This is a genomic window from Pedobacter sp. UYEF25 (assembly GCF_054061655.1).
On the sequence record NZ_JBSSEL010000025.1, the window covers coordinates 1 to 57,671 of the forward strand.

The following is a 57,671-nucleotide window of genomic DNA, read 5'->3' on the forward strand; positions in this document are numbered from 1 at the left end:
TTATTTCTATAAATTTGATGATAAATTATTATTATTCAAACATAGGAGGATGCCATTCCCATCGTTAGCGCAAGACCTAGCCTGTGTGTATTGCTCGGAAATCCTTTTTGCGAGGAACGAGAAAAAAGATTGCAACGGAAAGCGCGACCCTCTTCAGGGGCACGCCCAAAAACCCTAAAATATTTTAGTTTTTCAAACAGTTTGGGCACTTTAATACGCTGCCCAGCTTTTTTATCGATCTTATCTTCGGTTCCAATCTATTCTGCTTGGCTAAGTTTAAAGTTGTTGTACCCCGCTCCAACTTTCAAGATTAAAAGCTGTTGTTGTAACATTTCTAAAATTGCCAAAAAATTATAGACAAATTGAACTTTGTTTTCTGAATTTCGCAGCAGCAGCGCAAAATCTAGCTCTTTATTTATATTTACAAGATTTTTAATTACATATTTTTGTTGTTCAACGCTGTACGGATATTGAACAACGGTGTGTTTGATTTCTGCTACGCGTAAGGTATGCTTCTCTATAGAACGCCTATAAACGCCCAATAGGCGGAACAGGTTTAGGGAGAATAGTTCATCTTTGTGCGACATAGATGCCGAGGCTGATGTTAAATCTGCATCTATATTTCCACGTTTTGCTCGAAGTGCGCGCTCGGTTTCTAAATGTTTAAGTCTTTCTGCGGCATCTTTAAATTGCTTGTAGGCCATCAATCTCGCAATGAGATCATCTTCACTGTTTATTTCAGATTCATCCGTATTTAATGCCAATCTGGGCAGTAGCATTTTAGATTTTATCCGCATAAGCGTGGCTGCGACCAAAATAAATTCGCTTGCTATTTCTACATTTAGTGCCAAAAGCTCATGAATGTAGGCTAGGAAATCAGCAGTTATTTTGGCAATTTCCACCTCATGGATGTTGAGCTCATCTCGTTCTATAAAAAAAAGAAGCAAATCGAACGGCCCTTCAAAAACTGGAATTTTAATTTCAAAAGAATCTGTCTGCATACCTGCGCTCAAATTTAATTATTTTAACGGTAAAAGTTTAATGGGTTCATACAGAAAGGTTTCATCATTAAGTAAAGCTTTATTTTGCTTCATTCAAAAAACGGGATTATTTTTTCCTATTCAAACAAAAATGCCGTAATTTGTGTATTAGTTCCACTATTAACAACCGAATGCAGGTACAGGCTGGTCCATTATTATCGAATATTAACTATCCAACTGATTTAAAAAAGCTTAGCGAAGCTGATTTGGAACTAGTAAGTCAAGAGCTTCGCCAGTACATTATAGACGTGGTAAGTGTAAACGGCGGCCATTTTGGCGCTAGTCTCGGTGTAGTAGAACTTACCGTTGCTCTGCATTACATTTTAAATACGCCTTATGATAAATTGGTTTGGGATGTTGGACATCAAGCCTATGGACATAAAATTCTTACCGGCAGGCGAGACCTTTTTCATACCAATAGAATTTATAAGGGCATAAGTGGTTTTCCCAAAATTAGCGAAAGTGAATATGACACTTTTGGTGTAGGCCATTCGTCTACGTCTATTTCTGCCGCGTTAGGTATGGCTGTTGCTTCACAACTTAAGGGAGAAACAGATCGTCAGCATGTGGCCGTTATTGGCGATGGGGCGATGACCGCCGGTATGGCTTTTGAGGGATTAAATCATGCAGGGATTGAAAACAGCAATTTGTTGGTTATTTTAAACGACAATTGTATGTCTATCGATCCAAATGTTGGTGCGTTAAAAGAATATTTAACGAGTATAACAATATCTAAATCTTACAATAGGTTTAGAGACGACATATCAAATGTGCTTGTAGCCTTATCTAAACTTGGTCCAAATGCGCATAAATATGTTAAGAAAATAGAGAAGAGTATAAAAGGAACGTTGCTTAAGCAAAGTAATTTGTTCGAAGCACTTAACTTTAGATATTTTGGTCCTGTTGATGGGCACGATGTAAAACGACTTGCCGCTACAATTAAAGATCTAACCGCTATTCCTGGTCCAAAATTGCTTCATTGCATTACCGTTAAAGGTAAAGGTTTTGCGTTGGCAGAAAAAGATCAAACCATGTGGCATGCGCCTGGTCTTTTTGATAAAATTACTGGCGAAATAAAAAAAAGTAAATCAGATAAACCTCAGGCTCCAAAATATCAAGATGTTTTTGGGCATACGCTCGTTGAGCTTGCCGAAGCAAATGAAAAGATTGTGGGCATTACACCTGCTATGCCATCGGGTTCTTCTATGAACATTATGATGAAGGCGATGCCAAAGCGCGCGTTCGATGTTGGCATTGCAGAGCAACATGCCGTCACTTTTTCTGCCGGACTAGCCGCGCAAGGAATGGTTCCATTCTGCAACATCTACTCTAGCTTTATGCAGCGGGCCTATGATCAAGTTATACATGATGTTGCCATCCAGAAATTTAACGTAGTTTTTTGTTTGGATAGGGCGGGATTAGCTGGAGCCGATGGGGCAACTCATCATGGCGCGTACGACATCGCTTTTATGCGTTGCATACCAAATCTTATCGTCTCTGCACCAATGAACGAAGAAGAGTTGCGAAACTTAATGTACACCGCACAGCAGGAAAACATGGGCCCTTTTGTCATTCGTTATCCACGTGGCAATGGCACTATGCCCGATTGGAAACGTCCTTTTAAAGCTTTGCAAGTTGGAAAAGGAAGAAAAATTTGTGATGGTGAAGACGTTGCTATTTTAACTTTTGGGCATGTGGGCAACTTTGCGTCAGATGCGAGAGCGGAGTTGAATACTGAAGGGTTTCATCCAGCGCATTACGACTTGCGTTTCGCAAAGCCTTTAGATGAAGCGATGTTGCACGAGGTTTTCAGCAAATACAGCCATGTAATTACCGTAGAAGATGGCACGTTACAAGGGGGTATTGGATCGGCAATACTGGAATTTATGGTCGACCATAGATATACAGCAAACGTGGTACGATTGGGTATACCAGATAAATTTATAGAACATGGCGAGCAGGCACAGCTATGGGCAGAATGCGGTTATGACAAAACAGCAATTATTGCTGCGGTTAAAAAAGTTGGCGTAAAGCGTACAACAAATAGTTTGGCCGTATAGCTTATGCGTTAATCACGCCAATAATCTTAAGAAAACTAACTAGTTAAGCATGGTGATAGGGTTCGCCTTTTAAAATGCTAAAGCCCCTATACAATTGCTCAACAAAAAATAGTCTGATCATTTGGTGGGAAAAAGTCATATCTGATAAGGACAATAGGCCGTTTGATCTTTTATAAATGGTTTCGTCGAACCCGTACGGGCCACCAATTATAAAAATAAGGTGCTGCACACTTCCAACCATCTGATGATTTAGATAATTTGAAAAGTTTATCGACGAATATTTTTTTCCTTTTTCGTCTAACAACATCACCACGTCTGTATTGCCGATCTGCTTTTCTAAAAGCACTGCTTCCTTTGTTTTTTGCTGCGCTTCGCTGAGGTTTTTTACATTTTTAACATCAGGTATTTGTATAAAACTAAAGTTGATGTAGTGTTTAAGGCGATTGACATATTTTTCTATCCCTTCAATAAGATATTTGTCTTCAGTTTTGCCAATGGCAATCAGGGTAATTTTCATTTTATAACTTCGGTTTAGTTTCTTTTCGCAAAGAACAAAAATGCAATGCGCCCAAAATTAGTAAATAAAATATTACCTAAATATTTGGCTACATTTAGTGTATTAAACGTCTTTTTTTTGTGAATAGGACAGCGTTTCACCTCGTTAATAGAAGATGACAAGTATAGTAAATTCTTACGGGGATTATGAAAACCTATTTACTCTTTTTAATGCCATTTACCCATTGAGCGACGGTTTAAAGGCAGAAATTATAAAAAAAGTGAAGTTATAAGCGTTAAAAAAAAGCTAAAGCTTTTAAATGTAGGTGAACGAGGCGACACAATGTATTTTATTATAAAAGGAGCGACAAGAATCTATTACCTAAATAAAGAAGGTAAAGAAACCAATACTTGGTTTTTATTTAAGAACGAACTTCTTATATCGGTTTTTAGCTTTTATGATTATTTGGTTGGTGGCGCTGAAGTTTTTGAAAGCATAAAGATTGCATTGAAGATTGATCTCTGTAATTCTTGTTTGACAATATGTTGAAATTTTTATGGCTACATTTAGCGTTTTATTTCACCTAAATCGCCTCTTGAATGTTAAGCAGCATAGAAAATAGAACAATGGCTTACGATCTAAAGGTTACTGAGATTAAACAAACCATCGCAGCACTTAAAAAACAGATCGACCGATTGTCTTTGGGCAGGATTGGATTATTTTTATTAGAGATTCTGTTTTTTATACTTTTGATACAAAGCAAAGAAGGCCCAGAGCGTTGGGGCTCCATTGTTGCCATGTTGGCTATAATTTTAAGTTTTATACTAATTGTTAGAAAGCAAACCAATTTAGATAAAGAAATTATTTTTCAAACTAATTTGCTTTGGATCTATCAAAACGAGATTAATATCGTCGAAGAAAATAGTAATGGCTATAATCAGGGAGAAAAATTTACAAACAGTTCTCATCCATATAGTTCTGATTTAGATATTTTTGGACCACAGTCTCTGTTTGCCGGAATAAACAGAGCAGCTACCGCCGAAGGCAACAAGCTGTTGGCAAAAAGTTTATCAAACGCTTTTAGCAAATCAGAGATTTTAGAAAGACAAATAGCGATAACAGAACTTGTTAGTAAAATAGAGCCAACCTTTGATTTTAGGGCTAACTTGCGAGATCAAGACCATGACAAAATAAAAGTTATTCAGCAAAAATTGGATGGTAGGCTCGGCACCGAACTCGCATTTACCCGCGCAACTTTTTTACGTTATTATGTAGCTGCAGTTCCGTTTATTTCCTTTGTGTTGTTGATGGGCGCGATGGTTATAGGCGGTGTGTTTACAAAAGTGCTTATTTTATATGCCCTTGCGCATCTTGCTTACAATGGATTAACCTATAAAAAGGCGACACAGGTTTTTAACCAATTCTCTAGAAATGCCGATTTATTGAGCAGTTACGCTAAAGCTATTGCCTACACCGAAGACACCATGTGGACGAGTAGTTATATAAAAAAGCTATTTAATGATAATGGAAGGGTTTCAATAGAGATTAATCAACTTTCGGCAATTATTCAGAGCTTTGATGCACGTCTTAATATTTTGATTGGTGTTTTGCTTAATGTTTTTCTCTTATGGGATGTACGTTGTAGCATCAGGCTGGATAAATGGCAAAGTAAATCATCTAAAAACATCATCGCTGCTTTAGAAAGAATAGGGCATTTTGAAGAACTTATTTCATTCGCTACGTTTAGTTACAATCATCTTGATTACGTCGTACCAACTATCCAAGACAATTACTTCTTTTCTACGACAGCAATCGGTCATCCGTTAATTCCTGAAAATACCCGAGTTTATAACAACTTTAATTTTGCAAAAAACCCAACTGTAGACATTGTAACAGGATCTAACATGGCCGGAAAGAGTACCTTTTTGCGCACGGTCGGTATTAATATGGTGTTGGCATATGCCGGTTCTGTGGTTTGTGGAGCGCGGTTGAGTTTGTCGGTTTTTAATCTGGTTTCTTACATGCAGATTGCCGATTCGCTTAACGAAAGCACTTCTACCTTCAAGGCAGAGTTGATTCGTTTAAAGATGATTTTGGAACATGTACAGACCCAAGACAATGGATTTGTACTGATAGACGAAATGCTGCGAGGTACAAATAGTCAAGATAAGTATACTGGATCTAAGGTGTTTATAGAAAAATTATTGAGTTTAAATAAACCTGCACTTTTTGCAACCCACGATTTGCAATTGAGTAATTTGGCGGAAAGAAGTCCCAATCAGGTACGAAATTTCAACTTCGATATTCAGATAAACAATGGACAGATGCATTTCGATTATAAGCTAAAAAATGGGCCATGTAAAACTTTCAATGCGGCCATTTTACTTAAAGAAATAGGTCTAAGTATCGAATAATTAATAACGTTATTTTAAAGTTAGCTTTGCTTTTATAAATTTTCCTGAGGGAGTTAATACATCTTCGCGAGCTAATTGAGCGGGTTTTGTTCCGGGAAGGAGTGCTGCAGAACCTTCTTTTTTATCTGCCATTGACCAGTTACACCATGAAAGGTTATTTTTATTTGCAAAGTCTAGCCAAGCGTCTGTCGACGCCACATATACATCTCCATCGCCAGTTGCTTCGGTTGTGCCAAATTCCGTAATAAAAATAGGGAGGCCTGCATTTATCGCTTTTTGGGCTTCATTTCTGAGGTTTTGTGTGTGGGTACCGGCATAAAAGTGAAGTGTATACGCAATATTTTTTGCATCAATTCGATTTTTAGATGCCTCTATTAATTTCTGCGACCAAGTTGGCGTTCCGCATATAATTACATTATCGGGATCGTTTTTTCTAATGGCTGCGATCACAGCAACATGATAGGGCTTTAAAATGTCTGTCCATGAAACATTCAAAGGCTCATTAAAGGTTTCGTAAATGATGTTTGGTGCATTTCCATATTTCTTAGAAAGCGCTGAAAAAAAAGTTATGGCTTCTTGCTGATGATTTTGCGCATGGTGATCGTGCCAATCTACAATAACATAAATGCCCAATTTTATGGCTGCATCTACCACATCATATATTTTCTTCTTTTCTCGCTTCGGATTTTTGAGGTATCCGCCATTTTCTATCGCCATTGGTGCCCTAACAATGTCCACATGCCAGTTATTCTTTAATTTTTCGAGCGTTTCGTAATTAAAATATTGCGGTTGCCATTGGCTCCAAAATAAAGACATTCCCCTTAATTGAACTGTCTTGTTGTGCTCATTCAAAAGCTGTGTGCCAATAATTTGTAATTTTCCATTTAGTGCAACAGGCGATGGTTTTTGACTTTTTACCGAAGAAATCCCTTCAATAAATGCCAAGAGTAGTAAAGTAGCTTTCGTTGCAAAAGTCATTTTTTTGTTGTTTTAGGTAGAAAAAATAGATTAATTGTATCAAAAATTATGACACATGAAATTAAGTAAATTTGTCTATAAGCAAATGTTTTAAAACATTTATCTTTATGCCATGAACGACAGAACGACCGTTTACAGAAACTATTACGATCCAATGGAAGCTAACATTGTAAAGGGGCGTATTGCGGATGCTGGCTTTGAGTGTTTTTTGGCAGATCAGAACTTGGCTATCCTAAATCCACTCTTTACGCAGGCGCTCGGGGGTATTCGATTGATTGTTTTTGAAAAAGATGTTGTTTCGATCGATAAGTTACTTGCTGAAGAGCCAGACTTCAATGCGGAAGCTTTTAACGAACCAGAGGAGAAACATTCCGAAGAAGTTACAAAAATGGTTTGTGAAAAGTGCGGCTCCAAACATATTGGTTATGGAATGGCGACCAAAAAGCGCTTCGGCTTCTTGACTATGCTTGTGGCCTTTGCAACCTTAACTTATCCCATTTTTGGCAAGAAATGTCACCATTGTTATGATTGTGGGCATGAGTTTAGGTAATGTAGGTATTAAGGATAAAGATATTAGTATTAAGTATCAAGTATCGGGTATCAAGTATTAAGTATTAAGTATTAAGTATCGGGCATCAAGTATTAAGTATCACGTATCGAGATGCAACCATCAAGCCGATAAAACTGATTTGCACCAAGTCGAAACGAACTTTTTCGCTAACCCAAACCTGTCTTTCTTGCACTTCCGATTGTTTCTAAACCCGATTACAGCGGCAGCCCACGAAGTATGAGTGGCTACAGCGAAAAGCGGGGCTCCATTTCCCGATGAATCGCGAATGCCCGTTTTCATAAAAAAAAAAGACGACTCACAAAGGTAAGTCGTCTTAAGTTTATTCAATAAGAATGCTGTTATTTTCCAGCTTTCTCGGCTGCTTCTTTTCTTATAATATTAAGCGCACCACCTGCCTTAAACCATTCAATTTGTGGCGCATTGTAGGTATGGCTCACTTCGAATGCTTCTTTAGAACCGTCTGCATGGTGCAAAACCAAAGTTAGAGGCACATCTGGCGCAAAGGTGGTTAAGCCCACAATATCGATAACGTCATCTTCCAAAATTTTATCGTAATCCTCTTTTAAACAAAATGTTAAACCCAACATACCTTGTTTTTTAAGGTTGGTTTCGTGTATGCGGGCAAATGATTTTACCAACACTGCACGCACGCCCAGATGGCGCGGTTCCATGGCCGCATGCTCTCTCGAAGAACCTTCGCCATAGTTTTCATCACCCACCACAATCGTATCGATTCCGGCAGCTTTATAAGCGCGTTGTGTAGCAGGAACAGGACCATATTGTCCGGTTAAGCTATTTTTAACGGTATCGGTTTTATCGTTGTAAAAATTAACGGCCCCAATAAGCATGTTATTAGAGATATTATCTAAATGGCCACGGAATTTTAACCAAGGACCAGCCATACTAATGTGATCCGTCGTACATTTCCCTTTCGCCTTAATTAGCAAACGTAAACCTGTTAAGTCTGTACCTTCCCAAGCGGTAAAAGGATCTAGCAATTGTAAACGTTGGGAAGTTGGCGAAACAATTATTTCTACCTCAGATCCATCTTCTGCCGGCGCCTGAAAGCCTGCATCTTCTACAGCAAAACCTTTCGGTGGCAACTCCAAGCCAGTTGGCGGATCTAGCTTTACTTCTTCACCTTTATTGTTGGTTAACGTGTCTGTTAATGGATTAAAGCCTAAATTGCCAGATATGGCAATGGCTGCCACTATTTCTGGCGAAGCCACAAATGCAAAAGTATTTGGATTTCCATCCGCACGTTTTGCAAAATTTCTATTAAATGAGTGTACGATGGTATTTTTTTCTGATTTTTCTGCACCTACTCTATCCCACATGCCAATACATGGCCCGCAAGCGTTGGTAAAAATGGTAGCATCTAAGTCTTCAAATGTTTTTAAATAACCATCTCGATTTGCGGTGTAACGCACCTGCTCTGAACCTGGATTTATACCAAAGGAAGATTTGGTAATTAATCCTTTGTCGACCGCTTGTTGTGCAATAGACGCAGCGCGCGATAAATCCTCATAAGAAGAATTGGTACAAGACCCAATTAAACCCCATTCTACCTTTAATGGCCAACCGTTTTGCTCCGCTTCAACTTTCATTTTAGAGATGGGCGTTGCTAAATCTGGTGTAAAAGGACCGTTCAAATAAGGCTCTAACTCATCGAGGTTGATTTCTACAATCTGATCAAAATATAGCTCAGGGTTTGCATAAACCTCTGGATCTCCTGTTAAATAGTCTTTCACAGTATTTGCAGCATCGGCAACATCAGCTCGATTTGTCGCGCGAAGATAGCGTTCCATGCTTTCATCATACCCAAAAGTAGAAGTAGTTGCACCAATTTCTGCACCCATGTTGCAAATGGTTCCCTTGCCGGTGCAACTTAGGTTAGTAGCGCCATCACCGAAGTACTCTACAATTGCTCCGGTACCGCCCTTAACGGTAAGAATGCCAGCGACTTTTAAAATAATATCTTTTGCTGCGGTCCAGCCGCTTAATTTACCTGTAAGTTTAACGCCGATAAGTTTCGGAAATTTCAGTTCCCAAGGCAATCCTGCCATCACATCACAAGCATCTGCACCCCCAACACCGATAGCAACCATGCCTAAACCGCCAGCGTTTACGGTGTGAGAATCTGTTCCGATCATCATTCCACCGGGAAAGGCATAATTTTCTAATACCACTTGATGGATGATTCCTGCGCCAGGTTTCCAAAAGCCGATGCCGTATTTATTAGAAACTGAAGAAAGGAAATCAAAAACCTCGCTACTTTCTTTTTTTGCGTTTGGTAAATCGATGGCGGCACCCAATTTTGCGGTAATTAGGTGATCGCAATGTACGGTAGAAGGAACGGCAACTTGCGGTCTGCCGGCCTGCATAAACTGCAATAAAGCCATTTGAGCTGTTGCATCTTGCATGGCCACTCGGTCTGGTGCAAAATCTACGTAGTCTGTGCCACGAGAGAAAGCTTTTTTCGGATCGCCGTCCCAAAGGTGGGCATATAATATTTTTTCGGATAGCGTTAAAGGTCTGTCAACCAGTTTGCGGGCCGCATCTACACGGCTGCTAAAGTTTGCATAAACCTTTTCAATCATTTCTATATCAAAAGCCATTGATTTTGTGTTTTAAAGTAATCGATTAATCTACTGCGAATTTACAAAAAAATTAAATGGTACAACTTTATTACGTTTCATTAAATTATTTTGGAAGATTTCTAAATAGGATACTGCAAATTTGCTACTAACTGTTATCTTTTTTATTTACTGAAATGTTTTTGAGTATGATTTTTATCGTTTTTGAAACACTTCCGTGTTAGAAGGTGATTTCCGTTTATGGCCATTATAGAACTAACGCCTCGAACTCCTCAGATTGCAAACGAAATTAATAGGGCGCCAAATGCAGGAAATTTGGACAGAAAATCCTAACTCAATCTTGGATTTTTTAAAAATGGAGTTGGGGAAGTCTTAACTAAGAGAAATTTCTTCTGAAAGGCGGCTTGATTGCTATTTTAATCGCGACGTCTTACAATTTCTAGCATTACAAGCTCGAAAAGCCATATCCTTTTTGTGTAAAATATTGCAACACACGCGGCAATGCATATTGTAATCTGTCGAATGCTTTTAAGCTGTCGTGAAAAACAACAATAGATCCGTTTTCAGTATTTTTTATCACATTTTGATAGCATTTTTCGGGCGAGAGATTGGTGTCGAAATCGCCACTTAGCACATCCCACATAATTGGGTTGAGGGCGGGAAGGTTAAGGGTAAAGGGGTGTGATTGATCTCCAACTTCCGACTTCCGACTTCCGACTTCTGATTGTGCAGTTTCGCCTTCAACCTTCCAACCCTCCACCATCAGCCTTTCTATCTGCGATTTCGCAATCCTCCCATAGGGCGGTCTAAATAAATTGGTTTGAGTTAGTTTTTGAGCCCTTAGTACATTTGCCAAATACGTTTCATCATCAGTTTTCCACCCATTTAAATGGTTAAAAGTATGATTGCCGATTGAATGACCGGATTTAAATACTTCAGAGAACTCCTTTGGATTTTTTTGGATGTTATCGCCGATACAAAAAAAGGTTGCCTTGGCCTGATAGGCAGCTAAAGTTTTTAAAACGAAGGGTGTAACAATAGGTATGGGTCCATCGTCAAAGGTTAAAAAAATGGTTTTTTCGTTGCGAGATTTATTCCAAAGCAATTTTGGATAGTACAATTTCAAAAACAAAGGACTTTTAACGAGGTACATAGCCGGCAAAGTTACTAAATAGCCGTACAGGTTTAAGGATTAAATTTCTTATTTTTGGCGAAATGACCACCACTGACATGAGAAAATTTAACCACTTATAATGATTGGCAAAACACATATAAATAGTAAATTAATGAAGATCGCAAATAAACTAGGACTATTAATGTCTTGCACAGTCTTGGCCACTTGCATGTTTAGCCAAGATGCATCATCTCAAGAGGTTATTACCTTGCAGCAGGCGGTCGAAAAAACTTTGAATAACAATTTGCAAGTGAAGCAGTCTCAGCTTGAGGAGAGTTTGGCCGTTGAAAATCTAAGCCAGTCTAAATATGCGCTCTACCCAACATTGAACGGCAGTGCAAGTACCGGTTTAAGTTTTGGACAGAGTAGGGATCAAAATACATTTCAGGTGATCAACCAGAAATTTACTTCCGTTAGCGGTGGGCTAAGTGCGGGTGTAAATATTTTCCAGGGCTTCCAGCTGTTAAATACCATTAAGCAAAACAAGATTTTGTTAGATGTTAATAAAACAGCCACCGAAAAAGTTAAAAATGACCTTATTTTGCAGGTCATAACTCAGTATTTACAAATATTATACAATAAAGATTTTTTGAGGGCGGCAAAAGATCAGCTTGGGGTATCTAATCAACTGTTAAAAAGAGAGCAGGCGCTGCTAGATGCGGGTAGTAAAACTTTGGCTGATATTTCGCTGGCCAAATCTCAATCAGCGACCAGCGAACTTAATGTAACAAACGCAGAGAACGCACTTACCATTTCATACATTACCTTGGCCCAATTGATGGATATTTCGTCCGCTACAAGGTATGAGGTTCAGGCACCTTCTCTCGATAAATTTAAGAAGATGCAGGACAGCGTAGACGCTGAGGGCATTTATCAAAAGGCTTTAGGCGAATTTCCTGACATAAAATTGGCGGCTTTAAATACGGCCGCTGCCGCAAAAGGCATAGACATTGCAAAAGGTAATTTTTATCCACGCTTGCAGCTGGGAGCTGGTTTGCAATCTGCTTATTCAGATCCGAGTTTTCCGAGTAGATCTTTTTCGCAACAATTAAGCGATCGTTTTGGACAAAATGTTGGTCTAAGTTTACAGATTCCTATTTTTAACGGTTTTGTAGCTAGATCGAGTGTTAGACGAGCTAAGATTAACTTCGTCCAAAACCAGACACAAGAACAATTGTCTAAAAATAATTTAAATAAGGTCATCTATCAGGCTGTGGCAGATTTGAAAGGTGCAGACAGCCGTTATAGCTCTACTCTTAATGCATTTAATGCGCAAAAGGATGCATTTTATGCAGTCGAACAGCGCTACAATGTTGGCTTAGACAACAGTTTGGACTTCAATACTGCTCAAACAAATAGGAATAAAGCGGAGATAGATTTTATCCAAGCTAAATATGATTTATTATTTAGAGGAAAATTAATTGACTATTATCTAGGCAAAACCATTACATTTTAAATACCTATTAAAGAGACATTACCTTAACTATTATGAAATTAAAACCAATACTTATTACTCTGGGCATTGTTGTTGTCCTGCTAATTGTGCTGAAACTTACTGGTGTTATTGGCGGCAAAAAGACCGAGAAAGTTACCGTTCAGAAGGCGATAGATAAAACTGTGATAGAAACCGTGACCGCAAGTGGAAAAATTCAACCTGAAACAGAAGTAAAGTTGAGTTCCGAAGTGTCTGGAGAGGTCGTTGAATTAAAAGTTAAAGAAGGAGATGTGGTTAAGGCAGGTCAATTGCTCTGTAAGGTAAGACCAGATGTACTTCAATCTGGTTATGATAGAAGTGTAGCGAGTTTTAATGCTCAAAAAAGTGCAGTGACGGCTTCTGAGCAGCAGTTGGCGCAAGCACAAGCGAATTTTGCCAACGAGGTAACCATCTATAAGCGCAACACGGAATTATCTACTAAAAAAGTTATATCTGTTGCGGAGTTTGATGCTGCGAAAGCTGCTTATTTAACAGCGAAAGCAACGTTGGCAAGTGCAAAAGCAAATGTTACCGGCGCAAAATATACGTTAGAACAAACTGGTGCAAATGTAAAAGAAGCAGGAGCAAATTTGGCAAAAACCACCATTTATTCGCCTGTTGACGGCGTGGTATCTAAACTTTCTATTGAACTCGGCGATAGAATTTTGGGTACTTCTCAATTTGCTGGTACAGAGATTATGCGCATTTCCAACCTTTCCTCGATGGAGGTTAATATTGATGTGAACGAAAACGACATCACCAGGGTTAAAGTAGGCGATAGTGCCTCTATCGATGTAGATTCTTTTAGCGATAAAAAATTTAAAGGCATTGTCACGGAGATTGCAAGTTCTTCAACTGCCGTTGGCACAGCGGCAAGTTCTTCCGTTGATCAAGTAACCAACTTTGCAGTAAAAGTTAGGATTACTGAAGGTGATGAGGGCAAGCAACAGTCTATCTTTAGACCGGGAATGTCTGCGACAGTAGATGTTCAGAGTGCTTCTTTAAAAGGCTTATCGGTTCCAATACAATCGGTTTTTACTGGGTCTCCATCGGATGGTTCAAGCGAAAATAAATCGAACGATAACTCGAATAACAGTGATCAACAAAAAGCAAAACTGAACGATAAAACTGTTAAACAATATGTATATGTGGTAAATGGCAATAAGGTTAAGAAAACACAAGTTACCACAGGCATTCAAAATGATCAGGATATTATTGTTAAGTCGGGTTTAAAAGCTGGTCAAGAAGTGGTAACGGGTCCTTATGCCGCCATTCAGAATAAATTGAAGGATGGGATGGAAATCGAAAAAACCACTAAAGACAAATTATTTACCAAAGACGGAAAATAATAGTCAATTTCTAAATAATTCCATAAGTTTGAGCACAGCACAAATAGCTGTGCTTTTTTTTGGGTATTTGACAATGGATATCCAGTTTCAAAACTAACTTATTATGGTTCCGAAAATTGCAATGATAGGTGGAGGAAGTTGGGCCACAGCCATGGTAAAAATGCTTGCCGACAATTTAGCCGATAAGGAAATTTATTGGTGGATGCGAAACGCAGAAGCCATTGCACATATAAAGAAGTTTAAACACAACCCAAATTATATCAGTTCAGTAGAAATTAAACTGAAGGATGAAAATATTTCCAACGACATCAGCTACGTCATTGAAAAAGCTGATTATGTAGTTCTAAACGTTCCTTCGGCGTTTTTAAAAGAAAGCTTAGAAGGCATACAACCGGAACAGCTAAAAGGAAAGAAAATTATCTCTGCGATCAAAGGCATAGTACCCGATGACAATTTGATAATTGGGGAGTTTTTGCATAAAATCTACGGCATCCCATACCATGATATATTGGTGGTAAGCGGGCCATGCCATGCCGAGGAGGTTGCGTTAGAAAAACTTTCTTATCTAACAATTGCTTGTACGGATCCAAAAAAAGCGGAAGATTTTGCTTCATTTTTGGAGACCAGATACATTAAAACCAACGTTTCTGACGATATTTTCGGAACTGAATACGCTGCAATTTTAAAGAATATTTATGCCATTGCAGCCGGTATTTGTCATGGCATCGGCTATGGTGATAATTTTCAGGCTGTTTTGATTAGCAACGCCATCAGAGAGATTAGCCATTTTGTCGATAAAGTTCACCCCATTTCAAGAGACATTAAAGAATCGGCTTATTTGGGCGATTTACTTGTTACTGCCTATTCGCAGTTTAGTAGAAACCGTACATTTGGAAATATGGTTGGCAAGGGTTATACGGTAAAGAGTGCCCAACTTGAAATGAATATGATTGCTGAGGGTTATTTTGCAGTGCAATGCATGCACCTAAAACGCTGTAACTTTGATGTAGAAATGCCTATTTTAAAGGCAGTACATAATATTCTATATAAAAATCATTCACCTCAAATAGAAATGAAGCTTTTGGCAGAAATGCTGAGCTAATTTACTCTTTGAGTTTATTTTTGCTTCCTACAATTGTTTTCAATCCTCGCATCTGCTTTGATCTATTTTTTTTGTAAACTCTAGTGCGATATTTTTTATTTTCTTAAGGTCAAACAAAGGGTTTCGGCTGCTGTTTTATTTCTATAATTTTAAAAATAAAACATCATGAAAAATAAATTAGTGACTGGTATGCTGTCTTGTGCATTGTGCATAGGAATTAGTTTCGGCGCAAGTGCCCAAACCAAGAAAAATGCAGTTGAAAGAACGGCAGATAAAACTGGTAAAGTTATTACTAAAGCAGCCAATAAGACTGCAGAAGTTGCTGTTAAAGGCGAGGCAAAAGTAGCGGATAAAGTTTGGAAAGGTAAAATGGCTCCAAACGGCTCTGACGTGTACATCAACAGCAAAAACGAAAAATATTATGTAAATAAAAAAGGTGCCAAAATTTGGCTGAAGGCAAGTCAGATTAAGAATAGACCAAAGAATGATTAAGATGAGACACCACTCATTCTGAAGCAATGCAGTCTCTAAAAGGCTGCATTTGCTTTTAAATTTTGTCTGATAGCTTGATTAATCCTTGTTTAAAGCGGATTTTAAACTTCTCTTCTACGAAATGGTAAATCAATAAGGAAAGGAAGAATGAAAAACCGGTCGCCATTAGCAGTAAAACATATTTATTAATTGCGTTTTCCCATAATAGAAAAAATCCAACTCCAAAGCCATGTATCAAATACAAAGGATAGGTAAGTTTTCCAAGTTGTGCGGCAGATCTTAAAAAATCAAAATTCAGTTTGTCTGTGGCGGAGAGCGCGAAGAGTAGGTAAAATACAGAGAGGCAGGCTAGTACAATGTAATTGTTAAATAAGTTTTTTGCTTGATAGAAATGGTTCATGTCGGCGGTAATCCAAACGTCGTTCTTTACATTAATCAAGAAACACAATATCAGAAGAACAATTAACCGCCATTTTTTTGTATAATCTATTTTGCATAAATAAAACAGCATGCCTGCGATAAAACTGCAACTGTATTTTGGGATCAGAAAAAAGGAGAATGCGTTTTTTGTGGAGTTTAGGTCAATGCTGAGGGTATAAAGAAGCCATAATAAAATAACAATTAATAAGCTTTTCCATAGCTTTAGCGCAGCAATTGCAAGTATTATTAAGTAGAATCCAAGCTCGTAAGTGAGCGTCCAAAATACACCATTAAGGTTCTTTTTGCCTAGAAATTCTTGAAACATTGTTAAATTTACCGCTAGCAATTTAAAAGTAGTTGGGGTAGAATCTGGCAGTTGAATGTGGCCAAAATAAAGAAAGGCAAAGGTAAGCAAGCAACAGACCCAATAAGCGGGGTATAGCCTTGCAATGCGCGAAATAACAAAGTATTTTGGCGATTTGTTCATGGAAGATAGGAGTACCACGTAGCCGCTTATCATAAAAAATACCTCTACCCCTAGATAGCCATATTTGGATATTTTTTCGATGCCGAAAAAAGGTGTTCCCATCATCCGGTTGGACGCGAAAGTGTAATGGTAAAAAAGTACTGCTAATGCAGCAAGGAATCGCATTAAATCCAGTTCGTAAAATCGAGATTGCTTTATTTCTTGCATGGCACCATTGAGCTGAACAATATCATCCGTCGAATATAAAAAAAAGTTATAGATTCGATCTTTTGAAATCACAATTGATTTACTGCATTGCCAAGGTTAGGTTGTAGTTTGCAATGCTACATCGTTCTCTGAGTGAACTCAATGGATTAGTCTCGTAAAACGTCGTTCTAATTAAAGATTTAGCAAGAAATTTTAACTTATTTCATCGTTCAACGGAAACATTTTCTGCCTGTAGAGATAAATAAAGAATTGGCACAACTCAGGCTAATTTTACAGTTAGTTATCACCACTCACCAAAAACCAACTCAAACGATCGTTCCATAGAGATCAAAATCTTCTGCCCTGCTGATTTTAACATTTACAAAGCTCCCAACTGACGCATAATCTATTTTAGCATCTATTAGCACCTCATTGTCTACTTCTGGCGAGTCATATTCAGTTCTGCCGACAAAGTAGTCCCCTTCTTTTTTATCAATAAGAACCTTGAAAGTCTGTCCTATTTTTTGCTGATTGATATCGAAAGATATTCCTTGTTGAATGTCCATAATACCTTCTACACGTTGCTGCTTTACTTCGTCAGTAATGTCATCGACTAATAAATGTGCGTGCGTTTTCTCTTCATGAGAATAGGTAAAACAACCCAGTCTATCAAATTTTGTATCGCTTACCCACTTTTGCATTTCTTCGAAATCATGCTCAGTTTCGCCCGGATATCCACAAATTAAGGTAGTTCTCATCGCAATGCTGGGCACCTTATCTCGGATCTGGTTTACTAAATCTATTGTTTTCTGCTTCGTGGTGCCGCGACGCATTGATTTTAGCATATTATCTGTAATGTGTTGCAAAGGCATATCTAAGTAGTTACAGATGTTATTACGCTCATTCATGGCATCCAAAATATCCATAGGGAAGCCGCTTGGATAAGCATACTGTAATCTAATCCATTCTATCCCAGGAATATCTGACAAGCGGCGCATCAAATCTCCTAGATTGCGTTTGCCATAAATATCTAAGCCATAATAGGTGAGGTCTTGCGCAATTAAAATAAGTTCTTTCGTCCCATTTTTTGCTAGAATTTTCGCCTCGTTTACTAATTCTTCTATCGGCCGGCTTACGTGTTTCCCGCGCATAAGCGGGATGGCACAAAAAGAACAAGGACGGTTGCACCCTTCGGCAATTTTGAAATAGGCAAAATGCGACGGCGTAGTCAGCAGGCGTTCGCCAATGAGCTCATGTTTATAATCAGCACCCAGCTCTTTTAAAATATTTTGTAAGTCGTTGGTGCCGAAAAAAGCGTCTACATTACTAATTTCTGCCGACAATTCTGGCTTATATCGTTCGCTTAGGCAACCAGTTACGACAACTTTACCAATTTTGCCAGCACTTTTAAGTTCGCTAAACTGTAAAATTGTATCAATTGATTCTTGCTTAGCATTGTCTATAAAACCGCAGGTATTGATAACCACAATATCATCCCGACCCATTTTGTCACTTTCATGCACCACATTTAAATTATTGCCTCGAAGTTGACCCATTAATACCTCAGAGTCGTACACGTTCTTGGAACAACCAAGGGTTATTACGTTTATTCTCGGTTGATTGGTTGGTTTTTTAACTTTCTTCTTCGTCTCCATATCTTTTGTGATTGCATTGGTGTAAAAGGGTCTTAACCCTATATTCGACTAGTCAAATAAGCTATTAACAAACTCTTTTTTATCAAAAAGTTGTAAGTCGCCCATTTTTTCTCCAACACCAATGTATTTTACTGGTATTTTAAACTGATCGGAAATGCCGATGATTACGCCACCTTTTGCGGTGCCGTCTAATTTTGTAATGGCTAAGGCATTAACATCTGTTGCTTCTGTAAATTGTTGGCATTGCTCAAATGCGTTTTGCCCAGTAGAGGCATCCAAAACAAGTAAAATTTCATGTGGCGCTCCAGGAACTATTTTTTGCATGACCTGTTTTATTTTTCCCAACTCGTTCATCAAACCAACTTTGTTGTGCAGTCGGCCTGCAGTATCAATTATGGCAACATCCTCGCCATTTGCAACTGCAGATTGCAATGTGTCAAATGCAACCGAAGCGGGATCTGAGTGCATTGGCTGCGCAACTACCCGAACACCAACCCGCTCGCCCCATAGTTTAATTTGCTCTACAGCTGCAGCTCTAAATGTATCGGCCGCACCAAGTACAACTTTTAAGCCAGCTTCTTTTAATTTATAAGACAATTTCCCAATGGTGGTGGTTTTGCCAACCCCATTTACGCCTACCACCATAATTACATATGGTTTATGGTCGCCATACTCAAACTGCCTAAAGTCACTGCTGTTGTTTTCGGCAAGTAGAAGCTGTATTTCGTCTTTTAAAAGGTGATTAAAATCTGAGGTCGAAACGTACTTATCTTTGGCAACCCTCGCCTCAATTCTTTTTATGATTTTGAGCGTAGTTTTTACGCCCACGTCACTTGTCACTAAAACTTCTTCAAGATTATCCAGCACTTCATCATCAACCGTAGATTTACCGGCAACTGCCTTGGTAATTTTACTTAAAAATCCATCTTTGGTTTTTTCTAAACCTCTGTCCAATGCTTCTTTAGCTTCGGGTGCTGCTTCCTTTTTTTTAAAAAAATCAAATAAGCCCATACGATTTTTGTTTTTGGATTTGTTTTAGAACTACGCCCAACTTCAATAGAACAAAAAAAGCCCTTCCTTAAATATGGAACGGCCTAAATTCTTATTAGAAGTAAAATTATACTTCCTTCTGTAAAACGATAGCATCTTTAACGTGGTCGTTATGCACCATCATCTGCTTAAATGTATAAGCACCAGTTTTTGGCGATCTAACCATACTAATTACTTTAGAATATTCTTTACCGGTACCGGTTTTCAAGGTTGCAACAACTTTCTTTGCCATGTTTTTATGTTTTTAACTATTGAATTTTATGAGCTAAAGTTACGGTCGAATACCTATTCAATCATATCAACAGCAAATGTTTCAACTATTTAATTTCTTTATGTACAGTTACTTTTCTCAATACAGGATTGAATTTTTTCAACTCTAACCTTTCAGTTGTGTTTTTACGGTTCTTAGTAGATATGTATCTAGACATGCCAGGCATACCGCTGTCCTTATGCTCAGTGCATTCTAAAATAACCTGAACTCTGTTACCTTTCTTTGCCATTTTATATATTTTTTAAGCTGTTAACGTTAACAGAGTATTTTACAATTTTCCTTTTTTCACAAAACGAGTGATCGCTTCTGTAATGCCAATCTTATTGATGGTTTTTATTGCCGAGGTACTTACCTTCAAGGTTATCCAACGGCCTTCTTCAGGAATGTAAAATTTCTGAAGCTGCAAATTAGGATAAAACCTACGTTTGGTTTTCACATTCGAGTGAGATACGTTGTTACCAACCATCGCCTTTTTTCCTGTTAAATCACAAATTCTTGACATGACTTGTTTATATTGTTATGATCGCCGCTTAAATTTTTTAAGAGTGTGCAAATATCCGAAAAATAAATTTAATCGGCAATAGCATTCCCAATTATTTTTTATACCTCACATCCATATCCCAGCTGCCCGGTTCCTTTAACTCAAACTCAATAAATTCTTTTCCCACATGCATTTTTAATCTCAACGGAAAGTGAACACTCACTAATGTAAACTCATTTTGAGTGGTAGATATTTTGTCAACTTTTATGTCTTCATAATTGCCGCTCAGTATTTCGATCTGGTCAAAAACAGGTCCGCTTGCATTTTGAGACTCCCTGGATCTCGATTTACCAGATATGCCAAGCCCTGTCCCATTGTTACTTGCACCATCAAAAGTGGATTGTCCAATTTTAATGTAAACTATATTTTCGTTCTTTTTACCCTTTCTAACAGCTATGGACGCTATATTTTCGGACTTCCCCAATATAGTATATGCGGTAGTCCTAACGGTATCCGTTAAATATTTTTTAGCATTATGCATTGAGGACGCAGGTCTGATGCCTACTGCGGCCATTAAAAATAGAATAACGAAGAAAGCAGCGATTTTCATATGTCAAATGTAGTTAATCAAAGATTAGTAATAATTAAAATGCTAGAGCCTGTGCGCTTTAGTTGTTCTAGTGATAAGAGCGATTTTTTATTTTGGAGCACCATTTGCCACTCACTGTCTAATTAATTGAATGGCATTCCCACCACCCGCAGCTAAATTTACCTTTAAAACTGTTCTTTTGTCAACCGATTCAATTTTTTTAATAAGCTTGTTTGGGTGTAAATTTGCATCAACAGCATCCTCATAAGAGGTTGCTTCGAAATGACCTTCCGAAAGAAACTTCATTGGGATCTCAATCGTTCTTGCATCGCTGTTGTTTATGCTCCCGACATACCAGCTAGTTCCTTTTCTTCTGGCAATGGTTACGTATTTTCCAAGTTCAGCAGACAATACCTTTACTTCATCCCAAACTGTAGGCATTTTTTGTATAAATTCAAATCCTTGTTCACCTTCATATGCAGCTGGATAATCAGCCACCATCTGTAAGTAGCTTTCTAAAACTACATACATGGCCAGCATGTGGCAGCGTGTTCCGCCCATCAAGGGGCGCGTGTGTTGAGGTTTAAAATCCGCTAAAGGCACCGCGCGAAATCCTCCCAAATGATAGTCAGAGGCACCAGCCAACATTCTTATAAATACAATATTTAGATCATGTTCTGCCGTTATTGGCTTTTCTAGCCATTTGTTTTGTTCATAATTGTAAGTGCCTTCGCGCGTAAATTCATTCGGATAGGTTCTATGCAAACCGGTGGGTTTAAAAGAGCCGTGAAATTGGATGTACAACTCATGTTCAGCAGCTTTTTTTAGTATTTCTTCTTGAATGTTTACCATTTCTTGGTCATCCCTATCCATAAAATCTACCATCATCCCTTTGATTCCCCATTTTTGAAACTGAGAAAAAGCTTCCTCTAATTTGGGATAAATTGCTTTCCAGTTTACCCAAACATCAATGCTCACCCCTTTTTGCTTGGCATAATCGCGCAATTGATCCATGTTTAAACTAGGCACAGTTTGCGTTACATCTGTATGAGGCCCCACTACACTGTATCCGGCGGCATCGCTTTTATACCAAGCAAAGCCACCATATCCAATCACTGCATGATATTCGATATTATTTCTCGCAGCAAAATCTATATAGTATTTATTCGTTTCGAAATTAATGCCTGGTGCAAAAGTAGTATCTGGGGTAATGTCCCCATTCCACCAGTGAAAAGTCGTCTTACCGGGCTTAATCCATGATACATCTTTTATTTTAGAAGGTTCGTTTAAACTGGTTAGGATGTTCGATTCCATTAAAACGCCCAATTTGTCTCCTATCATCATAACCCTCCAAGGAGTTTTATGGGGTAAAACGGCCTTCACTTTCTTTTCCGTCTGTCCCGGCAGTGGTGATAACTGAGTTTTAAGGCTTCCGTTAGCTGATTTTTTAAGATACATACCTGCATAATCTCTAAGATTTGCTTCGGTAATGGCCATAAAAATATGGTTTGGATATTCAAAAAGCGCGGGTAAATCCATCATTTTATTGCCCAAGATTTTATCATAGGGCAATGTAGCATAAAGCCCTTCATGACTATTGCTAAAAGTATCCCAAAATAGGGTATGTACGGTTGGGTTTTTAGCAATATTGAAAGAACTTTCCTCTTCCAACATGACATAGCTTTTCCACTGAGATTGTTCCGGAAATTCGTACCGAAAGGCAATTCCATCATTAAAGGCGCGCACAATCAGATTAATCTGACGCTTTGCGCCGTTCTGTTCTATAAGTGGGATAATAACCTGTCGGTGGTCGTCTTGCACAGTTTTTGTTTTGCCGACAACTAAATCATAGCTTTCCTTTACGGCGCTAAAACGTGGCTTTTTCACGGTGAGGTTTTTTCCAAACTCGCCCGTCGCTTCAAAAGAGAATCCCAGCGGGGAATTTTCTATTAGTGGTATGCCTTTATATACAACTTTATACCAAGGCGTTTTCGCGTTAAGTTGAAAAGTATAGATTAAGTTACCGTCAGGAGATTTCAGCTCGATCTTTTTCTGAGCTTGAACTGAAAAATGGAGCATTAACGGAAAAATTAGAAATTTAACAGACTTAGTTATATACATCATAAACGTTTAAAAAATTTGGTTGTGGAAAGGGCTATAGACTTAAATTTATAACCCGATCCTATCAAATATAAATAAATGTTACCAAATTGGGTAAGGCTAACATTAATATTCATTTTGAATCCATTTGACCACCAAGTCTAAGCATTAAATCATTAAATTAGCCGATGAACCAAAAATAAACGAACAGCAATGCAAATCACATCTTTTGAGCAATACGAGGCAGATTATAAAAAAAGTGTAGAAAATCCCGAACAGTTTTGGGGAGAAGTGGCGCAAAATTTTCAGTGGAGAAAGCCGTGGTACAAAGTATTGTCCTGGAATTTCGACGAGCCGAGAATCAAATGGTTTGAAGGCGCTAAGCTAAATATTACAGAAAATTGTTTGGACAGACATTTGGCTAAGGATGGAGATAAGCCAGCTATTATTTTCGAACCTAATGATCCAGAACAGGAAAGTGTTACACTAACCTACAAAATGTTGCATGAGCGAGTTTGTCGGTTTGCAAATGTGTTGAAGCGTAATGGAGCTAAAAAAGGGGATAGAATTTGTATTTACATGCCGATGGTGCCAGAACTAGCCATTGCTGTTTTGGCCTGTGCACGTATAGGCGCCATACATTCGGTGGTTTTTGGTGGGTTTTCTGCAAAATCCATCGCCGATAGGATTGTAGATGCGCAGTGTAAAATCGTTATCACAGCAGATGGTGCAAATCGTGGAAATAAACAAATTCCCCTAAAAGACGTAATAGATGACGCACTGATTGGATGCCCAAGTGTAGAAAAATGTATTGTGCTTACCCATGTGCGTACGCCGGTATCTATGCTAAAAGGGAGAGACGTTTGGTGGGAAGATGAAGTTAAGCATGTAAGCCACATTTGCGAGGCAGAGGAAATGGACGCCGAAGATATGCTCTTTATTTTATATACCTCTGGGTCTACCGGAAAACCAAAAGGCGTGGTCCATACTTGTGGTGGTTACATGGTTTATGCGGGTTATACATTTTCAAACGTATTTAATTATCAACCTGGCGAAGTCTATTTTTGCACTGCAGATATCGGCTGGATTACCGGTCATTCTTACATTGTGTATGGTCCACTTTCGCAAGCAGCCACTTCGTTGCTGTTTGAGGGAATTCCCACCTATCCAGATGCTTCTAGATTTTGGGACATTGTTAAAAAGCATAAGGTGAACACTTTATATACAGCGCCAACAGCCATCCGCTCTTTAATGAGTTTTGGTGATGAGCCTTTGGAAGGAAAAGATTTAAGTTCATTGAGGGTGCTCGGCTCGGTTGGTGAGCCAATTAATGAAGAAGCTTGGCATTGGTATGATGAGAAAATTGGGGGCGGTAAGGCGCCGGTTGTAGATACATGGTGGCAAACAGAAACTGGGGGAATTATGATCTCCCCAATTGCCACAGTTACGCCAACCAAACCAAGCTTTGCTACGCTTCCGCTTCCGGGCGTACAACCAGTTCTGGTAGATGAAAACGGCACAGAAATTATTGGTAATGGTGTGATGGGAAATCTATGCATCAAGTTTCCATGGCCGGGCATGTTGCGTACTACATATGGAGATCATCAACGGTGTAAACAAACCTATTTTTCTACTTACGATAATATGTATTTTACAGGAGATGGCTGCATGCGAGACGAAGACGGCTATTATAAAATTACAGGGAGGGTAGACGATGTGCTAAATGTTTCTGGACATAGAATAGGCACTGCAGAAGTTGAGAACGCCATAAACATGCACGCGGGTGTTGTAGAAAGTGCAATAGTTGGATATCCACATAACGTAAAAGGACAAGGCATTTACGCATTTGTAATTTATCCAAATATGCATGGCGACGAGGAGTTATCAAAGAAAGATATATTACAAACGGTTTCTAGGATTATTGGTCCGATTGCGAAACCCGATAAGATATTGTTTGTGAGCGGTTTGCCTAAAACTAGATCTGGAAAGATTATGCGCCGTATTTTACGTAAAATTGCAGAAGGCGACGTGTCGAATTTAGGTGATACCTCTACTTTACTCGATCCAGCGGTGGTAGAAAGCATTGTTGAAGCTGCGAAGAAATTGTAGATCTGCACATTTATTAATGGTTTAAATCTTCTATATATATGCGAAGAAAAACTTTTTTCTATTGCTGATGTTATCTTGAAAATCAATAGTCCAACATTAAAAAATACATTATGGATAAGTTAGAAATTAAAGGAAAATGGAACGAAATTAAAGGCAAAGTTAAACAGGCCTATGGTGATTTAACCGATGATGATTTGACCCATGAAGATGGAAAAGATGATGAGTTACTGGGGAAATTGCAAAAGAAAACTGGTAAAGGTCGTGACGAATTAGTGAGTTGGATAAATTCACTGTAACTTTTAAAAAACAAGATAATAAAAGGCAATCTGAAAAGATTGCCTTTTTTAGTTTTTCAGGTTCAATTATCAACTCATTACCAGTTAATCTTTATAAGAAATCCAATGTCAGATTTAGCCGAAAGATTTAAAGAAAACCCTTTATTATCTCCTAAAGATTTAGTGCCGAGCAGGCATGGTTTAGAAATTGCTTGCTTACTTAATCCCGGGGTTTTTACTTTTCAGGGTAAAATATGGATGATTGTGCGTGTGGCGGAACGGCCGCCGCAGAAACCTGGAACTATCTCATTTCCGATTTTGAAGTCTGGAGGCATCGAGATTTTAGAGATTGCGGAGCACGACGAAAATTTGATCGCGCTCGATCCAAGGGTAATCAATTACAAAGGGAGAGATTATCTGACCACACTTTCACACCTACGGTTGGTTTGTAGCAACGATGGTATTCGTTTTTATCAACCGGAAGGATATAATTTGCTTCAAGGCGAAGGGGTAAATGAGCGCTTTGGAATTGAAGATTGCCGGGTAACTCAAATCGATGGAATGTATTACCTCAGCTATACTGCAGTCTCGTCGCATGGTGTTGGAGTCGGAATGAGAACCACCAAAGATTGGAAAACATATACTCATCACGGAATGATAATTCCTCCACACAATAAAGACTGCGCAGTTTTTAGTGAGAAAATTGGAGATAAATTCTATGCGATGCATCGGCCAAGCAGCGTAGATTTGGGTGGAAACTACATTTGGCTAGCAGAATCTAACAAAGGCTTTCAATGGGGAAATCATAAATGTATTTTAAAAACACGTAGAAATAGTTGGGACAGTAGACGTGTAGGAGCCGGCGCTGCACCTATTAAAACTGCACTTGGATGGCTGTCTATTTATCACGGCGCTGACGATTCTCATAGATATTGTCTAGGAGGCTTTTTGATGGATCTCGAAAATCCTAGTCAGGTAATCGCACGGTCCGACAATCCAATTATGGAACCTACTGCAGATTATGAGCTTCATGGTTTTCTTGGTAAGGTGATATTTACTAACGGGCACATCATCAATGGTGATGAATTAATAATTTATTATGGTGCTGCTGATGAGTTTGTATGTGGTGCAAAATTTTCTATCAATGCCATATTAGCAGAATTGAAGCCAGTCAACGATGTTTAAATCCTATTCTAGTAAAATGGCTGATTAGATACTACAAAAATTGGTTGACTGGCGGCTCTATTTAAAGGTTTTACCGTTGACATAAAGTCAAGACTGCGCTCTATCTGAAACCTATCTAAATCAATTATGTTGATTGGTAAGATGCTATTTTAGAAACCGACTTTCTTGATAAGCTATATCAATCAATTGTACAAAGGAATAAAAAATGATAAAATCTATAAATCCATATTCGTCAAAGCAGGTCTTCGAAATTCGAGAACTCAATACATCTGAAATCGAACAAGCGATTAAAAAAGCTGACCAGCGCTACCACATTTGGAGAGAAGTGCCGATTGCTGAAAAAAAGAAATTTATGAAAGCTGCTGCTGTAGAATTGAGAAAAAACAGCAAGGAATACGCTACAACAATAACTGCAGAAATGGGAAAACCCATAACACAATCTTTGGCAGAGGTAGAAAAGTGTGCGATAGTTTGTGATTTTTATGCTGAAAATGCTGAAGTGCAGTTGGCAAATAAAACCATCAAGACAGAAGCCTATGAAAGTTATGTGAGCTATGAACCTATCGGAACCGTATTGGCGGTAATGCCATGGAACTATCCATTTTGGCAAGTATTTCGCTTTGCCGCGCCTGCGCTGATGGCAGGAAATGTGGGCATACTAAAGCATGCGAGCAACGTGATGCAATGTGCGGAGAACATTGAAAAGGTTTTTAAAAGAGCAGGATTTGCTGAAGGCTGCTTTACGAATCTGCCCATCAAAAGCCAGCAGGTTGAAGCCATTATAAGAAATGAAAAGATTAAAGCTGTTACGCTTACAGGTAGTGAAGCTGCTGGAAAATCAGTGGCCGCCATTGCCGGTGCAGAAATTAAGAAGTCGGTTTTGGAGTTGGGGGGGAACAATGCTTTAGTTGTTTTTAATGATTGCAATATGGATGAAACTATCAAAATCTGCGTTCAAGCACGTTTTCAAAATACCGGACAAAGCTGCATTGCTGGGAAACGGTTATTGGTTCACGTTTCAATAACGAAAGAATTTACAGAAAAATTTATAGCCTCGGTGGGTAATTTAAAAGCAGGAAATCCAATGGATAGCGACACTTTTATCAGTACGATGGCGCGAGTTGATTTAGCCGAAGAATTAGAAAAACAACTCAATCAATCCGTTCAGCAGGGCGCGAAAATATTAGTCGGAGGCAAGCGTAATGGCGCTTTTTTCGAGCCTACCGTTCTTGGAAATGTTACCAGTGATATGACTATTTTTACCGAAGAAACTTTTGGACCGTTGATTGGGATAACAACTTTTGATAGTGATGAAGAGGCAATTTCTTTGGTAAATCAGAGTAAGTTTGGTTTGGGTGTTTCTATCTTTACTCAAGATTTGCATAAAGCCAAGAGTCTGGTTCCAAAATTTGATGATGGAGCAGTGTTTGTAAATGAATTGGTAAAAAGCGATCCTAGATTGCCATTTGGAGGAACGAAGACATCTGGTTATGGGCGAGAATTATCCATTGACGGAATTCATGAATTTGTGAATAGAAAAACAGTTTATATTAACAAATTTTAGTTTTAAGTCTACATGTGCACAAAGCTTAAATAGGGTATTAAGAATAACACGGGCGATTTTCTTTCAAGAAGATCGCCCGTGATTATTAAATATTTTAATTTCTAATAGCCGAAAATTTGCTCTAAACTCAGCTTACTTAGCGCTCCATATTTGATAAGACTGCTGGTGTCTATCTTTTTATCAGAGGCGACTATACAATAATTGTAAGGTTTATTGGCAATATTAGTTTGATGAAATGCTTTTAAATCATCAAAATTTAATGGCTTCAAATCCCTGTATTCATCAATTCTAGAATCATGATCGAATCCTAACTTTTTGTCTGCCAAATACCGATAAATAATATCGTCTTTGGTAACTCTTGCAATCTCGATGCCATTTAACGAATTATTTTTTGATAAACTGAAATTTTTATCGCTCAGCGGAAGCGTATCTAACAATTCATTCATACCTACTATGGCTTCATTCATTTTGTCTGCCTGTGTGCCAACATAGGCAACGATTAAATTTTCCTTTTCTCTTTTATCAGGTGTGGCGTATACAGCAAAGGTAGAATAGGCAAGAGCCTTGGATTCCCTAATGGTTTGAAAAACGACAGAACCCATACCGCCACCAAAATAATTGTTAAAAAGATCTATTTTCGCAGCGTTTTCTGGGTTATATAAACCAGCATTTCGTTCCCATCTAATTTCAGCTTGAACCATATCGTAATTTGCGAAGTAAACCCTATTGGTATCGGTTTTTGTGTATGCAAATTTTTTCATCGGCGCAGCTGGAGTAAAGGCTTTTCCCAGCGGATGAAGTTTAGCAATGTTCGTTGTAAAATCCGTTAACTTTTCCGGACCATAATACGTAATGGTATGTTCGTAGTTGGTCAGGTTGTGTAACAAATAAATTAAATCGGCTGCTTTGATGTCTTTAATCTCTTGGTTACTTAACTGATAATTAAATGGATTATCTGCACCATATTCCGCAAAGCTCATCAAGCCTGTTAAAATAGAGCCTTTATTTAATTTGGCATTTTCTCTGTCTTTTAAAATTCGGCCTTTAAGGTCTTCCAATGCCTTTTCATCTGGTTTACAGTTTGCTAAAACATCTTCCAACATGCCAGTCGCCTTGTCGAAATTTTCTTGTAAACCGCTTAACGAAACAGTTGTTACTTCTGTTCCAACATTTAGGCGATAACTACAGGCAATGTTATAAAAAGCTTTGCTTATTTCTTCAGCGGTGTATTTATTCGTTCCTAAAAAGGCCAGATACTGTGCAGCATAGGGCAACAATCTGTAGTTGTAAGAGCCCATTTCAAAACGATAACCCATTCTAAAAATACTATTTTCTGTATTTTGCACTTCAATTACATCAGCTATTCCTGTTTTGCCAAACTCAAGGTCTTTTTGATAATCTAAAAATTTTGGCGCAATTGGTTTCACAGATTCAGCAATGATGCTCTTGGTAAATGGAGAAACTTCGTTTGCATTTGTTTTTACGGCAGTAATAGCAGGTTTTTGAACTTTGATAATATTTTTGTCCTCGCCTTTATGCTTCAATGCGACCACATAATTGTCTTTAAAAAAGGCGTTTGCAAAATCTACAACTTCCTGTTTTGAAATCTTTGCCATGTCATCAGTACTCGCCAAATTTTTATCCCATTCAGTTCCGCGGTTCTGGATGAAAGCGGTCATGGTAGCATCTGCCCTCACATCGTTGTTGTCGTATCCTTCTAACTCGGCCAATTTGGCATTTGCAACCGTTGCTTTTATTAACGTTTCGTCAAAATCACCTTTCTTAAGCAAATCAATCTGCGCCAATAAAAGCTTTTTAGTTTCATCTAAACTTTGACCGGTTTTTGGCGTGGCCGATAAGATAAAAATGCCGTAGTCTTTCATTTGTTCATAAAATGATCCAGCTCTTAAAACAGCTTGTTTTTTGTTCAGATTGATGTCCAACAACCCTGCTTTTCCATTAGATAATATGCTGTTTATCAAATCTAACAGTATGCTCTTATGCGTGTTCTCTGCAAAACCGCGATAGGCTATGTACAAATTTTCAGCACTTGGACCGTAAATATCTACAGTTTGTATTTTTGTGAGTGGCTTTTCTGGAGCGGGTTGATAAGGCTCAAAAGCTTTGGGTTGCATATAAGCAAAATCTTTCCCTATTTTTTTGATCAAATCATCGTAGTTAATGTCGCCGCTCATAATAAGCGCCATGTTATTTGGCACATAATACTTGTTGTAATATTTTCTAATCTCAACCAACGACGGATTTTTCAGGTTTTCAATTGTTCCTATTGTGGTTTGTTGTCCGTAATTGTGTGTAGGAAAAAGTGCAGCAAGCATCTTCTCATACATTTTGTTTCCGTCGTTGTCCAATCCGCGATTTTTTTCTTCATAAACGGCTTCTAATTCCGTATGGAAAATTCTAAAAACAGGTTGTCGAAAACGTTCTGCCTGAACAGCTAAAAATTTGTCGACTGCATTAGACGGGAGGTTTTCCTCATAAACGGTTTCCTCTACCGAAGTATGGGCATTGGTAACGTTACTTCCAATGGCTTTCATCATTTTATCGTATTCATTGGCAATAGAGTAAGTAGAAGCTTCGCCCGATAATTTGTCGATTTGTTTATAGATTTCTTTTCGTTTTACGGTATCTGTTGTTTTATCGTAAACCTCATAAAGTGATTGAATTTTATCTAGATAAGGTTTTTCTTTAGCGTAATTCATCGTACCAAACTTATCTGTACCCTTAAAAAGTAGGTGTTCTAAATAGTGCGCCAAGCCGGTATTTGTGCGTGGATCTGTATTGCTGCCAGCCCGAACCGCCATTTTATACACAATATTTGGCTCTTTATTGTTTTGGGAAAGAATGACTGTAAGGCCATTTTTTAAGGTGTAAAAACGCGTTTTTGTCGGGTCGTTGGTTACATATTTGTAGGTGTAACCTGCAGACGAACCGGTTTTCCACTGATACACGGTCTGTGCTTTCACTAAAAATCCTGATAACAGAAAAAATAGTAAAACTAATGTTTTAATTTTCATTGATTATTTTTAATTTAAGTTTTTGAAGCGGTTGATTCAAGATTTTTGCACAACTGCTAATAATATGTTAGTTAGTCAAATATAGAATTTTTACTTGCCTAATTAAATATATAATCACTAAGAAGAGGTTATTTTTTATCTGTACAAAGCAATTTAAAATCGATTGATAAGAGCTCAAAAATTTTATAATTTGTACATTTACCATTATGAAAAAAAAGGGTGAAAGACCGAATATATTAGTTGTAAACGACGATGGCATTACAGCCAAAGGAATTAAGAACCTGATAGAGGTAATGGAGCCTTTGGGTAACGTGGTTGTTGTTGCTCCAGATAGTCCACAAAGTGGCATGGGTCATGCCATAACAATAGGCAAACCCATTAGGTTTGATAAGGTAGAGTTGTATCATGGGGTTGAAATGTACAAGTGCAGCGGCACACCTGTAGATTGTGTTAAGCTTGCCGTTAATAAGATATTTAAGGGCAAAAAACCAGATTTGTGCGTGTCTGGCATCAATCATGGTTTAAACAACTCCATCAACGTTATTTATTCTGGTACCATGTCTGCTGCGGTAGAAGGCGCTATAGAAAAAATTCCTTCTATTGGATTTTCACTAGATGATTTCACCTCAGATGCCGATTTTCAGTATACCAAACCATTTATAAAATCTATTTCACAACAGGTGTTGCAACATGGTTTGCCAGATGGAACTTTATTAAATGTTAACTTTCCAAAAGGCGATGGAATTAAGGGAATAAAAATTTGTCGGCAAGCAAATGCTAAATGGGCCGAAGAATTTGAAGAGCGAATAGATCCATATAAACGACCTTATTATTGGCTAACAGGTGTTTTCCAAAATTTTGATAAAGGAGAGGATACCGATGTGTGGGCCTTAGAACATGGCTACGTTTCGGTAGTTCCTGTTCAATTTGATTTAACCGCTCATCATGCCATTCAGCTGCTAAATGGCTGGGATTTTGGAAATCCACCAACATCAGCGCAAAAAGTTCCATCACCAGATGGTGCAAACTTAGGATAGACCATTGATGAACGCACATTTAGGGAAGTTAAAAAATTCAGTTTGGACAGGCTTATTTATAGGGTTTTTTATCCCGGCATTACTGTGTGCCATTGCATGGTATATTATTAACCACATAATTTATTTGGCAAAGGCCGATTTGCTTTACATCGGCGGCATCGCGGTTAATGCTTACACTATGCAGTATTTCTTTAAATACAATAAAGAAAATATTGGTAGGGGAATTTTAGCGGCTACTTTTTTCTGTGCGTTTATCTTTTTCTTTTACAAAGTGATGTAAGTTGGAGCGAAGTAGGAGGTCAGAAATCAGATTATTTACCACCGAAAACAAATTATTTTGCCTAAAGCCTAAATCGAATGATTTTCTATTTATCAGATGTGGAAAAAATTTTACATGTTAACATTCCAATAATTCATAAACTCGTAATCGGCAGCAAATGGCAAAAAATCCCTAAATCATACCTATGAAATACTTTTTGATAGCAGGTGAAGCATCTGGCGACCTACATGGGGCAAATTTAATGAAAGCCCTAAAGACGGAAGATCCCAATGCAGACTTTTCTTATTTTGGTGGCGATAAAATGAAGGCTCAGGGCGGATACCTAGAAAAACATTATCGAGAGATGGCTTTCATGGGTTTTACCGAAGTGGTATTAAATCTTAATACGATTTTTAAGAATCTCAAAGCTTGCAAGGAAGCCATCTTAACGTACAATCCAGAGGTAGTTGTTTTAATAGATTTTCCTGGATTTAATTTGAAGATTGCGAATTTTGCAAAAAAGCAGGGATTTAAGGTTTGCTATTATATTTCCCCAAAAGTGTGGGCATGGAATCAAAAACGGGTGCTTAAAATTAAACAAACCGTAGATAAAATGTTTTGCATTTTGCCATTTGAAGTTGCTTTTTATAAGAAATGGGGAATGGAAGTAGATTATGTCGGAAATCCATTACTGGATGAAATTGCAACATTTAAAGCAAACAGTCAATTTAGGGTCGAACATCAGATTGGTAAAGAAAAAATTATTGCGCTTTTGCCTGGAAGTAGAAAGCAAGAAATAGAGCGATTGCTGCCTGCAATGTTAACAGTAGTAGACAATTATCCTGATTTTATTTTTGTCGTTGCAACCGCACCAACTTTTGATGTCGCTTACTATGAAGACCTGATTGGTGATAAAAAAGTAAAACTCGTGTCGAACGATACTTATAACCTGTTAGAAAATGCACATGTAGCAATTGTAGCTTCTGGCACAGCGACTTTGGAAACTTCATTGTTTAATGTGCCACAGGTAGTGGTTTACAAAGGCGGCACTATTTCTATATTTATTGCCAGGATGCTGGTAAACATCAAATTTATTTCTTTGGTAAATTTAATTTTGAATAAACGTGTTGTTACAGAATTGATTCAGGAAGACTGTAATGCCACATCGATAAAAAAAGAATTAGATTCGATTATCGAAGGAAAAGGCAGGGAGATTATGCTCCATAACTATCACGATTTACGAAGAATAATGGGTAACCCTGGCGCTTCAAAAACAACTGCACGTTTAATATATACATTCATAAAATAGCATCTGCTTCGGTTCTTTTTGTCTGTAAACTGCGTTTATTCGACCATTATCCGATTTACTAAAACTTTATTTTTTTTACTATATTAGCAAAATTTTTGCAATATGAGATTGCTCTAAAATTAATGTTCCAACTCACCTAAATTTATGAAAACCCTGTCTATAAAAGATATTGCTGCGCTTGCAAATGTGTCTATTACCACTGTTTCTTTTATTATTAACGGCAAGGCTAAAGAAAAATCACTTAGCGATGCCGTAATAAAAAAAGTTGAAAAAGTGATTGCAGACAGTGGATATAAACCAAATCAAACTGCAAGAAGTCTTAGAACAGGAAATAGTTACACCATTGGCTTGCTGGTAGAAGATATTTCGAATACATTTTTTGCAAAAGTGGCAAGAATGATCGAAGATAAAGCCTATTCGAAAGGATATAAGATTATTTATTCTAGTACTGAAAACAACGCCGAAAAAGCAAAAGAGCTTATTCATTTATTTAAATCGAGGAATTTAGATGCCTATATTATATCGCCAATAGTTGGAATAGAAAATGAAATACAAATGTTGCTCAACGACAATAAACCTGTAATCTTTTTTGACAGAAACCTGCCAGAGTTGCATACAAATTACGTCGGCGTAGATCATTTTAAAGCGTGTTACGATGCTGTTAAAGCTTTTATTAAAGACGGTAAAAGGAAAATAGCACTAATTACGATAGATATTAAGGTTGATCAGATTATCGAAAGACATGATGGTTACAGAGCTGCAATTGCGGATGGCGGACTTTCTTACGATGAGCATTTAGTTTTAAGAATACCTTTTAATCAAACAGAGTTGCAAACCATTAGTTCCATCGAGAACTTGCTGCTATCAAGAGAAATCGATGCAGTTCTTTTTGCAACTAACTATTTAACACTTAGTGGTTTAAAAGCCATAAAAAACATCAAGCGCACAGTAAATGAAGATTTTACTGTAATAGGATATGATGATCATATTGCTTTCGAACTGCATTCTCCAGAAATATCTACGGTGCAGCAGCCTATTGAAGAAATTTCAGAATCCATTATAAATCTTATTTTAAAGGAATTATCTGCTAAAGTTAAACCTAAAAAGGAAAACATCATTTTTCCTGCAACGCTGATACTCAGGAGCCCTGAGTAGAATTACACATTGCAACAAAAAAGTTACCCTACCCGTTTTAGGAATCATCCCACAATATCTTTATCATTGCTACAGTAAATCGTTTTAATGATAAGGGTAAACGATATTCATATAATGACTGATCGACTCAACTAACCATGAGATTTTGATCATCGTTCCCTCGGTTTTTAATTCGCTGTACGCAAAAGTTTAAATAAAGCATTGTTTGAAGGCTTCGTTAAGTTCGGGCTTTCGACAATTTTAATTTAATATCTAACCATTTCTAACCTAAACTGCAAATGAGAGTTAATTTACTTAAAATCTCGGGCGTAGCTGCAATTGCATTGCTTAGCAGCCCCGCGTTTTCAATGAATTACCATTGGGAGTCAACCCTCCCATTATTGAAAGAGAGTTTGCCTGAAAAGCAAATTTCTGCGCGAAAAGCCATTACCGGAACCGTTTTAGATGAGAAAGGCCAATCCATACCTGGAGCAGGCATCAAAAACGAAACATCCGGCAAAACCACTGTAACCGATGCGAGTGGAAAATTTTCCATAGAAGCCAACGATGGCGATGTGGTTCGAATTAGTTATGTTGGCTACACGGCCCAGACTGTCAAAATCGGCAATCAGTCAAACCTTACCATTAAACTTGTCGTATCTACCAATAATAACCTCGATGAGGTAGTTGTTGTTGGTTACGGAACAGTAAAAAAATCAGATCTTACTGGCTCAGTTGGCGTAGTTAAAGCGAGCGAGCTTCAAGAAAGACCTGCGCCTTCCCTTAATCAAGCGTTGGCTGGACGGATTTCTGGCGTGCAGGTAAATACAAACTCTGGGAGGCCAGGTGGGCAAACAAATATCAGAATTCGAGGATTTAGCTCTATCAATACCAGTAATAATCCGCTTTATGTAGTAGATGGGGTTGCGTTACCTGTAAGTACGCAAAGTCAAAACAGCAATGCAATAGATTATATTAATCCAAGTGATATTGCTTCCGTAGAGGTTTTAAAGGATGCCTCCTCTACGGCTATTTATGGCGCGCGCGGTGCAAATGGTGTAATATTAATCACCACAAAAAGGGGGGCAGCAAATACACATAAAATTAGCTACGATGCTGATTTTGGTGTAAATACCATTGGCCCACAACATGTAGAGATGCTTAATTCTGCAGAATATGTAAAAGTTCAGGATCTGGCTTATGAAAATATAAAGGTTTATGATCCGGTGGGTTGGGCAGCAGGAAACTACGCTTCTACTCCTATTCCAAAAACGTTGAGAGCGTCGTTGCCTCAATTTTTTAACAGCAATGGAGATCCGCTATACGATACAGATTGGCTAAAGGAGTCTACTCAAAACAAGCTGTCTCAAAATCACCAACTCGGTTTTACCGGTGGCGGCGACAAAAACACCTATGCCGTTTTTGTAGGCTATCGCGATGATGAAGGTTTGTTGAAAAACTCTTTCTTGAAGCGGTACTCTGGTAGATTTAATTTTGATAGCAAAGTTAAAGACTGGTTATCCGTTGGCGGAAGTTTAAGTTATAACAATCAGGAGGAAAATATTGTAGATCAAGGTACTGGTGGTTTAAATTCAGTCCGGATGATTACAGAAGCATTTCCGTTTTTACCAATTAAGTTGGCCGATGGAACTTGGGGCGATAACAAACTTATTCCCTGGGCAGAAGGCGGCTCAAATCCGGTACATATTTTGACCGACCAAAAATATGGTATCCTCACCCAAACGTCTTTAGGAAGTATTTATTCCAACATCAAATTTACAAAAGACTTAGAATTTCGCTCGCAACTGGGTGCTAATATCGTAAGCAGAGACATAAGTGAATACAATGCAAAGTTGCTGTATGGGATATCTGACGGACAAAATGGAACTGCCAATATTAGCAACAGCAGAGAAACATATTGGTCGTTTGAAAACTATTTAACCTATAATAAGCGCTTTGCAGAAGAGCATTCCATTAATGCAGTACTCGGTATCTCATGGCAGGGAAACAACTATGTGAGCGCTAGTGCACACTCGGAGAATTTCGTAACCGATTTTTTCGAAAGCAACAACCTTGGTTCTGGAAGCAAGTCTATTTCATTAGGTTCTAACAGAAACAGATTTGCCTTCAATTCTTACTTTGGTAGGGTAAACTACACTTTTAAAGACAAATACCTTTTAACAGTTACCGCCAGAGCAGATGGTTCTTCTAAATTCGGAGAAAACAACAAGTTTGCATTTTTCCCATCTGCGGCCTTGGCATGGAAAGTGTCTGACGAAGATTTTCTTAAAGGTAATGAGACTATTTCTAACTTAAAATTACGTACCAGCTATGGTTTAACAGGAAACTCGGAACTTCCGGCCTACCAATCTTTGGCAACTTTAGGAAATAACTTTGCCATCATTAATGACAATAAGGTAACGGGCATTGGCATAAACAGACTTGCAAACCCTGATCTGGTATGGGAAAAAACAGCTCAGTTTGACGGTGGTCTGGAGTTGGGATTGCTTAACAATAGGATAAATTTAGAAGCCGATATTTATTACCGAAAGACTACCAATATGTTACTGGATGCCCCGGTTCCAAGAACAAGTGGCTATGCAGTAATTAGAAGAAATGTGGGCTCTTTAGAAAACAAAGGTTTAGATCTTGGAATCAACACAGTAAACATTCGGACCGATGACTTTAGCTGGAAAACAATTTTTAACATCTCATTAAACAGAAACAAGGTACTTTCTCTTGCTACTCCAGATGATATTTTTGGTGTGGGTAATCCAAATTTCACTAACCAAACTGGTATTATCAGAGTTGGTGAACCTGTTGGATCTTTTTGGGGCCTGGTTCGTTTGGGAACTTGGAGTGAGGCAGAACGTGCGGAAGCAGCACAATTTACAAGTTACCGCGGAGGCAAGCCACTGTTGCCCGGCGATATAAAATACCTAGACGTAAATGGAGATAAAGCGATTACAGATGCAGATAGGCAAATCATTGGTCAGGGAAGTCCAAAGGGATATGGTGCGCTTTCTAATTCATTCCAATATAAAAATTTCGATCTTATTGTAGAGTTACAGTATTCTTATGGAAATGATGTGCTTAACATGACGCATCACTCGGGTGAGGACAGACAGGTTCAAGCGAACAGCTTTAGGAGCGTTCTAAACGCTTGGACTCCTGAAAACCAGAACACGCCGATTGCAGCCATCAGAGATCAATCGGCTGGATATGTGACCAACGTCGACACGCACTGGTTAGAAGATGGATCTTTTATCAGAGGTAAAAATTTATTGTTGGCTTACAACTTTAATTCCGCTCTGGTAGAAAAATTACATCTTAGCAGACTTCGGGTGTATACCTCTGTACAGAACTTCTTTTTGGCAACCAAATACACTGGCAACGACCCTGAAGTAAGTACTTACGGAAATTCATTTGCGCAGGGACAAACATTCTTTGATTATCCAAAACCTACCACTTTTATGTTGGGCTTAAATATTGGATTGTAAACTTTGATCAAATTTAAAGACATTATCATGAAAATAAATATAAAAAGTATTGCTGTTTTACTGCTTCTTGGAGGCGCAATAACAAGCAATTCGGGCTGTAAGAAATTTTTGGATGAAACGGATCCATCAAATTTATCGCCAAAAAGTTTTTACACACTTCCAGAGCATGCAGAAGCTGGCATAGCCGCTGTCTATTCTGAAATTAGATTTATAGGCAATGGCGCAGGTATCTTTTCCAATAACTGGCAAATGTTAGATGCGCCAACTGGTATACAAAGTACCGAAACTGCGCAAAATTCTGATTTAAATAACCTATATTCCCTTATTTACGATGGAAGTAACTTACATGTAAACCAAAACTGGAATGGCTGGTATAAAGTGATTGCGCAAGCGAATCTAGTATTAGAAAAGGTGCCGGGCATAAACCCGATGGACGCCGCTCAAAAGAAAAGAATCTTGGGCGAAGCATCTTTTTTAAGGGCATGGGCATATTTTTACCTGGTAAGGCTTTGGGGTGATGTTCCATTGGTATTGAAGCCCATAAATGGTCCTGGCGATCCCAATTTCTCGCCTGCAAGAACAGCACAAGAAGCGGTTTACAATCAAATTATCGAGGACCTTAAAACTGCCGAAACAGCAGGATTGCCTGCTATGGATGCAAGTGGCAGAGTGTCTACGATGGCCGCAAAATCTGAGCTTGCAAAGGTGTATTTAACCATGGCTGGCCAACCTTTAAACAAAGGAGCCGCTTCTTATAAACTTGCCGCAGATAAGGCAAAGGAAGTTATCGATTATTCTACAGGCAATCCTGGTTCTTTAAACTTATTTGCTAGTTACGATGATCTTCACGATGCAGCAAACGATAATAAGTTAGAGAATATCTTTCAAATTCAATACAATGATGCTGCCGGAGCTGGCAATCCATTACAATCCACCTACCTTCCTTTACACCAGCCATTGGTGTCTAAAATAGACGGAATAGGAACCTCTATTCCAACGGCAGATTTTTATGGATCATATGCGGCCGGAGATTTAAGGGCAAAAAATAGAGAAGGATTTTTCTACAATGATTATTATACAGATGGTTATAAACTTCCACTTATAAACAGAGGTAAAACCTACATCTTTAAGTATTTCGATCTGGTTGCGAACGGAAAACTTGGTGTGCAGGGAACAAGTCGGAGTGATTTAAATATTCCTCAAATTCGTTATGCAGATGTTTTATTGATGTATGCAGAGGCAGAAAATAGAGCCGATGGAGGACCAAACGCGGCTGCGGTTGCCGCGGTAAATGCCATTAGAGCTAGAGCCAAATTGGCTCCTATCGGCGCCTTGTCTCAAACAGCATTCGAAGCTGAGGTTTGGAGGCAACGGTGGTATGAGTTGTGTTATGAAGGCATTACTTGGTTCGATATGATTCGTCTTAGAAAGGTTTTTAACGAGACCACAAAAGGATTTGATGATTTTGTCGGCCACGTAAACAAAAGCGTAGATCAGCCGTTACAAACAAAAAACCTATTGTTTCCGATACCAACACCAGAAATAAAGAATAACCCTAATTTAGTTCAAAACCCGGGTTATTAGCACAATTGATTTTTTTTAAAAGGGCGCCTAAATGGCGCCTTTTTTTTTAAAAAACAAATAAATCAATTTCAAAGATTCCTTTAATAGGTAGGACATGTTAGATTGGAGGTTTTTTTTGACAAAATTAAAAACTATTCAAAATTTTTATCAGAAAATGTTTTCCGAGTAAATCGTTTTACTTATCTTGGCCAAGCTTTTGGTTAAGCACTTGCACATTTCATTATAACTGTGGTCAAAACAATCTGCCCTTGCTAACTGCAAGCGCAAAAACCACGTGCTGTTTTAACCATGTAAGAAACCAAATATGATGATCAAAAAAATTCACCTTCTTATGCTGTGCGTAGTTTTCTGCTCAGCTGTAAATGCTCAAGACAAAGCGCCGGCATACCCGTTAATCACCCACGACGCTTATTTCAGCATTTGGTCTTTTGGCGATGGATTAAATCAGTCTGTTACCAAACATTGGACAGGTAAAAATCAATTCCTTATTGGTGTGGTTAAAGTAGACGGAGTTTTATACCGTTTTTTAGGAGCGCAAAGCAAAAAGCAAATCACCATACTGCCTACCGCAGGGCAGAAATCTTATCAAGCAAGTTATTCGTTTGCAGAACCAAACGCTGATTGGAATAAAACCGGTTTTGAAGATTCCAATTGGAAAAAGGGCGATGCACCTTTTGGTGATAATAAAAAGGCTAAGACAAAATGGACAACCGATGATCTCTACTATCCAAGAACTTTTAATCTTGATGGAGTTAGCGATAATGCTAAATACTTGGTTTTGAACCATGATGACAATGTTATTGTTTATTTAAACGGCCAAGAAGTTTATAAAAAAGATGGCTGGGTAAATCAGTTTGTGTACATTCCAATACCTGCCTCGGCGCTAAAAAAAGGCAGGAATGTAATGGCAATACACGTAAAAAATACAGCGGGTGGAAGGTTTCTGGATGCAGGTATTGTTGAGGATGCGCCAGAAAACTTAGAGATTTTAGCAGCAAAACAAACCAACGTTAGTTTTAAGGCAACCACAACAAAATTTACATTTACCTGCGGTCCTATAGATTTAGAGGCCAGCTTTACCTCGCCGCTTTTAATAAATGATATAAAATTAACCGCCCGACCTATAAGTTACCTCACATATGGCGTAAAAAGCAACGATAAAAAAGTGCATGATGTGCAAATATATTTTGGAGCGTCGTCTGACCTTTCTGTAGATAGCCCAACTCAACCAATAAATGCCTCGCAAAGTGAAGGTAAAGGACTTTCTATTTTGAAAGCAGGAACTATATCACAACAAATACTCAAAAAGCATGGTGATGATGTGCGTATAGATTGGGGATATGTATATGTAGCCACACCGAATACATACAAGGCTACCCAAATAATTGGCAACCAAACAGACAATTTGCAATCCTTTAGAGATTCGAAATATACATCAAAAAAACAGGTGTCGAATGCACAAACAATAGATCTGGGAACCATCATCGACTATGGTAAAATTACAGAAAATTTGGTGCAAAAGCATGTGTTGGTTGGTTACGATGATTTAAAATCGGTGCAATACTTTGGAGAAGATTTACTTCCTATATGGAGAAAAAATGGTTCGAATAACTTTGTAGATCAGTTGGTGCAGGCTGAAACTGATTATAAGCCCGTTACTTATCTTTGCCAAGAATTTGATAATAAACTTTACAATGATGCCTTAAAAGCTGGTGGAGAAGACTATGCAAAACTTTGCGAAATGGCATACCGCCAAAGCATAGCTGCGCATAAAATTGCATATGCCCCTAACGGCGACATTCTTTTTTTATCGAAAGAAAATTTTAGCAACGGATCTATAAATACTGTTGATATTACTTATCCGTCTGCACCAGAATATTTAATTTATAATCCGGAGTTGTTAAAAGGAATGTTAAATGGGATTTTCTACTACTCGGAAAGTGGAAAGTGGAAAAAACCGTTCCCTGCGCATGATTTAGGTACCTATCCGCTTGCAAACGGCCAAACCTATGGAGAAGACATGCCAGTAGAGGAAGCTGGTAATGTGATTATTTTAACTACAGCAATTGCCAAAGCAGAAGGGAATGCAAACTTCGCAAAAAAACATTGGAAAGAGCTGTCCATTTGGGCAGATTATCTACTAGCAAATGGCTTCGACCCAACAAACCAACTTTCTACTGATGATTTTGCCGGCCATTTGGCACGCAACGCAAACTTGTCTGTAAAGGCTATTGTTGCCTTGGGCGGCTATGCGCAAATGGCGAAAAAACTTGGTTATGATGACGTGGCGAAGAAATACCGCGAGGCAGCAGAAGAAATGGCCAAAAAATGGGCAATAATGGCAAATGATGGGGATCATTTTGCCTTAACTTTTAGCGATAAAAATACTTGGAGTCAAAAATACAACCTCGTGTGGGATAAATTATTGCAGCTAGATCTTTTTCCAAAAGAGATTTATAAAAAGGAAATAGACTTTTATTTGACCAAACAGAACGAATTTGGATTGCCTTTAGACAGCAGGAAAACCTATTCTAAATCTGATTGGATTATGTGGACTGCCACCTTAGCAGATAATCAAGCAGATTTCGAAAGATTTATTAAACCTGTTTATAAGTTTGCAACAGAGACAACAAGCAGGGTCCCGTTAAGTGATTGGCACGAAACAACAAATGGAAAACAAGTTGGTTTTCAGGCTAGAAGTGTTGTTGGCGGTTATTTTATTAAGCTGCTCGCAGATAAATGGGAAATAAAATAGCATCCCTCTAAAAAAATCCAAATGATAATGTTCCAAAATCTAATCTATACCACTCCATGTTAAGACCAATCAATTTTTACCTGTTCGGCATTTTGTGGTGTTTTGGCATTGGAAATGGTTTAGCTCAAAGCATCAGCAAACAGAAAACATCTTTTCAGGAAAGCAGGGCTTTTAGCACTTCGTTTGACATTAGATCAGATATCGCCATGGTTTATGGAATTAATGGTACTGGAGGTGATTTTGAAGAACGTGTAAAAGGATACAAAGATAAAGGCTACGAAGTTCAGTTTATGACAGGCATAGCTTGGGGAGAGTATCAAGATTATTTCCTAGGCAATTGGGATGGAAAAAAACACCTTGACGAGGGACAGGTTACCGTGAAAGGCGATACCATTTGGCATGGTAAAAATGTACCATATATCGTCCCATCTGCCAACTTTATAAACTACATGAAAACGCAGGTAAAGCGTGCAATTGATGCAGGGGTTACCGCTATTTACTTAGAGGAGCCAGAATTTTGGGCAAGAGCGGGGTACAGCGACGCTTTTAAGACTGAATGGCAAAAGTATTATGGTGCTGCCTGGATGCCGCAAGATAAATCTGCAGAAGCAACCTATCTTTCTTCAAAATTAAAGTATCAGCTTTACTACAACGCGCTTAAGGCAGTGTTCGATTATATAAAAACGTATAGCGAAAGTAAAGGTGCACGGGTAAAGTGCTATGTGCCAACTCATTCCTTAATAAATTATTCGCTCTGGGAAATTGTTAGTCCCGAGGCAAGTTTGGCAAACTTAGAAGGAATGGATGGTTACATTGCCCAAGTTTGGACCGGTACTGCCAGAGAACCTATTTATTTTAATGGAATTAAAAAGGAAAGGGTATTTGAGAACGCTTTTTTAGAATATGGCTCTATGGTTTCGATGACGGCATCGACCGGCAGAAGGGTTTACTTTTTAACAGATCCAATAGAAGACAGAGCCCATTCTTGGGATGATTACAAAAGAAATTACCAAGCAACTTTTGCTGCAGAACTATTATATCCAAGTGTAGATACTTATGAGGTAATGCCTTGGCCAAATAGAATTTATAACGGCAAATTTTCGGTAGAAGGCAAAGCAAATAAACAGGCAATTTCTCCCGCCTATGCCACTCAGATGCAGGTAATGGTAAATTCTCTCAATCAAATGCCAAAGTCCGACAATAAGGTAAATGGAAGTCACGGTATAGCAGTGCTATTGTCTAACTCCATGATGTTTCAACGTTTTCCAACCCACAATGGGTACGATGACCCAAGTTTATCTAATTTCTACGGCATGGCGCTTCCATTATTGAAGCGAGGAGTGCCCGTGGAAACCATACACATGGAAAATTTAGGAAAGCCTGATGCTTTAAAAGGAGTCAAAGTGCTAATAATGAGTTATGCCAATATGAAGCCACTTTCTGCTTCTTACCACGAGGAATTGGTGAAATGGGTAAAAAATGGGGGCGTACTTGTTTATCTTGGAAGAGATAAAGATCCTTTTCAAACGGTAAAAGAGTGGTGGAATACAGAAGGAAACAATTTTAATGCCCCGTCAGCGCATTTATTTAAACGCTTAGGTATAGCTGATGACGGTAAAATAGGTAGTTACCGAATTGCTAAAGGCAGTGTCTATGTACTCAGAAAAGATCCAAAAGAGAACGTATTAGAAAGTGGTGGAGATGCCGATTTTTTAAAAATTGTTCAGCATGCTTACGAAGATGACGCAAAGGCTGGAAAGTTGACTGATAAAAATAATTTTGTTTTAAACCGCGGTCCGTTTGTTATTGCCGCCGTAATGGATGAGGCAATTGATAAGAAACCTCTAACATTAATGGGATCATTTATCGATTTATTTGATGCCAATCTGCCCATTTTAACTAAAAAAATTATCCCAGTCGGAAGCCAAGGTTATCTCTACGATTTAAGTAAAGTTGAACACAAACAAAGACCACAGACTTTGGCAACAGCAGCAAGAATTACAGATGAAAAACTTGGTACTTCTAGCTATTCATTCATAGCAAAGAGCCCGTCGAACACAAATAATGTAATGAGGATTTTACTTACAAAACAACCAAAAGAGATTAGTTTACAATTAAACGGACGACCTTTGAAAATAAATCGGAGCGAATGGGATTCAAAGTCCAAAACGCTCCTATTAGGTTTCGAGAATTACAGTGAAGGGGTTAAAGCAACTATTAAATGGTGAGCAGGCAAACAACAACTAGAATGAAGATTAGCGTTGCAATAAGTATATTGTTTTTTTTAACATCTACGTCAATTTACGCCCAAAAGAAAGATTTTGTTCAGTACGTGAATACGCTGCAAGGAACAAATTCAGACTTTACCCTAACGCGAGGCAACACATACCCAACAACTGCGCTACCTTTCGGCATGCATACGTGGACGCCGCAAACCGGTAAAAACGGCGATGGTTGGAAATATCAGTATGCAAAAGATAAGATTAGGGGTTTTCAACAAGCGCATCAATGCAGTTCTTGGACCAGAGATTATGCTGTGTTTTCACTTTTCCCTGAAATCGATCATTTAGTAGTGAATGAAAATGACAGGGAAGCAAAATTTAGCCACAAAAACGAGGTAGCAAAACCAAACTACTATAAAGTTACGTTTGAGAATAAAATCAAGACAGAAATTTCTCCATCAGAACGTGGTGCACATTTACGCTTTTCATTCCCGAAAGGAAAAAAAAGTTATCTTGTTTTAGACGGTTATACGCATTTGAGTGGAGTTGAAATCCATCCTAAAGAAAATAAAATTACTGGCTATGTAAATAATGGAGAAGGCTTTAAAAAAGGTTGGAAAAGTTATTTTGTTTTGATATTTGATAAGTCTTTTAAGGTCTACGGCACTTGGGAAAATAAAACCAATACCGTTAAACCTGACTCGACATTTGCGGACGGTTTAGGGAAGGGTGCTTACGTTCAGTTCGCAGATGGAGTAGACGTACAGGTTAAAACGGCCTCATCATACATCAGTCCAGCCCAAGCTCAGTTAAATTTAGACACGGAGTTGGGCGACGATAAAACGGTGGAAGATACCCAAAAGAAGGCTGCGGAAGTTTGGAACAAGTCTTTAGGGAAAATAGAGGTAGAAGGCGGAACTAAGGCAGATATGGGAACATTCTACTCTTGTTTTTTTAGGGCAAGTTTGTTTTCTAGAAAATTCTACGAGCTAAACGAACAAGGAAAACCATATTATTTTAGTCCATACGATGGCAAAGTGCATGATGGCTACATGTTTACCGATACTGGGTTTTGGGATACATTTAGAGCCCAGTTTCCACTCACTGCGTTAATGCATCCGGAGATGCAGGGGCAATATATGCAGGCAATGCTTGCCGCTTATGACCAATGTGGTTGGCTCCCTTCTTGGTCTTTTCCAAGCGAGGCGGGCAGTATGATTGGCAACCATGCAATTGCTCTTTTTACAGATGCTTGGGCTAAAGGCATTAGAACATTCGATCCACAAAAAGCGCTAGAAGCTTATGCTCATGAAGCTTTCAACAAGGGGCCGTGGGGGCCGGCAAATGGAAGAGACGGCTGGAAGGAATATTATGAACTGGGCTTTGTGCCCTACACAAAATATAGAGAAGCAACTGCCAAAACCTTAGAATATGCCTATGATGATTTTTGCGCTTACGAATTGGCCAGAATGACCGGAAACAAATTTTATATGGAGGTATTTAGTCGCCAAATGTACAATTACAAAAATGTGTATGATTCCTCTACCCGGTTCATGCGCGGGCGCGATGAAATGGGCAAGTGGCGGCCAAACTTTGATCCTACAGAATGGGGAGGGCCATTTACAGAAGGAAACGCTTGGCATTGGGTTTGGTCGGTTTTTCAAGATACACAAGGTTTGATAGATTTAATGGGTGGAAATCAAAATTTCACAGCAAAACTAGATTCTGTTTTTTCGGAGCCAAACAAAGTTAACGTTGGCAGTTACGGCGGGATGATACATGAAATGAAAGAAATGGTGGTGGCAAATATGGGCCAGTATGCGCATGGAAATCAACCTATTCAACACATGTTGTACTTGTATAATTATGCCAATCAGCCTTGGAAAACTCAATACTGGTCTCGACAGGTAATGGATAAACTCTATTCTGGCACAGAAGATGGCTATCCCGGGGATGAAGATCAAGGACAAACATCTTCTTGGTACGTTTTAAGTGCGATGGGCTTTTATAGTGTAACGCCGGGAACCGGTGAATATGCAATGGGTAGCCCGAAGTTTAAAAAGACAACCATCTTTTTAGAGAATGGTAAAAAATTTGTTATTAACGCGCCATTAAACTCTGAAGCAAACGTTTACATTAAATCCGCCACGTTAAATGGTAAAAATTTTACGCGTAATTTTTTAACGTATAAAGATTTAACCGATGGCGGAACGCTTATGTTACAGATGGGTGATGCACCAAATAAAAATAGAGGTTTAGCAAAAGAAGATAAACCGTTTTCATTAACAAAAAATTAATGTTTCTATAAAAATAATATAGGGAACAAAGAAAATTTACAAAATAGAAAGCATGGACAAGCATGTTGCATTAGGAATAGACATTGGGGGTAGTCACATCACCGCTGCGTTGATAGATTTAAATAGCCGGCAATTAATCAGGGATTCTTTAAGGAGGGAAGTGGTTAACTCCCGAGGCAAAAAAGAAGACATAATAAAGTCCTGGTGCAATGTTATTAATGAAATTTTTAAAGAAATTCCTCAAAGATTACGGTATATAGGTATTGCTATGCCCGGACCGTTTGATTATGAGGAAGGGGTATCTCTCATTAAAGATCAAGATAAATTTAGAGCGCTTTATGGAATAAATATAAAAGAAGAGCTTTCCGATTATCTGGGCATTCCAAAAGAAAATATTTGTTTTATTAACGATGCAGCTAGCTTTTTGCAAGGAGAAGTTTATGCTGGCGCAGCGATAGGTAAATCTAGCGTGTTTGGCTTAACGCTCGGCACCGGATTAGGATCTGCATATTCTACCAATTTTAAATCTGTAGATGCAGATTTATGGAACAAGCAGTTTTTGGATGGCGTTGCTGAAGATTATTTTTCTACTGGATGGTTTATAAAAAGATATAAGGAAATTTCGGGTAACGCATTAGATGGTGTTAAAACGCTTGTCGATTTATTGGAAAGTGATGTAAACGCACAACGAATATTTGATGAATTTGGTGAAAATCTTGCTAATTTTCTAGCACCAATAGTTAAAGCTTCTCACTCAGATACTGTTGTGATTGGCGGAAACATTTCAAAGTCTTTTTTTGCTTTCTCACCAAAGTTGATGGAAACTTTAAAAGAGCATCAGTTAGATGTAGAAATAGTAGTATCCAAACTTAACGAACTCTCTGCCATAATTGGGGCAGCAAGTTGCTGCGAGGAATATTTTATGACTAAGTAGCATTACAACTGCCATGGTTTTGTTTCTGTTATTTTATGACGCCTGATAAATTAAAATCATGATGAATAAATTTGTAGTTTTTATCTCTGTTCTGATCCTGTCATCAACTGTGCGAGCACAAACCGATACAATAAAAAGAGATCGGTATACTTTAATTTTTAACAATCTGGCCGCTCTAAAAAATGTGAAGGCAAAAGAACATCTTGTCGATGCTTTTTTTAAAGCGTATCCGGCTTTTGCAAAGGCTGATGGTTACCGGACAAAAAGGAAAGTCGACTTAATAATTAAGCCGCATCTAACCAAAACGTTGGCCGCAAAAGAAGGAGAGATCGTGCTGGACAGCATTTGGATAAATGGCAATCCAAAAAATTTAGATAAAATGTTAGCGGTTAGTTTGGCGTCTCATTGGATTTTATCAGACACCACAAAACACCATGGTTATACGCTGGTATTTGTGAGTAAGGATCGAAATTTAGATCCCGAAGTTAAGAAAACGTTAACAGAAACATATTTTGCCGTTTACCCCAAACTTAGGAAGACGTTCAATAAGAAAGCTAGGAAGGAAGTAGTTTTTGTAATAGATACAGCATACAAAGCGGTTGCAGAAGCGAGCGACGGGCGAATCTTATTTAGCGCAGATTATATGAAAGCACATCCGACGGATATAGATATTGTAACCCATGAAGGCATGCATGTAGTGCAGGGGTACGGTTATGGCTCTGGCCCAGTTTGGCTTACTGAAGGAATTGCAGATTACGTGAGGTACAAATATGGTTATGATAATGTTGGGTCTAAATGGTTTTTACCTGCTTATAATGCTAAACAAAATTATACAAATAGCTACAGAGTAACTGCCCGTTTCTTTGTTTGGATAGCGCAAAATGTGAAGCCAAATATTATTAAAACAATAGACGACCTATTAAGAAAAAAAGCATATACCTTACAATCTTGGAAAAATCTAACTGGTAAAAGTCTCGATGAACTTTGGACAGCATATACGCAAAACCCAAATAAAATTCTTTTAGAATACGCTGATAAAAAAGCGGGTAAAATGCTAGTTAAGTAAGTTTTTTGTGAGATTTGAGTGTAAATTCTAAAATGATAAAACGATTTAGTAAATTGTCCTCAAATTTAGCTATAGGACCATGAAAAAAAATTCCATTTATATTGCTTTAGTTTTGTCTTCGTGCTTTTTACTAAACAGGTCTCAGGCGCAAGAGCAAGTAAAGAAAAACGGCTATACGTTAGTTTTTAAAAGTAATGACGCAAGTTTTAGTCCACAGTTGAAGCAGCGCCTAATAGAAACTTTTTTTGAAGTTTATCCAAAACTCGCTGCCGAATACAATTCCAAAACCATTAAAAAGGTTTACTTTTCGATCGATACTGCTTATGATGGGGTTGCTGCGACAGCAAACGGAAACGTTACTTTTAATCCGAAATATATGTCGAAACACCCAAGTGATATAGATGTAGTAACACATGAAACCATGCACATTGTGCAGGATTATGGCCAAAGTGTTGGACCCGGCTGGTTAACAGAGGGCATAGCCGATTATGCCCGTTATAAATTTGGAATAGCCAATGCAGAAGCCGGTTGGAAATTAATGCCACCAAAAGAAAATGATAGTTATACAAATAGTTACAGAACAACCGCTGCATTTTTTGCTTGGATAGAAAAAAATGTTAAACCAGGAATAGTGAAAACGGTAGATGCTACGCTCCGGAATCATACATATAGTCCTAACATCTGGAAAGACCAAACGGGGAAAAACCTTGATGATTTATGGCAAGCTTACGCTAAAAATCCAGATATTTAGATAACTTAACCAAAGTAATTAAAAATACACACACTAACCAAACAAACACAAATGAAAAAACTATTAATCGCGTTATTTACGCTTGCTGTGAGTCACAGCTTTGCGCAAACAAATATGCCTCTAGTAGGTCCTATTGTAGATCCAGTCGATTGGATCAACCCTTTGATGGGAACCGATTCTGACCCGAGTCTATCTAACGGTAATACTTATCCTGCCATTGGTGTGCCTTGGGGCATGAATATGTGGACGCCTCAAACCGGAAAAAACGGAGACGGATGGGCCTATCAGTATAGTGCCAATAAGATTCGTGGATTTAAACAAACGCATCAACCTTCTCCATGGATGAACGATTACGGCGCTTTTGCAATAATGCCTGTGGTTGGAAAATTAAGAGTTACCGACGAAGATCGTGCGAGTTGGTTTAGCCATAAAGCAGAAGTTTCTAAGCCCTATTATTACAGCGTATATTTAGCTGATTACGACATGACGACCGAGATTGCGCCGACTGAAAGGGCAGCTCAATTTAGGTTTACATTCCCTAAAACAGACAGCGCTTATATCGTAGTTGATGCTCAAAATAAAGGCTCTTACATAAAAATTATTCCTAGAGAGCGAAAGATTATAGGTTATACCACAAAATATGCACGTGGTCCATTGCCAAGTAACTTCAAAAATTATTTTGTCATTCATTTTGACAAGGATTTTGACATCTCTAAAACTTGGAGTAGCAAAACGGCGATTACTGATGATTTAGAATTGCAAAGCGATCAAAGCGGTGCAGTAATTGGTTTCAAAACAAAAAACGGCGAACAAGTTAATGCGAAGGTTGCCTCCTCATTTATAAGTTTTGAGCAAGCAGAACTTAATTTAAAAAGAGAACTTGCAAACGACAATTTCGATGCTACAAAAGCAAAGGCAAAAGCAGTTTGGAACAACACATTAAATAGGGTTTTGGTTGAGGGCGGAACAGTAGATCAAACCAGAACCTTTTACTCTTGTTTGTATCGCACCTTGTTTTTCCCAAATAAAATTTACGAGCTAGACGCAAACAATAAACCCACTCACTGGAGTCCGTATACTGGAAAAGTACTTCCTGGTTATATGTTTGCAGGAACGGGTTTCTGGGATACATTTAGAGCGCTTTATCCTTTCCTAAATTTAGTTTATCCCTCCATCAATAAAGAAATGCAAGAAGGGCTTGTAAATGATTACAAAGAAGGTGGGTGGTTGCCAGAATGGAGTAGCCCGGGTTATGCCAACATTATGGTGGGAAATAACTCGGCGTCTGTCGTTGCCGATGCCTATATAAAAGGTGGTCGCGGTTATGACATAAATACGTTGTGGGAAGCTTTAAAGCATGGCGCAAACGGTCAAGGGCCAATGGAAGCAGTTGGTCGTAATGGATTTGAATATTATAATAAGTTGGGCTATGTTCCTTATGATGTGAAAATAGGTGAGAATGCTGCGAAGACGCTAGAGTATTCTTACGATGATTTTGCAATTTATCAATTAGGTAAAACATTAGGAAAGCCTGCTTCAGAAATTGCCATATACAAAAAAAGAGCCATGAACTATAAAAACCTTTTTGATGAAAGGGTTGGGCTAATGCGTGGTAAAAATGAAGATGGAACTTTTCAAACACCATTTAGTCCATTTAAGTGGGGCGGGGCGTTTACAGAAGGAAATAGCTGGCATTACACTTGGTCGGTTTTTCAAGACATAGACGGATTGGCAAAAATGATAGGTGGTTACGGAAAATTTGTGGAGAAGTTAGATTCTGTGTTCTCGATGCCACCGGTTTTCGATGAAAGCGCTTATGGCGGTGTAATCCATGAAATTAGGGAAATGCAAATTGCTGGTATGGGACAATACGCACATGGAAATCAACCTATACAGCATATGATTTATTTGTACAACTATGGAGGTGCCCCATACAAAACACAATATTGGGCCCGAGAAACTATGAATAGGATGTATCATGCAACGCCAGATGGCTATTGTGGTGATGAAGATAATGGACAAACATCTGCTTGGTACGTTTTCTCCGCAATGGGTTTTTATCCGGTAACCCCTGCTACAGATCAATATGTACTTGGTGCACCGTTGTTTAAGAAAATAACCATCAGCCTAGAAAATGGGAAAAAGATTGTGATTAATGCTCCTAAGAACAGTAGTAGTAATCTGTACGTAAATTCGTTAAAAATCAATGGAAAGTTATACTCTAAAAACTGGTTAAGCCACAAGGCACTTCAAGCAGGTGCTGTTCTAGATTTTGATATGACAGATTCCCCAAATAAACAACGTGGTTCTAATCCGGTAGATTTCCCTTACTCTTTATCAACCGACAAGTAAGATTTAGCTGGGTCTGAGTCGAAATGTACACAGACCCAGTTGTATTTATTTATAACTAATCAAATTTAACTATGAGACTTAACAAATTGCGAGCGCCGGCGATAGTGATATCGATGGTTCTCCTGAGCGAAATTGGTTTTAGCCAGACGAAGCAAATTAGCCTAGAGAATTTCTCGGCATTTAAAAATTCTAATAAAAATTGGGCTATCGTGGGCGGCGTTATCGCCGATTTAGCAAAAGACGACCTAATAAAAAGCACTAAAGGTACAGGTATTCTACTTTGTTCATCTAATGAGAAAAGCCATGGTGCCGACTTATTCACGAATGAGGAGTTCGGTAATGCTGTTGTGGAGCTAGATTACATGATGGCAAAAGGCGGTAATTCGGGAATCTATCTGCAGGGAAATTACGAAATTCAGCTAGAAGATTCTTGGGGATACAGAAATCCAACAGCTGCAAATAATGGGGGAATCTATGGCAGATGGGACGCTTCTAGACCTAAGGGCGATGAAGTAGTTGGTGGTTTTGCACCTCGCCAAAATGTAAGCAAAGCGCCAGGTTTGTGGCAACACATTAAAATCGTTTTTCAAGCCGCAACCTTTGATGGGACTGGCAGCAAAACAGCAAACGCAAAAATTTTACAGGTGGTACTTAATGGGGTTATTATCCACGAAAACATCGAATTAGTCGGTCCGACTAGAGGAAACAATGGTAAAGAAGTAGCCATGGCACCTTTGCGTCTACAAGGAGATCATGGTTCGGTAGCCTTCAGAAATATCAGCATTGCGCCTTTTCAGGATATTGCGATGAAAGAGCAACGAGATGGTCCGGATCCAATTTATATAGAGGCAAACAGCAATATAAACCTTCGTAGTTTTGTCCCATTAGAAAATAATGTCCTTGCGCCGCATGGCATTTCGGTTGGTGGGCCGGAACAAGTGAGTTTTAGTTACAATTTGGATAAAGGTACGCTTATGAAAGCTTGGCATGGCTATTTTCTGGAAACAACACCTATGTGGGACGGTCGCGGAAATGGCACATCTAAACCGGAAGGAAGCGTTACCTATTTTACAAAAACGCTTATTCCATCTATTGCGCTATTAAAAAGCAATAGTGATAGTTGGCCAACAGATACCGTGGGTTCTGGTTATAAACCCAAAGGTTACGTAATGGATACTAAAGATAGACCTGAATTTACTTACATTACTTATGGCGTAAAAATTAATGACGCCATTAAAGCGATGGCAGATGGACATGGATTAGATAGGGAGATCTCTACTGATAATGCTTCAAAAGACCTATACCTTCTTTTAGCAAATGCAACAGACATCCAAGAAATAGAAAAGGGATTATATGTGCTAAACGATAAGTCTTATTACATTAAAATTAACGAGGCCGATGGAAAACCGACCATTCGGGATCACAATGGGATGAAGCAATTGATTATGCCAATTGGCAGTAAATTAAATTATTCAATCTTATTTTAAGCAAATACAACATGAAATTTTTAAATAGAAAAAGCGCGATTGTTGCATTGGCACTAGGTTTAATGACTGTAAGCGCCAGCTTTTCGCAAGAAACACCAAAAGAAGAAGACTTCTTTAAAATAAATAAAGTTAGAGTACCGGAAGGAATTATACTAGAAGTGGGCGGGTTGGCAACTTTCCCGAATGGAGATTTAGGAATCTCTACCCGCCGCGGTGAAGTTTATATTGTAGAAAATCCAACTGGCGCGAGACCATATTTTAGAAAATTTGCTTCTGGTTTACATGAGATTTTAGGTCTAGCGTTCAAAGATGGAGCTATTTATGTTGCCCAACGAGGGGAGTTAACCAAGTTGATAGATAAAAACATGGATGGAAAAGCTGATGTATATGAAACTATTTATGCCTGGCCGATAAGTGGACATTATCACGAATATAGTTTCGGGCCGAAAATTATGCCCGATGGTACCTTTATGGTCACCGCAAATGTTGCCTTTGGCGATGAAGAGTGGTGGCGAGCAGAAAGTCGCGTGCCGATGCGAGGGTGGGCAATGAACATTACGGAAGATGGAAAAATGATGCCGTATGCAGCCGGATTTCGGTCTCCTGCCGGAATAAGTTTATTAGATGGCCAATTCTACTATACCGAGAATCAAGGAGATTGGGTTGGGTCTGGTGGTTTATGGAAAGTAAACAAAGGTGATTTCATGGGCCATCCCGCAAGTTTGCGTTGGGCAAATAGGCCAGACTCTCCGGTAAAAGTAGATTCTACTTTTTTCTATTCCCATATTGATGAGAGGCGCGTAAAAGACGCTAATGGAAGACAGATTAAACCTGAAAATAGGGTTGATGAGAAATTTACTACCCTTCACGAACAACAGAAAACGTTTCCTTCTTTAAAATTGCCGGAGGTTATTCTACCGCACGGTATTTTGGGAATCTCTACTTCCGAGGCTGTAAAAATTCCGGAAGGAGCTTTTGGTCCGTTTGCCGGTCAGGTTCTTATAGGTGATCAAGGGATGAGCATCATTTCTCGCGTATTTTTAGAAAAAGTAAAGGGCGAAGAACAGGGCGCTGCATTTTTGTTTAGAAAAGGATTTCGTTCGGGCGTACTTAGGTTGGCTTGGGGACAGGATGGTTCTTTGTTTGTTGGAGAGACAAACAGAGGTTGGGGTTCTGCCGGCGATGCGAATGAGGGCTTGGAACGCGTAACTTACAACAACAAAATTCCGTTTGAGATGAAAGCGGTTAGGGCAATGCCTGATGGTTTTGAAGTGGAGTTTACAAAACCAGTAGATGTAAAATCTGCAGAAGATATAGCATCTTACGCAGTAGAGAGTTTTACTTATAAGTATCAACCAGTATATGGCTCGCCGCCAGTTAATCAAGAAACTTTGAAAATCAGCGGCGTAAAATTATCGCCGGATGGAATGAAAGCAAGATTAATTGTGCAAGGATTACGTCCATATTATATCCACACTTTAACCTTAGACGGCGTTAGAGATAAGGAGGCTTATTACTCTTTAGTTCATCCAGTAGCTTACTATACTTTAAACGCAATTCCAGATGGCGCAAAACTATCAATGGAAGGCGTAAGCACTAAAAACTCTGCGATGTTAACAACTGGTAAGATCATTCCAAAGAAATTGCCGACAAATTCGGTTCCAGAAAAAGCAAATGTGGACAACCCAAAAGGTGTGCAACAAATCGTGGCAAAAGTCCCAACTTATAAAGAGGTAGAAGGATTACTCACTAAAAACACTTGCTTAGCTTGTCATAATCCGACTAAAAAGCAAATTGGGCCAGCTTTTGCAGAAATAGCAAAACGTAATTATACCAATGAACGAATTTTGAAACTGATTCATAATCCTGAGCCAAAAAATTGGCCTGGCTATTCGACGGAGATGCCGCCAATGCCACAAGTTGCGAAAGCAGATGCGCTTAAAATCGCTGCATGGATAAATTCTCTAAAATAACTGTAATTTTAATAAAGACTATAAGTTTTCATAATAAATAATAAAAAGCGGTTGGCAGAAATTCCAACCGCTCTGTTTTTACACGAATTTAAATAGCGATGAGAAGAATTTTAGTTTTGGCTTTGTTACTCATTGGCTGCGCAGCAAATGCCCAGCAAACAATGAACTTTAGCGGTAGGGTTTTTGATGAATTTGGCAAAGCGCTGCCCAATATATTGGTGGAAGTGCTAAACAAACCCATTACACTAAAAACAGGGGCTAACGGAAACTTTACCTTCTATCATATCTCGTCTGGAAAACTAAGTTTAAAATTTTCTGCAGTAGGTTACGCGGAAAAAATTGTTTCGGTGGAAGGTGGCGTTTTTTATACCATAACTTTAAATCGATCTAGTTTAAAATTAGATGAGGTTGTGGTAAGCTCAGAGAAACAAGAACAAAAATTGCAAGATGTAGCTGCAAGTGTTACTTTGTTGTCGGCACAAAAGATAGAAGATTATCGCATTCAATCCACGAGAGATCTATCCACTGTTGTTCCAAATTTGTACAGCAGTAATCCTGGCGATGGCAGAAATGTAACCTCCATTAGAGGAATTGCAACGACCTCATATGACCAAGCCATCGCAACTTATATAGATGGTGTAAATCAGTTTGGATTAGATACTTACATTTCCTCGCTGTTTGATGTTGAAAGTATAGAAGTTCTGCGTGGTCCACAAGGTACACTTTACGGCCGAAATGCAATGGGTGGTGTAATCAATATCCTCACCAAAAAACCAACAAATGATGTTAGTGGATTTCTAGGTGCCGATTTCGGAACATTTGGTCAAGCACGTTATAGTGCAGGCATTCGACTGCCACTTATCCAAAACCATCTGTACTTTGGCGCGGCTGTACTTTATAATAAGCAAGACGGTTTTTATACCAATCGTTTTAACAGTGCAAAGTTTGATAAACTTCAGGGTTTGTTAGGGAATTATTATTTAAAATATCTCCCAAATGATAAATTCTCGCTTACCTTAAATGTTAAACACAATGAGAACAGAAATAACGGAACTTTTCCGCTTACTGGCAGTGTAGTCGATGCTTTTGAGCATCCATTTGAAGTGAATCAGAACGCGCTAACCAAGATGGTAGACAACCTATTTAACGCCTCTTTGTCTGCCAATTACTATGGCAACAATGTAAATGTGAGTTCTCAAACGGCTTATCAGCGTAATTATAGGTATTACACTTTGCCCATAGATGGCGATTTTTCTCCAATAGATGGGGTGTCGATTGTAAATAATTATGGCAAAGATTGGAATAAAGTACAAGTGTACACACAAGAGTTTAAGGTAAGTTCGCCTGCTAGTGTTGGAAAACTAAAATGGATTGCAGGTCTTTATGGATTTTATCAGACCAATCCTGTTAAGCAGGGAACGCATTTCGGAGTAGATGGAGAATTGCTCGGTGCGCCTTTTCCTAATTTCACCACTATAAATACCAATACAGGTAAGGGTTATGGTTTAGCCGCTTTCGGACAATTGAATTATTCAATTACCCCTCAACTTGTCGCAACTGTTGGTTTACGGTATGACTACGAGCATAAAAAACTAAATGTTCAGGGAGAATTTTTGATGGATGGTGCCGATGCAATGATTACGCAAAGCGATACAGTAGGAAGAACTGCCTTTAAGGCCTTCTCACCAAAGCTTTCTTTGGCCTATAAATTAGTTGATTACAGCAACTTGTATGTGAGCTATAGCAGAGGTTTCCGATCTGGAGGATTAACACAACTTGGTTCAGATCCATCTGTGTTGCCACTTGTTGCATACAAACCAGAGTACAGTGATAATTATGAAATCGGATTGAAAAATG

General features: G+C 38.5%; 41 protein-coding genes (1 of these 41 running past the window's edge). 27 read left to right on the forward strand and 14 right to left on the reverse strand.

The features are described from left to right. Positions 1-257: 257 nt before the first annotated feature. Positions 258-1,001, reverse strand: a complete 744-nt coding sequence (locus ACVWYG_RS17400) for a segregation and condensation protein A (RefSeq protein ID WP_457272018.1) — start codon at positions 999-1,001, stop codon at positions 258-260. A 170-nt stretch (positions 1,002-1,171) separates the two neighbouring features. Between ACVWYG_RS17400 and dxs the strand changes: the two genes are divergently transcribed. Further along, a complete protein-coding gene (gene dxs / locus ACVWYG_RS17405) occupies positions 1,172-3,100 on the forward strand; it encodes a 1-deoxy-D-xylulose-5-phosphate synthase (protein ID WP_457272020.1) in 1,929 nt (642 codons plus the stop codon). Between the two features lie 43 nt (positions 3,101-3,143). Here dxs and rlmH read toward each other — a convergent pair whose 3' ends face one another. Next, positions 3,144-3,617 (reverse strand): 23S rRNA (pseudouridine(1915)-N(3))-methyltransferase RlmH, encoded by a 474-nt coding sequence (rlmH, locus tag ACVWYG_RS17410; RefSeq protein WP_457272022.1) that lies wholly within the window; start codon positions 3,615-3,617, stop codon positions 3,144-3,146. 578 nt (positions 3,618-4,195) lie between these two features. On the opposite strand from rlmH, the gene ACVWYG_RS17415 reads away from it, so the two are divergent. Continuing rightward, entirely contained in the window at positions 4,196-6,010 is a 1,815-nt protein-coding gene (locus tag ACVWYG_RS17415; RefSeq protein ID WP_457272024.1) for a MutS-related protein, read from the forward strand. Between the two features lie 9 nt (positions 6,011-6,019). Here the strand turns inward: ACVWYG_RS17415 and ACVWYG_RS17420 are convergent, their stop codons facing one another. Continuing rightward, entirely contained in the window at positions 6,020-6,988 is a 969-nt protein-coding gene (locus tag ACVWYG_RS17420) for a glycoside hydrolase family 5 protein (protein ID WP_457272026.1), read from the reverse strand. A gap of 112 nt (positions 6,989-7,100) precedes the next feature. Between ACVWYG_RS17420 and ACVWYG_RS17425 the strand changes: the two genes are divergently transcribed. Continuing rightward, positions 7,101-7,538 carry a DUF2007 domain-containing protein gene (locus tag ACVWYG_RS17425; protein ID WP_457272028.1) on the forward strand — a complete coding sequence of 146 codons (438 nt, stop codon included), beginning with the start codon at positions 7,101-7,103 and terminating at the stop codon, positions 7,536-7,538. Between the two features lie 359 nt (positions 7,539-7,897). Here ACVWYG_RS17425 and ACVWYG_RS17430 read toward each other — a convergent pair whose 3' ends face one another. Both ACVWYG_RS17430 and ACVWYG_RS17435 read right to left on the reverse strand, forming a co-directional pair. After that, a complete protein-coding gene (locus tag ACVWYG_RS17430; protein WP_457272030.1) occupies positions 7,898-10,177 on the reverse strand; it encodes an aconitate hydratase in 2,280 nt (759 codons plus the stop codon). Positions 10,178-10,601: 424 nt separating this feature from the next. Continuing rightward, entirely contained in the window at positions 10,602-11,309 is a 708-nt protein-coding gene (locus ACVWYG_RS17435) for a polysaccharide deacetylase family protein (RefSeq protein ID WP_457272032.1), read from the reverse strand. Positions 11,310-11,442: 133 nt separating this feature from the next. Here ACVWYG_RS17435 and ACVWYG_RS17440 point away from each other — a divergent pair, with 133 nt between their 5' ends. The 4 genes from ACVWYG_RS17440 to ACVWYG_RS17455 all read left to right on the forward strand — a co-directional run bounded on the left by ACVWYG_RS17440 (position 11,443) and on the right by ACVWYG_RS17455 (position 15,747). Further along, positions 11,443-12,786 carry a TolC family protein gene (locus ACVWYG_RS17440; RefSeq protein ID WP_457272034.1) on the forward strand — a complete coding sequence of 448 codons (1,344 nt, stop codon included), beginning with the start codon at positions 11,443-11,445 and terminating at the stop codon, positions 12,784-12,786. A 32-nt stretch (positions 12,787-12,818) separates the two neighbouring features. Further along, the gene (locus ACVWYG_RS17445) at positions 12,819-14,153 is read left to right on the forward strand and encodes an efflux RND transporter periplasmic adaptor subunit (protein ID WP_457272036.1); all 1,335 of its coding nucleotides are present in this window, start codon (positions 12,819-12,821) and stop codon (positions 14,151-14,153) included. 103 nt (positions 14,154-14,256) lie between these two features. Further along, positions 14,257-15,255 carry an NAD(P)H-dependent glycerol-3-phosphate dehydrogenase gene (locus ACVWYG_RS17450; RefSeq protein ID WP_457272038.1) on the forward strand — a complete coding sequence of 333 codons (999 nt, stop codon included), beginning with the start codon at positions 14,257-14,259 and terminating at the stop codon, positions 15,253-15,255. 165 nt (positions 15,256-15,420) lie between these two features. Continuing rightward, the gene (locus tag ACVWYG_RS17455; protein ID WP_457272040.1) at positions 15,421-15,747 is read left to right on the forward strand and encodes a hypothetical protein; all 327 of its coding nucleotides are present in this window, start codon (positions 15,421-15,423) and stop codon (positions 15,745-15,747) included. Between the two features lie 55 nt (positions 15,748-15,802). Here the strand turns inward: ACVWYG_RS17455 and ACVWYG_RS17460 are convergent, their stop codons facing one another. The 8 genes from ACVWYG_RS17460 to ACVWYG_RS17495 all read right to left on the reverse strand — a co-directional run bounded on the left by ACVWYG_RS17460 (position 15,803) and on the right by ACVWYG_RS17495 (position 23,010). Next, positions 15,803-16,861, reverse strand: a complete 1,059-nt coding sequence (locus ACVWYG_RS17460; RefSeq protein ID WP_457272042.1) for an acyltransferase family protein — start codon at positions 16,859-16,861, stop codon at positions 15,803-15,805. A gap of 305 nt (positions 16,862-17,166) precedes the next feature. Beyond that, positions 17,167-18,495 carry a 30S ribosomal protein S12 methylthiotransferase RimO gene (gene rimO, locus ACVWYG_RS17465; RefSeq protein WP_457272044.1) on the reverse strand — a complete coding sequence of 443 codons (1,329 nt, stop codon included), beginning with the start codon at positions 18,493-18,495 and terminating at the stop codon, positions 17,167-17,169. A 48-nt stretch (positions 18,496-18,543) separates the two neighbouring features. Beyond that, entirely contained in the window at positions 18,544-19,506 is a 963-nt protein-coding gene (gene ftsY / locus ACVWYG_RS17470) for a signal recognition particle-docking protein FtsY (protein ID WP_457272045.1), read from the reverse strand. 106 nt (positions 19,507-19,612) lie between these two features. Beyond that, positions 19,613-19,777 (reverse strand): DUF4295 domain-containing protein, encoded by a 165-nt coding sequence (locus ACVWYG_RS17475; protein ID WP_457272047.1) that lies wholly within the window; start codon positions 19,775-19,777, stop codon positions 19,613-19,615. An 85-nt stretch (positions 19,778-19,862) separates the two neighbouring features. Then, positions 19,863-20,045 carry a 50S ribosomal protein L33 gene (gene rpmG, locus ACVWYG_RS17480; protein ID WP_196100813.1) on the reverse strand — a complete coding sequence of 61 codons (183 nt, stop codon included), beginning with the start codon at positions 20,043-20,045 and terminating at the stop codon, positions 19,863-19,865. A gap of 39 nt (positions 20,046-20,084) precedes the next feature. Then, complete coding sequence (rpmB, locus tag ACVWYG_RS17485) at positions 20,085-20,318, reverse strand: 50S ribosomal protein L28 (protein WP_457272050.1); 234 nt, start codon at positions 20,316-20,318, stop codon at positions 20,085-20,087. A gap of 91 nt (positions 20,319-20,409) precedes the next feature. Then, the gene (locus ACVWYG_RS17490) at positions 20,410-20,907 is read right to left on the reverse strand and encodes a hypothetical protein (RefSeq protein ID WP_457272052.1); all 498 of its coding nucleotides are present in this window, start codon (positions 20,905-20,907) and stop codon (positions 20,410-20,412) included. Positions 20,908-21,018: 111 nt separating this feature from the next. Then, the gene (locus tag ACVWYG_RS17495) at positions 21,019-23,010 is read right to left on the reverse strand and encodes a glycoside hydrolase family 97 protein (protein WP_457272054.1); all 1,992 of its coding nucleotides are present in this window, start codon (positions 23,008-23,010) and stop codon (positions 21,019-21,021) included. 189 nt (positions 23,011-23,199) lie between these two features. On the opposite strand from ACVWYG_RS17495, the gene acs reads away from it, so the two are divergent. The 4 genes from acs to ACVWYG_RS17515 all read left to right on the forward strand — a co-directional run bounded on the left by acs (position 23,200) and on the right by ACVWYG_RS17515 (position 28,119). Continuing rightward, entirely contained in the window at positions 23,200-25,095 is a 1,896-nt protein-coding gene (gene acs, locus ACVWYG_RS17500) for an acetate--CoA ligase (protein ID WP_457272056.1), read from the forward strand. A 110-nt stretch (positions 25,096-25,205) separates the two neighbouring features. After that, positions 25,206-25,391, forward strand: coding sequence for a CsbD family protein (locus ACVWYG_RS17505; protein ID WP_457272058.1), 186 nt, complete (start codon positions 25,206-25,208; stop codon positions 25,389-25,391). A gap of 105 nt (positions 25,392-25,496) precedes the next feature. Further along, entirely contained in the window at positions 25,497-26,555 is a 1,059-nt protein-coding gene (locus ACVWYG_RS17510; RefSeq protein ID WP_457272060.1) for a glycoside hydrolase family 130 protein, read from the forward strand. 205 nt (positions 26,556-26,760) lie between these two features. Next, the gene (locus tag ACVWYG_RS17515; RefSeq protein WP_457272061.1) at positions 26,761-28,119 is read left to right on the forward strand and encodes an NAD-dependent succinate-semialdehyde dehydrogenase; all 1,359 of its coding nucleotides are present in this window, start codon (positions 26,761-26,763) and stop codon (positions 28,117-28,119) included. Positions 28,120-28,220: 101 nt separating this feature from the next. Here the strand turns inward: ACVWYG_RS17515 and ACVWYG_RS17520 are convergent, their stop codons facing one another. Next, positions 28,221-31,154 (reverse strand): M16 family metallopeptidase, encoded by a 2,934-nt coding sequence (locus ACVWYG_RS17520; RefSeq protein WP_457272063.1) that lies wholly within the window; start codon positions 31,152-31,154, stop codon positions 28,221-28,223. A gap of 206 nt (positions 31,155-31,360) precedes the next feature. Here ACVWYG_RS17520 and surE point away from each other — a divergent pair, with 206 nt between their 5' ends. The 16 genes from surE to ACVWYG_RS17600 all read left to right on the forward strand — a co-directional run. Further along, positions 31,361-32,191, forward strand: a complete 831-nt coding sequence (surE, locus tag ACVWYG_RS17525) for a 5'/3'-nucleotidase SurE (RefSeq protein ID WP_457272065.1) — start codon at positions 31,361-31,363, stop codon at positions 32,189-32,191. A 7-nt stretch (positions 32,192-32,198) separates the two neighbouring features. Next, positions 32,199-32,471 (forward strand): stationary phase survival protein SurE, encoded by a 273-nt coding sequence (locus ACVWYG_RS17530; RefSeq protein WP_457272067.1) that lies wholly within the window; start codon positions 32,199-32,201, stop codon positions 32,469-32,471. Between the two features lie 184 nt (positions 32,472-32,655). After that, positions 32,656-33,759: a lipid-A-disaccharide synthase gene (gene lpxB, locus ACVWYG_RS17535; protein ID WP_457272069.1), complete on the forward strand. Its 1,104-nt coding sequence runs from the start codon at positions 32,656-32,658 to the stop codon at positions 33,757-33,759. A 144-nt stretch (positions 33,760-33,903) separates the two neighbouring features. Next, positions 33,904-34,914 (forward strand): LacI family DNA-binding transcriptional regulator, encoded by a 1,011-nt coding sequence (locus ACVWYG_RS17540; RefSeq protein WP_457272071.1) that lies wholly within the window; start codon positions 33,904-33,906, stop codon positions 34,912-34,914. Positions 34,915-35,192: 278 nt separating this feature from the next. Then, on the forward strand, positions 35,193-38,393 hold the full coding sequence (locus ACVWYG_RS17545; protein WP_457272073.1) for a SusC/RagA family TonB-linked outer membrane protein: 3,201 nt from the start codon (positions 35,193-35,195) through the stop codon (positions 38,391-38,393). A 27-nt stretch (positions 38,394-38,420) separates the two neighbouring features. Further along, the gene (locus ACVWYG_RS17550) at positions 38,421-39,977 is read left to right on the forward strand and encodes a RagB/SusD family nutrient uptake outer membrane protein (RefSeq protein ID WP_457272075.1); all 1,557 of its coding nucleotides are present in this window, start codon (positions 38,421-38,423) and stop codon (positions 39,975-39,977) included. 304 nt (positions 39,978-40,281) lie between these two features. Beyond that, positions 40,282-42,732, forward strand: a complete 2,451-nt coding sequence (locus tag ACVWYG_RS17555) for a glutaminase domain-containing protein (protein WP_457272077.1) — start codon at positions 40,282-40,284, stop codon at positions 42,730-42,732. A 56-nt stretch (positions 42,733-42,788) separates the two neighbouring features. After that, a complete protein-coding gene (locus tag ACVWYG_RS17560) occupies positions 42,789-44,960 on the forward strand; it encodes a hypothetical protein (RefSeq protein ID WP_457272079.1) in 2,172 nt (723 codons plus the stop codon). A 20-nt stretch (positions 44,961-44,980) separates the two neighbouring features. After that, positions 44,981-47,251, forward strand: a complete 2,271-nt coding sequence (locus tag ACVWYG_RS17565; protein WP_457272080.1) for a GH92 family glycosyl hydrolase — start codon at positions 44,981-44,983, stop codon at positions 47,249-47,251. Positions 47,252-47,303: 52 nt separating this feature from the next. Then, the gene (locus tag ACVWYG_RS17570; protein ID WP_457272082.1) at positions 47,304-48,185 is read left to right on the forward strand and encodes an ROK family protein; all 882 of its coding nucleotides are present in this window, start codon (positions 47,304-47,306) and stop codon (positions 48,183-48,185) included. A 58-nt stretch (positions 48,186-48,243) separates the two neighbouring features. Further along, entirely contained in the window at positions 48,244-49,251 is a 1,008-nt protein-coding gene (locus tag ACVWYG_RS17575; RefSeq protein ID WP_457272084.1) for a basic secretory protein-like protein, read from the forward strand. Between the two features lie 79 nt (positions 49,252-49,330). Beyond that, on the forward strand, positions 49,331-50,002 hold the full coding sequence (locus tag ACVWYG_RS17580) for a basic secretory protein-like protein (RefSeq protein ID WP_457272086.1): 672 nt from the start codon (positions 49,331-49,333) through the stop codon (positions 50,000-50,002). Between the two features lie 51 nt (positions 50,003-50,053). Next, on the forward strand, positions 50,054-52,354 hold the full coding sequence (locus tag ACVWYG_RS17585; protein WP_457272088.1) for a GH92 family glycosyl hydrolase: 2,301 nt from the start codon (positions 50,054-50,056) through the stop codon (positions 52,352-52,354). Between the two features lie 71 nt (positions 52,355-52,425). Continuing rightward, a complete protein-coding gene (locus tag ACVWYG_RS17590) occupies positions 52,426-53,841 on the forward strand; it encodes a 3-keto-disaccharide hydrolase (protein ID WP_457272090.1) in 1,416 nt (471 codons plus the stop codon). A gap of 11 nt (positions 53,842-53,852) precedes the next feature. Next, positions 53,853-55,814 (forward strand): c-type cytochrome, encoded by a 1,962-nt coding sequence (locus tag ACVWYG_RS17595; protein WP_457272092.1) that lies wholly within the window; start codon positions 53,853-53,855, stop codon positions 55,812-55,814. Between the two features lie 98 nt (positions 55,815-55,912). After that, positions 55,913-57,671 carry the 5' portion of a TonB-dependent receptor gene (locus ACVWYG_RS17600; protein ID WP_457272094.1) on the forward strand. Its footprint extends 587 nt past the window's final position, so 1,759 of the gene's 2,346 nt are visible here — the first part of the coding sequence; the start codon lies at positions 55,913-55,915; its stop codon lies off the right edge, out of view.

Bases quoted from the DNA above. Each gene is read 5' to 3' on its own strand.
- ACVWYG_RS17550 (WP_457272075.1), top strand. From the start codon at position 38,421: ATGAAAATAAATATAAAAAGTATTGCTGTTTTACTGCTTCTTGGAGGC.
- ACVWYG_RS17515 (WP_457272061.1), top strand. From the start codon at position 26,761: ATGATAAAATCTATAAATCCATATTCGTCAAAGCAGGTCTTCGAAATT.
- ACVWYG_RS17435 (WP_457272032.1), bottom strand. From the start codon at position 11,309: ATGTACCTCGTTAAAAGTCCTTTGTTTTTGAAATTGTACTATCCAAAA.
- ACVWYG_RS17400 (WP_457272018.1), bottom strand. From the start codon at position 1,001: ATGCAGACAGATTCTTTTGAAATTAAAATTCCAGTTTTTGAAGGGCCG.
- ACVWYG_RS17555 (WP_457272077.1), top strand. From the start codon at position 40,282: ATGATGATCAAAAAAATTCACCTTCTTATGCTGTGCGTAGTTTTCTGC.
- rpmG (WP_196100813.1), bottom strand. From the start codon at position 20,045: ATGGCAAAGAAAGGTAACAGAGTTCAGGTTATTTTAGAATGCACTGAG.
- ACVWYG_RS17580 (WP_457272086.1), top strand. From the start codon at position 49,331: ATGAAAAAAAATTCCATTTATATTGCTTTAGTTTTGTCTTCGTGCTTT.
- acs (WP_457272056.1), top strand. From the start codon at position 23,200: ATGCAAATCACATCTTTTGAGCAATACGAGGCAGATTATAAAAAAAGT.
- ACVWYG_RS17540 (WP_457272071.1), top strand. From the start codon at position 33,904: ATGAAAACCCTGTCTATAAAAGATATTGCTGCGCTTGCAAATGTGTCT.
- ACVWYG_RS17545 (WP_457272073.1), top strand. From the start codon at position 35,193: ATGAGAGTTAATTTACTTAAAATCTCGGGCGTAGCTGCAATTGCATTG.
- ACVWYG_RS17415 (WP_457272024.1), top strand. From the start codon at position 4,196: ATGTTAAGCAGCATAGAAAATAGAACAATGGCTTACGATCTAAAGGTT.
- ACVWYG_RS17430 (WP_457272030.1), bottom strand. From the start codon at position 10,177: ATGGCTTTTGATATAGAAATGATTGAAAAGGTTTATGCAAACTTTAGC.
- ACVWYG_RS17595 (WP_457272092.1), top strand. From the start codon at position 53,853: ATGAAATTTTTAAATAGAAAAAGCGCGATTGTTGCATTGGCACTAGGT.
- surE (WP_457272065.1), top strand. From the start codon at position 31,361: ATGAAAAAAAAGGGTGAAAGACCGAATATATTAGTTGTAAACGACGAT.
- lpxB (WP_457272069.1), top strand. From the start codon at position 32,656: ATGAAATACTTTTTGATAGCAGGTGAAGCATCTGGCGACCTACATGGG.
- ACVWYG_RS17450 (WP_457272038.1), top strand. From the start codon at position 14,257: ATGGTTCCGAAAATTGCAATGATAGGTGGAGGAAGTTGGGCCACAGCC.
- ACVWYG_RS17560 (WP_457272079.1), top strand. From the start codon at position 42,789: ATGTTAAGACCAATCAATTTTTACCTGTTCGGCATTTTGTGGTGTTTT.
- ACVWYG_RS17475 (WP_457272047.1), bottom strand. From the start codon at position 19,777: ATGGCAAAGAAAGTTGTTGCAACCTTGAAAACCGGTACCGGTAAAGAA.
- ACVWYG_RS17495 (WP_457272054.1), bottom strand. From the start codon at position 23,010: ATGATGTATATAACTAAGTCTGTTAAATTTCTAATTTTTCCGTTAATG.
- rlmH (WP_457272022.1), bottom strand. From the start codon at position 3,617: ATGAAAATTACCCTGATTGCCATTGGCAAAACTGAAGACAAATATCTT.
- ACVWYG_RS17420 (WP_457272026.1), bottom strand. From the start codon at position 6,988: ATGACTTTTGCAACGAAAGCTACTTTACTACTCTTGGCATTTATTGAA.
- ACVWYG_RS17445 (WP_457272036.1), top strand. From the start codon at position 12,819: ATGAAATTAAAACCAATACTTATTACTCTGGGCATTGTTGTTGTCCTG.
- rpmB (WP_457272050.1), bottom strand. From the start codon at position 20,318: ATGTCAAGAATTTGTGATTTAACAGGAAAAAAGGCGATGGTTGGTAAC.
- ACVWYG_RS17455 (WP_457272040.1), top strand. From the start codon at position 15,421: ATGAAAAATAAATTAGTGACTGGTATGCTGTCTTGTGCATTGTGCATA.
- ACVWYG_RS17520 (WP_457272063.1), bottom strand. From the start codon at position 31,154: ATGAAAATTAAAACATTAGTTTTACTATTTTTTCTGTTATCAGGATTT.
- ACVWYG_RS17565 (WP_457272080.1), top strand. From the start codon at position 44,981: ATGAAGATTAGCGTTGCAATAAGTATATTGTTTTTTTTAACATCTACG.
- ACVWYG_RS17460 (WP_457272042.1), bottom strand. From the start codon at position 16,861: ATGCAAGAAATAAAGCAATCTCGATTTTACGAACTGGATTTAATGCGA.
- dxs (WP_457272020.1), top strand. From the start codon at position 1,172: ATGCAGGTACAGGCTGGTCCATTATTATCGAATATTAACTATCCAACT.
- ACVWYG_RS17505 (WP_457272058.1), top strand. From the start codon at position 25,206: ATGGATAAGTTAGAAATTAAAGGAAAATGGAACGAAATTAAAGGCAAA.
- ACVWYG_RS17585 (WP_457272088.1), top strand. From the start codon at position 50,054: ATGAAAAAACTATTAATCGCGTTATTTACGCTTGCTGTGAGTCACAGC.
- ACVWYG_RS17490 (WP_457272052.1), bottom strand. From the start codon at position 20,907: ATGAAAATCGCTGCTTTCTTCGTTATTCTATTTTTAATGGCCGCAGTA.
- rimO (WP_457272044.1), bottom strand. From the start codon at position 18,495: ATGGAGACGAAGAAGAAAGTTAAAAAACCAACCAATCAACCGAGAATA.
- ACVWYG_RS17425 (WP_457272028.1), top strand. From the start codon at position 7,101: ATGAACGACAGAACGACCGTTTACAGAAACTATTACGATCCAATGGAA.
- ACVWYG_RS17440 (WP_457272034.1), top strand. From the start codon at position 11,443: ATGAAGATCGCAAATAAACTAGGACTATTAATGTCTTGCACAGTCTTG.
- ACVWYG_RS17570 (WP_457272082.1), top strand. From the start codon at position 47,304: ATGGACAAGCATGTTGCATTAGGAATAGACATTGGGGGTAGTCACATC.
- ACVWYG_RS17510 (WP_457272060.1), top strand. From the start codon at position 25,497: ATGTCAGATTTAGCCGAAAGATTTAAAGAAAACCCTTTATTATCTCCT.
- ACVWYG_RS17590 (WP_457272090.1), top strand. From the start codon at position 52,426: ATGAGACTTAACAAATTGCGAGCGCCGGCGATAGTGATATCGATGGTT.
- ACVWYG_RS17530 (WP_457272067.1), top strand. From the start codon at position 32,199: ATGAACGCACATTTAGGGAAGTTAAAAAATTCAGTTTGGACAGGCTTA.
- ftsY (WP_457272045.1), bottom strand. From the start codon at position 19,506: ATGGGCTTATTTGATTTTTTTAAAAAAAAGGAAGCAGCACCCGAAGCT.
- ACVWYG_RS17575 (WP_457272084.1), top strand. From the start codon at position 48,244: ATGATGAATAAATTTGTAGTTTTTATCTCTGTTCTGATCCTGTCATCA.